General features: G+C 62.5%; 59 protein-coding genes and 1 pseudogene (1 of these 60 cut by a window edge). 50 read left to right on the top strand and 10 right to left on the bottom strand.

Annotated elements, in window-relative coordinates; all coding sequences use genetic code 11:
* The 4 genes from ptsP to Q0P52_RS13900 all read left to right on the top strand — a co-directional run.
* Positions 1-707, top strand: partial view of a phosphoenolpyruvate--protein phosphotransferase gene (gene ptsP, locus Q0P52_RS13915; protein ID WP_293763628.1) — the 3' end only. It extends 1,798 nt beyond the left edge of the window; only the last 707 of its 2,505 coding nucleotides appear in the window; its start codon lies beyond the left edge, outside the window; the stop codon is at positions 705-707.
* Between the two features lie 65 nt (positions 708-772).
* Entirely contained in the window at positions 773-2,509 is a 1,737-nt protein-coding gene (nagE, locus tag Q0P52_RS13910) for an N-acetylglucosamine-specific PTS transporter subunit IIBC (RefSeq protein WP_293763631.1), read from the top strand.
* Between the two features lie 174 nt (positions 2,510-2,683).
* Positions 2,684-3,694: a type I glyceraldehyde-3-phosphate dehydrogenase gene (gene gap, locus Q0P52_RS13905; protein WP_293763634.1), complete on the top strand. Its 1,011-nt coding sequence runs from the start codon at positions 2,684-2,686 to the stop codon at positions 3,692-3,694.
* Between the two features lie 289 nt (positions 3,695-3,983).
* Entirely contained in the window at positions 3,984-5,108 is a 1,125-nt protein-coding gene (locus Q0P52_RS13900; protein ID WP_293763637.1) for a succinylglutamate desuccinylase/aspartoacylase family protein, read from the top strand.
* 1 nt (position 5,109) lies between these two features.
* On the opposite strand, the gene Q0P52_RS13895 is transcribed toward Q0P52_RS13900, so the two are convergent.
* Together Q0P52_RS13895 and Q0P52_RS13890 are read right to left on the bottom strand one after the other, a co-directional pair.
* Positions 5,110-5,550, bottom strand: coding sequence for an Lrp/AsnC family transcriptional regulator (locus Q0P52_RS13895; protein WP_293763640.1), 441 nt, complete (start codon positions 5,548-5,550; stop codon positions 5,110-5,112).
* A gap of 232 nt (positions 5,551-5,782) precedes the next feature.
* Entirely contained in the window at positions 5,783-6,007 is a 225-nt protein-coding gene (locus Q0P52_RS13890; RefSeq protein ID WP_293763643.1) for a hypothetical protein, read from the bottom strand.
* On the opposite strand from Q0P52_RS13890, the gene phoB reads away from it, so the two are divergent.
* The 4 genes from phoB to tal all read left to right on the top strand — a co-directional run bounded on the left by phoB (position 6,006) and on the right by tal (position 9,512).
* Complete coding sequence (gene phoB, locus Q0P52_RS13885) at positions 6,006-6,695, top strand: phosphate regulon transcriptional regulator PhoB (RefSeq protein WP_293763646.1); 690 nt, start codon at positions 6,006-6,008, stop codon at positions 6,693-6,695. The genes Q0P52_RS13890 and phoB overlap by 2 nt on opposite strands.
* Positions 6,696-6,702: 7 nt before the next feature.
* On the top strand, positions 6,703-8,016 hold the full coding sequence (gene phoR, locus Q0P52_RS13880; protein WP_293763649.1) for a phosphate regulon sensor histidine kinase PhoR: 1,314 nt from the start codon (positions 6,703-6,705) through the stop codon (positions 8,014-8,016).
* A gap of 44 nt (positions 8,017-8,060) precedes the next feature.
* Positions 8,061-8,360, top strand: a complete 300-nt coding sequence (locus Q0P52_RS13875; RefSeq protein ID WP_293763652.1) for a Dabb family protein — start codon at positions 8,061-8,063, stop codon at positions 8,358-8,360.
* A 90-nt stretch (positions 8,361-8,450) separates the two neighbouring features.
* Positions 8,451-9,512: a transaldolase gene (gene tal / locus Q0P52_RS13870; RefSeq protein WP_293763655.1), complete on the top strand. Its 1,062-nt coding sequence runs from the start codon at positions 8,451-8,453 to the stop codon at positions 9,510-9,512.
* Between the two features lie 76 nt (positions 9,513-9,588).
* Here the strand turns inward: tal and Q0P52_RS13865 are convergent, their stop codons facing one another.
* Positions 9,589-10,125, bottom strand: coding sequence for a hemerythrin domain-containing protein (locus Q0P52_RS13865; RefSeq protein ID WP_293763658.1), 537 nt, complete (start codon positions 10,123-10,125; stop codon positions 9,589-9,591).
* Between the two features lie 380 nt (positions 10,126-10,505).
* Between Q0P52_RS13865 and Q0P52_RS13860 the strand changes: the two are divergent.
* Both Q0P52_RS13860 and ampD read left to right on the top strand, forming a co-directional pair.
* Positions 10,506-10,943, top strand: a pseudogene (locus Q0P52_RS13860) (GNAT family N-acetyltransferase); the annotation flags it as partial.
* A 51-nt stretch (positions 10,944-10,994) separates the two neighbouring features.
* Positions 10,995-11,537, top strand: coding sequence for a 1,6-anhydro-N-acetylmuramyl-L-alanine amidase AmpD (ampD, locus tag Q0P52_RS13855; RefSeq protein ID WP_293763792.1), 543 nt, complete (start codon positions 10,995-10,997; stop codon positions 11,535-11,537).
* 257 nt (positions 11,538-11,794) lie between these two features.
* Here ampD and kup read toward each other — a convergent pair whose 3' ends face one another.
* Positions 11,795-13,660 carry a low affinity potassium transporter Kup gene (gene kup, locus Q0P52_RS13850; protein ID WP_293763661.1) on the bottom strand — a complete coding sequence of 622 codons (1,866 nt, stop codon included), beginning with the start codon at positions 13,658-13,660 and terminating at the stop codon, positions 11,795-11,797.
* 330 nt (positions 13,661-13,990) lie between these two features.
* Between kup and Q0P52_RS13845 the strand changes: the two genes are divergently transcribed.
* From Q0P52_RS13845 to Q0P52_RS13835, 3 genes are all read left to right on the top strand, one after another.
* The gene (locus Q0P52_RS13845) at positions 13,991-15,697 is read left to right on the top strand and encodes a proline--tRNA ligase (protein WP_293763664.1); all 1,707 of its coding nucleotides are present in this window, start codon (positions 13,991-13,993) and stop codon (positions 15,695-15,697) included.
* Positions 15,697-16,335, top strand: a complete 639-nt coding sequence (locus Q0P52_RS13840) for a lytic transglycosylase domain-containing protein (RefSeq protein ID WP_293763667.1) — start codon at positions 15,697-15,699, stop codon at positions 16,333-16,335. The genes Q0P52_RS13845 and Q0P52_RS13840 overlap by 1 nt, the downstream gene beginning before the upstream one ends.
* A gap of 154 nt (positions 16,336-16,489) precedes the next feature.
* Positions 16,490-17,794, top strand: coding sequence for an Nramp family divalent metal transporter (locus Q0P52_RS13835; protein WP_293763670.1), 1,305 nt, complete (start codon positions 16,490-16,492; stop codon positions 17,792-17,794).
* A gap of 176 nt (positions 17,795-17,970) precedes the next feature.
* Here the strand turns inward: Q0P52_RS13835 and Q0P52_RS13830 are convergent, their stop codons facing one another.
* Positions 17,971-18,468 carry a MarR family transcriptional regulator gene (locus tag Q0P52_RS13830; RefSeq protein WP_293763673.1) on the bottom strand — a complete coding sequence of 166 codons (498 nt, stop codon included), beginning with the start codon at positions 18,466-18,468 and terminating at the stop codon, positions 17,971-17,973.
* Positions 18,469-18,656: 188 nt separating this feature from the next.
* On the opposite strand from Q0P52_RS13830, the gene guaD reads away from it, so the two are divergent.
* On the top strand, positions 18,657-19,970 hold the full coding sequence (gene guaD, locus Q0P52_RS13825) for a guanine deaminase (RefSeq protein WP_293763676.1): 1,314 nt from the start codon (positions 18,657-18,659) through the stop codon (positions 19,968-19,970).
* 92 nt (positions 19,971-20,062) lie between these two features.
* On the opposite strand, the gene Q0P52_RS13820 is transcribed toward guaD, so the two are convergent.
* The 4 genes from Q0P52_RS13820 to Q0P52_RS13805 are packed head-to-tail and all read right to left on the bottom strand — an operon-like array spanning position 20,063 to position 21,953.
* A complete protein-coding gene (locus Q0P52_RS13820; protein ID WP_293763679.1) occupies positions 20,063-20,602 on the bottom strand; it encodes an RDD family protein in 540 nt (179 codons plus the stop codon).
* Between the two features lie 10 nt (positions 20,603-20,612).
* Positions 20,613-21,014 carry a DUF3106 domain-containing protein gene (locus Q0P52_RS13815; protein ID WP_293763682.1) on the bottom strand — a complete coding sequence of 134 codons (402 nt, stop codon included), beginning with the start codon at positions 21,012-21,014 and terminating at the stop codon, positions 20,613-20,615.
* Positions 21,007-21,390 (bottom strand): DUF3619 family protein, encoded by a 384-nt coding sequence (locus Q0P52_RS13810; RefSeq protein ID WP_293763685.1) that lies wholly within the window; start codon positions 21,388-21,390, stop codon positions 21,007-21,009. Before Q0P52_RS13810 ends, Q0P52_RS13815 begins: the two co-directional genes overlap by 8 nt.
* Positions 21,387-21,953, bottom strand: a complete 567-nt coding sequence (locus Q0P52_RS13805) for an RNA polymerase sigma factor (protein WP_293763688.1) — start codon at positions 21,951-21,953, stop codon at positions 21,387-21,389. The genes Q0P52_RS13810 and Q0P52_RS13805 overlap by 4 nt, the downstream gene beginning before the upstream one ends.
* Before the next feature lie 219 nt (positions 21,954-22,172).
* Between Q0P52_RS13805 and ilvB the strand changes: the two genes are divergently transcribed.
* The 11 genes from ilvB (at position 22,173) to Q0P52_RS13750 (ending at position 34,506) form a co-directional block, all read left to right on the top strand.
* Positions 22,173-23,939 (top strand): biosynthetic-type acetolactate synthase large subunit, encoded by a 1,767-nt coding sequence (gene ilvB, locus Q0P52_RS13800; RefSeq protein WP_293763691.1) that lies wholly within the window; start codon positions 22,173-22,175, stop codon positions 23,937-23,939.
* A gap of 11 nt (positions 23,940-23,950) precedes the next feature.
* Complete coding sequence (gene ilvN / locus Q0P52_RS13795; protein WP_293763694.1) at positions 23,951-24,442, top strand: acetolactate synthase small subunit; 492 nt, start codon at positions 23,951-23,953, stop codon at positions 24,440-24,442.
* Between the two features lie 63 nt (positions 24,443-24,505).
* Positions 24,506-25,522 (top strand): ketol-acid reductoisomerase, encoded by a 1,017-nt coding sequence (gene ilvC, locus Q0P52_RS13790; RefSeq protein WP_293763697.1) that lies wholly within the window; start codon positions 24,506-24,508, stop codon positions 25,520-25,522.
* Positions 25,523-25,888: 366 nt separating this feature from the next.
* Complete coding sequence (gene pssA / locus Q0P52_RS13785) at positions 25,889-26,641, top strand: CDP-diacylglycerol--serine O-phosphatidyltransferase (protein WP_293763700.1); 753 nt, start codon at positions 25,889-25,891, stop codon at positions 26,639-26,641.
* Between the two features lie 321 nt (positions 26,642-26,962).
* The gene (locus tag Q0P52_RS13780; RefSeq protein WP_293763703.1) at positions 26,963-28,759 is read left to right on the top strand and encodes a 2-isopropylmalate synthase; all 1,797 of its coding nucleotides are present in this window, start codon (positions 26,963-26,965) and stop codon (positions 28,757-28,759) included.
* A 406-nt stretch (positions 28,760-29,165) separates the two neighbouring features.
* Positions 29,166-29,792 carry a dethiobiotin synthase gene (gene bioD / locus Q0P52_RS13775; RefSeq protein ID WP_293763706.1) on the top strand — a complete coding sequence of 209 codons (627 nt, stop codon included), beginning with the start codon at positions 29,166-29,168 and terminating at the stop codon, positions 29,790-29,792.
* A 353-nt stretch (positions 29,793-30,145) separates the two neighbouring features.
* Positions 30,146-31,270 (top strand): cytochrome c oxidase subunit II, encoded by a 1,125-nt coding sequence (gene coxB / locus Q0P52_RS13770; RefSeq protein WP_293763709.1) that lies wholly within the window; start codon positions 30,146-30,148, stop codon positions 31,268-31,270.
* Between the two features lie 8 nt (positions 31,271-31,278).
* Entirely contained in the window at positions 31,279-32,904 is a 1,626-nt protein-coding gene (gene ctaD / locus Q0P52_RS13765; protein WP_366062440.1) for a cytochrome c oxidase subunit I, read from the top strand.
* A gap of 4 nt (positions 32,905-32,908) precedes the next feature.
* Positions 32,909-33,457: a cytochrome c oxidase assembly protein gene (locus Q0P52_RS13760; protein WP_293763715.1), complete on the top strand. Its 549-nt coding sequence runs from the start codon at positions 32,909-32,911 to the stop codon at positions 33,455-33,457.
* A complete protein-coding gene (locus tag Q0P52_RS13755) occupies positions 33,454-33,630 on the top strand; it encodes a DUF2970 domain-containing protein (protein WP_293763718.1) in 177 nt (58 codons plus the stop codon). Before Q0P52_RS13760 ends, Q0P52_RS13755 begins: the two co-directional genes overlap by 4 nt.
* Before the next feature lie 15 nt (positions 33,631-33,645).
* Positions 33,646-34,506: a cytochrome c oxidase subunit 3 gene (locus Q0P52_RS13750; RefSeq protein WP_293763721.1), complete on the top strand. Its 861-nt coding sequence runs from the start codon at positions 33,646-33,648 to the stop codon at positions 34,504-34,506.
* A 6-nt stretch (positions 34,507-34,512) separates the two neighbouring features.
* On the opposite strand, the gene Q0P52_RS13745 is transcribed toward Q0P52_RS13750, so the two are convergent.
* A complete protein-coding gene (locus tag Q0P52_RS13745) occupies positions 34,513-34,713 on the bottom strand; it encodes a DUF2909 domain-containing protein (protein ID WP_293763724.1) in 201 nt (66 codons plus the stop codon).
* 79 nt (positions 34,714-34,792) lie between these two features.
* On the opposite strand from Q0P52_RS13745, the gene Q0P52_RS13740 reads away from it, so the two are divergent.
* The 25 genes from Q0P52_RS13740 to Q0P52_RS13620 all read left to right on the top strand — a co-directional run.
* Complete coding sequence (locus tag Q0P52_RS13740; RefSeq protein ID WP_293763727.1) at positions 34,793-35,425, top strand: SURF1 family protein; 633 nt, start codon at positions 34,793-34,795, stop codon at positions 35,423-35,425.
* On the top strand, positions 35,415-35,915 hold the full coding sequence (locus Q0P52_RS13735) for a hypothetical protein (RefSeq protein ID WP_293763730.1): 501 nt from the start codon (positions 35,415-35,417) through the stop codon (positions 35,913-35,915). Before Q0P52_RS13740 ends, Q0P52_RS13735 begins: the two co-directional genes overlap by 11 nt.
* A gap of 19 nt (positions 35,916-35,934) precedes the next feature.
* Positions 35,935-36,966 (top strand): COX15/CtaA family protein, encoded by a 1,032-nt coding sequence (locus Q0P52_RS13730; protein WP_293763733.1) that lies wholly within the window; start codon positions 35,935-35,937, stop codon positions 36,964-36,966.
* A 16-nt stretch (positions 36,967-36,982) separates the two neighbouring features.
* A complete protein-coding gene (gene cyoE / locus Q0P52_RS13725; RefSeq protein ID WP_293763736.1) occupies positions 36,983-37,882 on the top strand; it encodes a heme o synthase in 900 nt (299 codons plus the stop codon).
* A complete protein-coding gene (locus tag Q0P52_RS13720; RefSeq protein WP_293763739.1) occupies positions 37,882-38,469 on the top strand; it encodes an SCO family protein in 588 nt (195 codons plus the stop codon). The genes cyoE and Q0P52_RS13720 overlap by 1 nt, the downstream gene beginning before the upstream one ends.
* A 49-nt stretch (positions 38,470-38,518) precedes the next feature.
* Positions 38,519-39,283, top strand: a complete 765-nt coding sequence (locus Q0P52_RS13715) for a flagellar brake protein (protein ID WP_293763742.1) — start codon at positions 38,519-38,521, stop codon at positions 39,281-39,283.
* 36 nt (positions 39,284-39,319) lie between these two features.
* A complete protein-coding gene (hisG, locus tag Q0P52_RS13710) occupies positions 39,320-39,961 on the top strand; it encodes an ATP phosphoribosyltransferase (RefSeq protein WP_293763745.1) in 642 nt (213 codons plus the stop codon).
* An 8-nt stretch (positions 39,962-39,969) separates the two neighbouring features.
* Positions 39,970-41,262, top strand: coding sequence for a histidinol dehydrogenase (gene hisD / locus Q0P52_RS13705; protein ID WP_293763747.1), 1,293 nt, complete (start codon positions 39,970-39,972; stop codon positions 41,260-41,262).
* A 60-nt stretch (positions 41,263-41,322) separates the two neighbouring features.
* Positions 41,323-42,270, top strand: a complete 948-nt coding sequence (locus tag Q0P52_RS13700) for an ABC transporter substrate binding protein (protein ID WP_293813722.1) — start codon at positions 41,323-41,325, stop codon at positions 42,268-42,270.
* Between the two features lie 99 nt (positions 42,271-42,369).
* Entirely contained in the window at positions 42,370-43,440 is a 1,071-nt protein-coding gene (hisC, locus tag Q0P52_RS13695; RefSeq protein WP_293763794.1) for a histidinol-phosphate transaminase, read from the top strand.
* 4 nt (positions 43,441-43,444) lie between these two features.
* Positions 43,445-44,038 carry an imidazoleglycerol-phosphate dehydratase HisB gene (gene hisB, locus Q0P52_RS13690; protein ID WP_293763753.1) on the top strand — a complete coding sequence of 198 codons (594 nt, stop codon included), beginning with the start codon at positions 43,445-43,447 and terminating at the stop codon, positions 44,036-44,038.
* A gap of 26 nt (positions 44,039-44,064) precedes the next feature.
* Positions 44,065-44,706, top strand: a complete 642-nt coding sequence (gene hisH / locus Q0P52_RS13685; protein WP_293763756.1) for an imidazole glycerol phosphate synthase subunit HisH — start codon at positions 44,065-44,067, stop codon at positions 44,704-44,706.
* Positions 44,707-44,724: 18 nt separating this feature from the next.
* Complete coding sequence (gene hisA / locus Q0P52_RS13680; RefSeq protein ID WP_293763759.1) at positions 44,725-45,468, top strand: 1-(5-phosphoribosyl)-5-[(5-phosphoribosylamino)methylideneamino]imidazole-4-carboxamide isomerase; 744 nt, start codon at positions 44,725-44,727, stop codon at positions 45,466-45,468.
* Between the two features lie 61 nt (positions 45,469-45,529).
* On the top strand, positions 45,530-46,297 hold the full coding sequence (hisF, locus tag Q0P52_RS13675) for an imidazole glycerol phosphate synthase subunit HisF (RefSeq protein ID WP_293763761.1): 768 nt from the start codon (positions 45,530-45,532) through the stop codon (positions 46,295-46,297).
* On the top strand, positions 46,294-46,683 hold the full coding sequence (gene hisI / locus Q0P52_RS13670; protein WP_293763763.1) for a phosphoribosyl-AMP cyclohydrolase: 390 nt from the start codon (positions 46,294-46,296) through the stop codon (positions 46,681-46,683). Before hisF ends, hisI begins: the two co-directional genes overlap by 4 nt.
* Positions 46,684-46,776: 93 nt before the next feature.
* Positions 46,777-47,097, top strand: coding sequence for a phosphoribosyl-ATP diphosphatase (locus tag Q0P52_RS13665; RefSeq protein ID WP_293763766.1), 321 nt, complete (start codon positions 46,777-46,779; stop codon positions 47,095-47,097).
* 19 nt (positions 47,098-47,116) lie between these two features.
* A complete protein-coding gene (locus tag Q0P52_RS13660; protein ID WP_293763769.1) occupies positions 47,117-47,440 on the top strand; it encodes a histidine triad nucleotide-binding protein in 324 nt (107 codons plus the stop codon).
* A gap of 65 nt (positions 47,441-47,505) precedes the next feature.
* A complete protein-coding gene (tatA, locus tag Q0P52_RS13655; protein ID WP_293763772.1) occupies positions 47,506-47,700 on the top strand; it encodes a Sec-independent protein translocase subunit TatA in 195 nt (64 codons plus the stop codon).
* 15 nt (positions 47,701-47,715) lie between these two features.
* Positions 47,716-48,246 (top strand): Sec-independent protein translocase protein TatB, encoded by a 531-nt coding sequence (gene tatB, locus Q0P52_RS13650; protein ID WP_293763775.1) that lies wholly within the window; start codon positions 47,716-47,718, stop codon positions 48,244-48,246.
* On the top strand, positions 48,243-48,980 hold the full coding sequence (gene tatC, locus Q0P52_RS13645) for a twin-arginine translocase subunit TatC (RefSeq protein ID WP_293763778.1): 738 nt from the start codon (positions 48,243-48,245) through the stop codon (positions 48,978-48,980). Before tatB ends, tatC begins: the two co-directional genes overlap by 4 nt.
* Positions 48,977-49,324: a DUF2069 domain-containing protein gene (locus tag Q0P52_RS13640; RefSeq protein ID WP_293763779.1), complete on the top strand. Its 348-nt coding sequence runs from the start codon at positions 48,977-48,979 to the stop codon at positions 49,322-49,324. The genes tatC and Q0P52_RS13640 overlap by 4 nt, the downstream gene beginning before the upstream one ends.
* A gap of 308 nt (positions 49,325-49,632) precedes the next feature.
* Positions 49,633-51,801, top strand: a complete 2,169-nt coding sequence (locus tag Q0P52_RS13635; protein ID WP_293763782.1) for a type I secretion system permease/ATPase — start codon at positions 49,633-49,635, stop codon at positions 51,799-51,801.
* Positions 51,801-53,210 (top strand): HlyD family type I secretion periplasmic adaptor subunit, encoded by a 1,410-nt coding sequence (locus Q0P52_RS13630; protein ID WP_293763785.1) that lies wholly within the window; start codon positions 51,801-51,803, stop codon positions 53,208-53,210. The genes Q0P52_RS13635 and Q0P52_RS13630 overlap by 1 nt, the downstream gene beginning before the upstream one ends.
* On the top strand, positions 53,207-53,818 hold the full coding sequence (locus Q0P52_RS13625) for a response regulator transcription factor (protein ID WP_293763787.1): 612 nt from the start codon (positions 53,207-53,209) through the stop codon (positions 53,816-53,818). Before Q0P52_RS13630 ends, Q0P52_RS13625 begins: the two co-directional genes overlap by 4 nt.
* Positions 53,819-54,000: 182 nt before the next feature.
* Positions 54,001-55,507 (top strand): retention module-containing protein (locus Q0P52_RS13620; protein WP_293763789.1); only part of this gene is annotated, 1,507 nt, incomplete at its 3' end.

Below are 55,507 nucleotides of genomic sequence, written 5' to 3'. Positions count from 1 at the left end.
CCATGGATGTGGGCGGGGACAAAGAAGTGCCCTACCTGCCGCTGCCGCCGGAACCGAATCCGGCGCTGGGCCTGCGCGGCATCCGCAGCGGCATGGCCGATCCGCACATCCTGGACGCGCAGCTGGAGGCCTTGCTGTCGGTCGCGCCGCTGTCGTCCCTGCGCATTCTGCTGCCAATGGTGACGGAGGCTAACGAAATCATTGCCGTGCGAGCCCGCATCGACCTCATTGCGCAGCGCTTGGGCCTGCGCGAGCGTCCGCAACTGGGCGCCATGATCGAAGTGCCGTCCGCGGCCCTGTTGGCCGAACAGCTGGCTCGCCACGCTGATTTCCTGTCCATAGGCACCAATGACCTGACCCAGTACGCGCTGGCCATGGATCGCTGCAACGCGGCCCTCGCGCCCCGGCTGGATTCTCTGCACCCGGCCTTGCTGCGCCTGATCGCCATGACGGTGGAAGGCGCTCGCCAGCACGGCAAGTGGGTAGGCGTGTGCGGTGCGCTGGCGTCCGATCCGGACGCGGTGCCGGTGCTAGTGGGGCTGGGTGTGACCGAGCTGTCGGTCAGCGCCGCGCTGGTGCCGGAAATCAAGCAACGCGTGCGCACCCTGGAGTTCGCCGCCTGCCAGCGCGAGGTGGTGCAACTGCTGGGCCTGCCGTCCGCGGCCCAGGTGCGTGACCGGGCAAGACATTGCTGGCCCGCCATCTGAGGCGAGCCGCAAACAACAGGCGGCCGCCGGGGGGCGGTCGTCGCATAACCCAAGGAGGATAAGAGGTGAGTACACAAAACAGATTCGCCGGCATTCAGCAGTTGGGGCGCGCCCTGATGCTGCCGATCGCCGTGCTGCCGGTGGCCGGCCTGCTGCTGCGGCTGGGCCAGCCCGACTTGCTGGACATCAAGGTCATGGCGCAGGCGGGCGATGCCATCTTCAGCAATCTTGCGCTGATTTTCGCCATCGGGGTGGCGGTGGGCTTCGCCAAGGACAACAACGGCGCGGCCGGCCTGGCTGGCGCAATCGGTTTTCATGTGCTGTCTGCGGTGCTGAAAGTGATGCCGGACGTGCTGCTGGCGCATGAGGGCTTCAAGGCGTTGGTGCAGCTGGACCCGGCCGGCAAGCCGTTGGCCATCAACATGGGCGTGCTGGCGGGCATTTTGTCCGGTCTGGTGGCCGGCGCGCTGTACAACCGCTACAAGGACATCAAGCTGCCAAGCTATCTGGCCTTTTTCGGCGGCAAGCGCTTCGTGCCCATTGCCACCGGCTTTGCCATGTTGCTGCTGGGCGTGGTGCTTGGCGTGGCTTGGCCGCCGGTGCAGCATGGCATCGATTCGCTGGGCAAATGGCTGATCAGCATCGGCGAAGTGGGCGTGTTCTTCTACGGTATTCTCAACCGCCTGCTCATCGTTACCGGCCTGCACCATATTCTCAACACCATGGTGTGGTTCCAGGTGGGCGATTTCACCAAGGCTACCGGCGAGTTGGTGCATGGCGACCTGACCCGTTTCTTTGCCGGCGACAAGACGGCCGGCATGTTCATGAGCGGCTTCTTCCCGGTGATGATGTTCGGTCTGCCGGCCGCTTGCCTGGCGATGTACCGCGCCGCTCGCCCGGAAAACCGCGCAGCGGTGGGGGGCGTGCTGTTCTCCATGGCGCTGACGGCCTTCCTGACCGGCGTGACCGAGCCGGTGGAGTTCGCTTTCATGTTCCTGGCGCCTGCGCTGTACGCCATCCATGCGGTGCTGACCGGCATTTCGCTGGCCTTGATGCAGGCGCTGGGCGTGCACTTGGGCTTTGGTTTCTCGGCGGGTCTGTTCGATTACCTGCTTAATTTCGGCATCGCGCAGAAGCCCTGGCTGCTGCTGCCGGTGGGCCTGGTGTATTTCATCGTCTACTACGGTCTGTTCAGTTTCTTCATCCGCAAGTTCAACCTGATGACCATGGGGCGCGAAGACAATGTGGTGGCGGTTGCCCCGGCGGCCAGCGGCTCCGAACGCGCGCGCGGCTTCATCGCGGCGCTGGGCGGCGCGGGTAATCTGAAGTCGGTGGACGCATGTACCACTCGCCTTCGTCTGCAGGTGGTCGATAATGCAAAAGTGGACGACAACGCGCTGAAGGCGCTGGGCTCGCGCGGGCTGATCAAGCCGGCGGCGGGCAGCGTGCAGGTGGTGCTCGGCCCCGAAGCCGACATCATCTCCGATGAGATCCGTCAGGCGCTGTCCGGTCAGCAGTTCTCGACGTTTGCCGAAGCGGCGCCCGTTGCGGCTGCGTCGGCCGGCGTTGGCGGCATGGATCGCGCCGGCTGGATCAAGGCCTTGGGCGGCGCGGGCAATGTGCGCTCGGTGGAGGCCGTGGCCGGCAGTCGTCTCAGAGTGGAAGTGGCTGATGCGGGCAAGGTGGACGAGGCCGCCCTCAAGGCGCTGGGGGCAAGCGGCGTTACCGCCTTCTCCGGCAACCTGCTGCACGTTGTGGTCAGCGGGGACGCCACACCCTACGCCAGCTTGCTGCAGGGGTAAATCAGCGTTTGACGCTACACTGCCGCAAGCCTTTTCTGACAAGGGTTTGAGCCGGTTGTTGGTAGCTTGCACACTACTTTTGTAGTCGCTTGCTTACAGGCGAAAACAGGCAGAAATTGGATGGCGCAGGGCACACGGATGACCTTGCGCCATTTCATTTTTGGAGGATGCATCATGACGTTGAAAGTTGCCATTAACGGTTACGGTCGAATCGGTCGCATGCTGGTACGTGCCTGGCAGGAGCGTTACGCCGACAGCGATATCGAAATCGTCGCCATCAATGATCTGGGCAAGCCCGAACTGCACGAACACCTGACCCGCTTTGACAGCGTGCATGGCACTTTCGCCGGCAGCGTCAATCTGGACGGCGACGCGCTGGTGGTGAACGGCAAGCGCATCAAGCTCTTGTCCATCCGCAATCCGGCCGAACTGCCGTGGAAAGAACTGGGCGTGGATGTGGTGATGGAATGCACCGGCATCTTCACCAAGCGCGAAAAAGCCGCGCTGCATCTGGAAGCAGGCGCCAAGCGTGTGCTGATTTCCGCGCCGGCCAACGATGCGGAAGCCACCGTGGTGTTCGGCGTCAACCACGACCAGCTGACCAGCGCCATGACTGTGGTGTCCAACGCTTCCTGCACCACCAACTGCCTCGCCCCGCTGGTACAGCCGCTGATCGACACCATCGGCATCGAGCGCGGCCTGATGACCACGGTTCACGCCTACACCAATGACCAGGTACTGCTGGACACCGAGCACAGCGATCTGCGCCGCGCCCGTTCCGCCGCTGTCTCCATGATTCCCACCAAGACCGGCGCCGCCGCCGCCGTGGGCCTGGTGCTGCCGCAACTGAAGGGCAAGCTGGATGGTTTCGCCGTGCGCGTACCGGTCAGCAACGTGTCGCTGGTCGACCTCACCTTCACCGCCAGCCGCGACACCACCGTGGAAGAAGTGAACGAACTGATCACCACCGCCGCCAAGGGCAAGCTGGCCGGCGTGCTGGCCGTCAACACCCTGCCGCTGGTATCCCGCGACTTCCTGCACCATCCGGCCTCCAGCATTTTCGATGCAACGCTGACCCGCGTGATCGGCGGCCGCGAAGTGAAGGTGCTGTCTTGGTATGACAACGAGTGGGGCTTCTCCAACCGCATGATCGATACCGCGCTGGCCTGGGCTGCCGCCAAGTAAGCGCGAAAGCATTGCCGGCGCCGTCTTTGCGGCGTCGCCGGTTTGAAGTCGCCGCGCCTTGCGGCCGTCAGTCAGACGGCGGCGGCGGGCACGGCCTGCAGTACCCTGTCGTAGCGCGGGTCAGATCGCGCGGCTTCAGGTTTCATCGCTCGTCGATGTGCTTCTATATATGGTCTCTCCCAAGAGGTTGGCCGAAGAACCGTCTGGTTCTTCGGCAATTTTTTTGCCCGCGCCCGGCCCGCCGCCAGTGGTAAGGTAAGCGTCTGCCCCGGCAAAAAGAGGAGAAACCATGCAAAAAAACCATCACCGGCTGGCCTCCGCCAGTATCGGCCGTTATCACGAACTCACCAGTTATCACTTTGGCGCGCCCGCCGCGGGTGCTTGGCCGCGCAAGGTGTATATCCAGAGCAGCCTGCACGCCGACGAGATCCCCGGCATGCTGGTGGCCCACCATCTGCGCGAGGCGCTTGCAAGGCTGGAGGCGGAAGGCAAGCTGCGCGGCGAAGTGGTGCTGGTGCCGATGGCCAACCCCATCGGCCTGGCCCAGCGCGTGCTGCACAACAGCGTCGGCCGTTTCGAGTTGGACAGCGGCGAAAACTTTAATCGTTACTATGCCGAGCCCTCGGCGCAGGTCGTGGCGGCCGTTGGCGAGCGCCTTACCGACGACATCGATCACAATCGCAGCCTGATCCGCCAGGCCCTGCGCGAGGCGCTGCAGGCGCAAAGCGTGGACAGCGAGCTGGCCAGCCTGCGCCAGCAATTGCATTTGCTGGCGGTGGATGCCGATCTGGTGATTGATCTGCACTGCGAATGGCGCGGCGCCATCCACATTTACGCCAACAACGAACAATGGCCGCGCGTGGAAGCGCTGGCGGCTTATTTGCGCTGTCCGGTGTCCTTGCTGGCCGACTCCTACGGCGGCATGCCTTTTGACGAGGCCATCTTCATGCCTTGGCTGCGCATTCGCGACGCCTTGCCCGGCAAGCCCGTTCCGGTAGACAGCGTGTCGGTGACGGTGGAGTTGCGCGGCCAGCAGGATGTGAACCACGAGCTGGCACGACAGGACGCCAACGCCATTCTGGATTTCCTGCGGTATCAGGGCCTGTTGGCCGAAGACGCGCCGCCCGTGCTGCCGCTGCCCTATCCGGCCACGCCGCTGGAAGGCTCGGAGACGCTGACCGCGCCGCACGCCGGTGTGGTGGTGCTGCACGCCGCCATGGGCGAGTGGATTGAGCCGGGCCAGTTGGTGGCCGAGGTGGTGGACACCGTGGACGGCCGCGCGAGCGAGGTGCGCGCGGGCACGGCAGGCGTGCTGTATGCCGGCATTCATCACCCCTACACCCATCTGGGCGGCACCGTGGCCAAGATAGCCGGCGCGGTGAAACTGCAAAAGTCGCGCCTGCTGGACGCCTGAGTCAGTCGTCTTCCAGCTGCGGCATGCGCGGCGGCACCGGCATGTCGATGATCATCGAGGTTTTGGTGTCGCCGTACTGCATCAGGTGAGCGATCAGGCTTTGCAGCGAGGTCATTTCGTCCACCGCCACCTTCATCAGCAAGCCGCTGGTGCCAGTGATGGAGGCGCATTCCAGCACTTGCGGCAGATTGCGGATATGGTCCAGCACCACGAAGTACTCCAGATGCTTGACCGTTAGTTCGATCATGCAGTGGATAGGGAAGCCCACTTTAGCCGGATTGATGTGGGCGTGGTAGCCGGTGATGACGCCGGCGCGCTCCAGCTTCTCCACCCGGTCCGCCACGGCGGGGGCGGAAAGGTTCACGCGGCGGGCCAGTTCGGCGAAGCTGATGCGGGCATTTTCGTGCAGTGCGGCAAGGATTCTTTTGTCGAATTTATCCATCTTTGCAATCGAAAAAAATCATGGCAAAAAAACTGTGAATCGAAGGTAATTCTAAGAAAATTCCCATTGTTTCGCATTAAATTATTTCATGCCACTACGTACAATGCCCCCCTATCGGAAACCGCCAAGCACTGTCCCGCGGGGTGGTTTCCTACCGGATTCGTTGCTGATGGGCGCATGTCATTCCGTTGTACCCGTCGAAACTGTCCTGGTGATCTCTTTGTCCCTGGTCTCAAGTCAGATCAAACAGTTTTTGACGACGACCATTCCGGGTCTGCCCCAAGGGCAGGCCCGTTTTTTTTGCCTTTTTGCCCGGATTTCCAGCAGTGAGAGACCGTCTTGGCGACGTTTGCGCCATTTGTTCCGTGTCATGGCGCAACAAACCAAGAAATGTCATATTTCTGTAATCGCCTGTTTTTATCCTTGCCATAATCCAAAAACGGGAACGGACAGCCATGCCTGCCAATATCTTGCTAGTAGAAGACGAACCGGCGATTCAGGAATTGATAGCCTTCAACCTGACTCAGGCCGGCCATCATGTCCTGCGCGCCAGCACGGCCGAAGCCGCGCTGACGCTGGTGCGCAACGCACTGCCGGATCTGGTGCTGCTGGACTGGATGCTGCCGGGCGCGTCCGGCGTGGACATCGCCAAGCGCCTGCGTTCGGACGAGCGCACCAAGCATGTGCCCATCATCATGCTGACCGCCCGCTCCGACGAGCAGGACAAGATCACCGGCCTGGAGTCCGGCGCCGACGATTACATCACCAAGCCTTTCTCCCCGCGTGAATTGCTGGCCCGCATCAAGGCCGTGCTGCGCCGCCGTGCGCCGCAAATGACCGACGACGCGGTCGAGGTGCAAGGCTTGAAGCTGGACCCGGTTACCCATCGCGTTACCGGCAACGGCGGCACCATCGATCTGGGCCCGACGGAGTTCCGCCTGCTTCACTTCTTCATGACCCACCCGGAACGCGTGCATTCGCGCTCGCAATTGCTGGATCAAGTGTGGGGCGACCATGTATTCGTGGAAGAGCGCACCGTGGACGTGCACATCCGCCGTCTGCGCAGCTCGCTGGAAAGCACCGGGCACGACGCCTTGATCCAGACGGTGCGCGGCACCGGTTACCGCTTCTCCACCCAGCAGTGAGGCAGTCTTGCGAGAATTCGTCCAGCGTACGCTGACCTGGTTGTGCATCATCACCCTGATCGGCCTGGGTTTCTGGGCCTGGCAGGGCCCGACCGCGGGGCTGGTGGCCGTCATCGTCAGCTTGCTGGCCTGGCTTGGTTTTCACCTCTACCACGTAGCGCTGATGCTGCGCTGGCTGGCGCATCCCACCGCCGAGCGCGTGCCGGATGGTTTCGGTTCCTGGCATTCGGTATTCCTCACCCTCTACCGGCTGATGCGCACCCAAAGCCAGAGCAAGCGCAAGCTCACCAATGTGCTGGAACGCTTCATCAACGCCGGCGAGGCCATGCCGGACGGTGTGGTGGTGCTGGACGAACATGACCGCATCGAGTGGCTCAACCCCATGGCCATGGAGCACTTGGGGCTGGACCGCAAGCAGGATGTGGGCAATCAGATTCTCAACCTGATCCGCCAGCCGTCCTTTCACGCCTATATGACCAACGCCAGCTTCAGCCAGCCGTTGGTGCTGCACATGACCCAACCGCGCGAGCTAGTGATCTCGGTGCAGTTGGTGCCGTTTGATTCCACCCGCAAGCTGCTGCTAAGTCGCGACATCACCTCGCTGGACCGCGTGCAGACCGTGCATCGCGATTTCGTCGCCAACGTGTCCCACGAGCTGCGCACCCCGCTGACGGTGGTGGGTGGTTTTCTGGAAACGTTGTCGGACATGGAAGAAGTGGATCAGGACACCCTGCGCCATTTCTTGCCCATGATGATGGAGCAGTCGCGCCGCATGCAGAGCCTGGTGGAAGACCTGCTTACCCTGTCCCGACTGGAGAACAGTCCCAAGGCGGTGGCGGCGGAGAAGGTCAATATGCAGGAAATGCTGGACACGCTGATGGTGGAAGCGGAAGGCCTGTCGCAAGGCCGGCATCAGATTCGCCTGGAGCGCGATTGCACCCAGTGGCTGTGGGGCAGCGCATCCGAACTGCACTCGGCCTTCGGCAATCTGGTGTCCAACGCGGTGCGCTACACGCCGGAAGGCGGCACCGTGACGCTGTCGTGGAAGGCCGAAGGCGACCGTTTGCGCTTTTCCGTGCGCGACAGCGGCATCGGCATCCCGCGCGAGCATATTCCCCGGCTTACCGAACGCTTCTACCGTGTTGACCGCGGCCGCTCGCGCGGCAATGGCGGCACCGGGCTGGGCCTGGCCATCGTCAAGCATGTGATCGCGCGCCATAATGCCCGTCTGGACATCCAGAGCGAGCCCGAAAAGGGCAGCACCTTCAGTGTGATCTTCCAGCGCGAGCGTTCGGCGGATCCCGATCAGCAGGCCGCCTAGCCGCCATGTCGCCGGGGCTTTCGGCCAACGTTGGAGAAAGCCCCATGCTGCATCACATCGTCCTGTTCCGTTTCAACAGCAAGGCCGACGAGGAGCGCATCGCCGCGCTGACTGAGGCCTTTGCCGCCCTGCGCCGGCAAGTGCCCGGCGTGCTCAGCTTGCGCCATGGCCCGGATGTCAGCCCGGAAGGCTTGCAGAAGGGTTTTACCCACGCCTGGTTGCTGACGTTTGCCGATGCCGCCGACCGCGACGCCTATCTGGTGCATCCGGCGCATCAGGCATTTGTTTTGCAGGTAAAACCGTTTGTTGATGACGTTTTAGTTGTCGATTTCACGTCAGATTGACGACATTTGCTGCAAGCATCTTGGCGTGTCGGTGCCGGCGCGCTAGGATGTCCCATTCTGCCGCACCTCCCTGCTTTCTCCGGACACACCATGAATCGTCTGCAATCCATTCGTCCCTTCGGCCAACGTATCTGGCTGGATAATCTGTCCCGCGAACTAATCGCCTCCGGCGAACTGTCCCGCCTGTTGCAAGATGACGGCATTGCCGGCGTCACCTCCAATCCGGCTATTTTTTACAAGGCCATCAGCACCGACGCCCGCTATCAGGACGATCTGGCGCGCCTGAAGCAGGATGCCGGCCTGAGCGCCGAGCAGCGTTACGAAGCGCTGGTGGTGCCGGACATCCAGGCCGCCTGCGACCTGTTGCTGCCGCAGTATCAGGCCACTGGCGGCGATGACGGCTATGTGAGTCTGGAAGTGTCGCCGGCGCTGTCGCGCGACGAGGCGGGCACCCTGGCGGCCGCCCGCCGTTTGTGGGCCGAGATTGCCCGCCCCAACGCCATGATCAAGATCCCGGCCACGCCGGAAGGCATCCGCGCCTTCCAGGCGCTGACCCGCGAAGGCGTCAACGTCAACATCACGCTGCTGTTCAGCCTGCCGCAGGTGGAAGCGGTGTGGGATGCCTACATCGCAGGCCTGAGCGCCCGCCTGGCAGCCGGTGAAGCGGTGTCCGGCGTCAAGGCCGTGGCCAGCTTCTTCCTGTCGCGCGTGGACAGCCTGCTGGACCCGCAACTGCCGGCGCCGCTGCAAGGCAAAGTGGCCATTGCGCTGTCCAAGGCGGCCTATGCCCGCTATCAGGCGCGCTTCCATGGTGGGGAATTCGCCGCCCTCAAGGCGGCCGGGGCGCGTCCGCAGTTCCTGCTGTGGGCATCCACTGGCACCAAGAACGCGGCTTACTCCGACGTGCTGTACGTGGAAAGCCTGATCGGCGACGAAACCGTCAATACCGTGCCGGACGGCACGCTGGCGGCTTTCCGCGACCACGGCACTGCCGCGCTGACCCTGCCGATGGACGCCGAAGGCGCGCTGCGGGTTTTGGCCGATGCCGCCGCCAGCGGCATTGATCTGCCGGCTGTGGGCGAGAAGCTGCAACAGGACGGCCTCAAGCTGTTCGACGACGCCTTCGAGCAGTTGCTGAAGCTCACCGCCTGAGCGCCGTTTGCACGGCATTGGCAATGAAAGAAAAAGGGATGCCTCGGCATCCCTTTTTTGTGCGGACGGCGCAGTATCAGCTGGCCGCGGCCTGTTGGCGGCGCGCCGCCATGCGGCGGCCTGCCTGACGTTTTTCTTCGTCTGTCAACGCGTGGTCGGCAGTGGGAATCAGCCAGGCCTCTTCCGAGGCGGCATGCTCGCGGTACTGGCGTACGAATTCTTCCACCGCATTCTGGCTGATGGATTTGATGTCGCCGTTGCGCAGTGCCACCAGATCATCGCGGATGGCGTTCCAGCAGGAATGCAGATAGCCGTGCTCGGCCGACAGTTGCTCGATGCGCGGCGCGGCGTCCGGCACGCGCTCCAGCAGGACGGGGAACAGCTCTTCTTCCTCGTCGGTGTGGTGAGCGGGGCCGGCCACGTCGAAGTAGCGCACCACGCTGTCGATGGTGTTTTTCACCGGCTCGTTGACGCCGTGCTCGGCGATATAGGCCGGCAGCTTGTCCAGCTGGTCGCAAAAGCGGCGGATCTTGTCGTGACAGGCGAGCAGCATGTCCAGCGGTTGCTCGAAAGTGGCACCGCCTGATTTGCCGATGTCATTGAGAGTAAGCATGGTGGGGGGTCTCCGGTTGACAGTTCAATCGAGTGTGCCGTGCTGCAATGCAAAAAACCATGACCCTGCTCAACTAAGCGCCGCTAACAACACCTCGCAGAGACCCTGAGCCAAAGCGCGCCAACGCAGGCAGTACTGGAGTACGGCAAGGAGGCGCAACGCAGAATCAGCGGTGTTGTTAGCGGGCCTAAGCGCTGCGAGACGGTCGCCTGAACGCCACAAGGCGGGGAGGGCAATCCTCGTGGTTGTCGCCAGAAGGCCTGGGCGCGCTTGCGCAAAGTCAAACCGCAGGGGACAAGCGGGGTTTTCTCCGCGCCTCGCTGCCATTATGCTGGCGCTCCGGCCTGTTGTGGCCGCCCGCCGATGAAAAAGGGAAAAGCATGGACGCACCATTTGTCGTGAAGGACCTGCCGCGCAACGACCCGGCCCTGTTGGCCGAAGCGCTGCGCATCCAGCTGGCGGCGCATCAGGTGGAGGCGGACTGGCTATCCTACCCGGCGTTGCCGCTGATGTGGTCGCAGGCGGACGAGGTGGCGCGCAGCCCGCATCGCGTGTTGGGCGCGTTCGAGGGCGAGACCCTGTGCGGGGTGCTGGTGGTCAGCGCGCGGCAGCAGGGCGGCTTTCACATCGAGCGCACCGTGGTGGACCCGGCGCGTTTTGGCGAAGGGTGGGGCTATCGCCTGCTGAACCACCTGCTCAACCATCTCTTGCCCGGGAGCGAAGAGGTGAGCGTGGACACGGCGGAGGTGAATGCGGCCGCCGTGGCCTTGTATCACAAGGCGGGTTTTGTGCTGGAGCAGCGCTGGAGCACCAGCGACGGGCTGCTGCTGTGGCGGCTGAACTATCGTCGACAAGCGCCCTTGCCGGCGTTGCATCTGGACGAGTCGGGCTGGGTGCGCGAAGCGCGCCAGATACCGTCTCCCAATTGCGACGAACGGGAAACCGGCGTGCCGGAACTCTTGGTGATCCACAATATCAGCCTGCCGCCGTATCGCTATGGCGGGCCTGCGGTGGAGCAGTTGTTCACCAATCATCTGGACCCGGAGGCGCATCCTTTCTTCGGCCAACTGCGCGATTTGCGGGTCTCCGCCCATTTCTTCATCCGCCGCAATGGCCAATTGCTGCAATTCGTTCCGGTGCACAAGCGCGCCTGGCACGCCGGCGCATCGCAATGGGAGGGTCGGGAGCGCTGCAATGACTTTTCCATCGGGGTGGAGATGGAGGGTTGCGACTTCGAGCCCTTTGCCGATGCGCAGTACCGCATGCTCGAGGCGCTGGCGGCAGAGCTTAAAAGCCGGCTGCCTTTGCGCGCAATGACCGGGCACGAGCATATTGCGCCGGGCCGCAAGACCGACCCTGGCCCCTGGTTCGACTGGGTGCGCGCCCGAGCTGAAATCGGGTTGCCGATGTAGCAGTGGTGCTACATAGTAAAATTTCACGATTTTTCTTGCTTGGACAGTCGCAGTAAAACCGTGCCGATGACAGGGATATGTTGCGATGCGTCATCAGGACGATGCATAATATTTGTCAGCAAGCTGTTGAATGGAAATGTTTTTTTTGGTTTTCGCCATCGAGATGTAAACGATTACATCTCGATGAAGAATCAGTAGAAATGAAAAAAGGCGGGCCATGAGGCCCGCCTTTTTTTGTAGTGCCGCCACTACTTTTATTACAGCTCCACTTGCGCGCCCAGCTCCACCACGCGGTTGGTGGGAATCTGGAAGAAGTCGGTGGCGCGCAGCGCATTCTTGCTCATCCACACAAACAGACGCTCGCGCCAGCGGGCCATGCCCGGACGCTCCGTGGAAATGATGGTTTCTCGCGAGAGGAAGAACGAGGTGTCCATCAGTTCGAACGCCAGATTCTGCGCTTCGCAACCTGCCAGCACATCCAGCACGCTCGGGTCTTCCTTGAAGCCGTAGCGGGCCACTACGCGCCAGAACGAGGGCGACATCTGCACCACTTCCAGACGCTGATCCTTGGCCACATAGGGCACATCCTCGGTGCGGATGGTCATCAGCACAATGCGATCGTGCAACACCTTGTTGTGCTTGAGGTTGTGCAAGAGCGCGTGCGGCACGCCGTGCAGGGTGCTGGTGAGGAATACCGCCGTGCCCTGTACGCGGGTGGGGGGGTAGGCTTCGAGGTTCTCGACAAAGCTGTCCAGCGGCAGCGCCTGTTCGCGCAGGCGTTTGAACAGCAGTTCGCGGCCCTGCTTCCAGGTGGTCATCAGCAGGAAAATCACCAGACCCAGCACCAGGGGCAGCCAGCCTCCGGAGAACAGCTTGAGCAGGTTGGCGCTGAAGAAGGCGATGTCGATGATGCCGAACAGCACGGTGATGCCCAAGGCGATCGGCAGCGGCCAGCGCCAGTTGACGCGCGCCACGACGAAGAACAGCGTGGTGGTGATCAGCATGGTGCCGGTGACGGCGATGCCGTAAGCAGCGGCCAGGCTGCTGGAGGACTGGAAGGTCAGCACCACCACCAAGACGGCAACCAGCAGTGCCCAGTTGACGAAGGGCAGGTAGATCTGGCCGATTTCCTTCTCATTGGTATGCGAAATCTCCATGCGCGGGCTGTAACCCAGCTGGATGGCTTGGCGAGTCAGCGAGTAGGCGCCGGAAATCACGGCTTGCGACGCGATCACGGTGGCCAGCGTGGCCATGATGATCAGCGGCAGCAGCGCCCATTGCGGAGCCAGCAGAAAGAAGGGGTTTTCGATGGCTTTCGGATTGGTCAGCAGCAAGGCGCCCTGGCCAAAGTAGTTCATCACCAGCGCCGGCAACACCAGGCCGTACCAGGCAAAGCGGATCGGCTTGCTACCGAAGTGGCCCATGTCGGCGTACAAGGCTTCCGCGCCGGTCAGCGCCAGCACCACAGAGCCCAGCGTCAGATAGGCGCCAACACCGTGATGGAAGAGGAAGTTGAACGCATACCACGGATTGATGGCGGCCAGCACGGCCGGAGTCTGCACGATGTGGATCATGCCCAGCACGCCAAGCACCGAGAACCACAGCAGCATTACCGGTCCGAACATCATGCCCACACTGGCAGTGCCGAAGCGTTGCAGCAGGAACAGGCCCACCAGCACGGCAATGGCGATGGGCAGCACCAAGGGGCCGAACGAGGGATTGAGTACGATGAGGCCTTCAGCGGCGGACAGCACCGAGACGGCGGGCGTGATGATGGCGTCGCCGTAGAACAGCGAAGCGCCGAACAGGCCCAGCAATACCACCTTCCAGCGGGAATTGTGGGTGATGTAGTGCCGCGCCAGCGCCATCAGGGCCATGATGCCGCCTTCGCCGTGGTTGTCGGCACGCAGCACGAAGGCCACGTACTTGATGGACACCACGAAGATGAGCGACCAGAAAATCAGGGACAGGATGCCAAGGATGTTGTCGGGGGTGGTCGTGAGGCCGTGGCCGGTCAAACATTCGCGCAGGGTGTAAAGCGGGCTGGTGCCGATATCGCCGTACACCACGCCCAGCGCGGCCAGTGTAAGGCCGGCCATGGCTTGTTTGTTGTGAGCCTGCATTGTGTGTGTTCTTTGTGTAGTTGAGGGTTCATCCGCTCGGCGGCGTCTTGCTGCACTGCGCAAAACGGATGGCCTGTGAGCGCGAAGGTTACTACTGTGCCCGTGGGCAGCCAAGCGTAGCCTGCCCGCCGGCCGGTATTTCTCCCGGCCCTGTGTGGGGAAAGCGACAGCCTTGGGCGGTCGCTCACGGGGCGTTTCAGGCTGGTTCTTCGGCAAACCTTGGCCCATCAAGGCTTTGCCGCCGAAACGCGCGCCGGGCGGGGAGCTTTCCCCATTGCCGTGCTAAACGCTACAATCCCCTACTATTTAGCCGAATTCCAAGGACGCATCATGCGCGCGACGCAGTTTTTCATCTCTACCCTGAAAGAAGCCCCCGCCGACGCCGACATCATCAGCCAGAAGCTGATGATCCGCGCCGGCTTCATCCGCAAAGTGGCGGCCGGTATTTATTCCTGGATGCCGATGGGCCTGCGCGTGCTGCGCAAGGTGGAGAACATCGTGCGCGAAGAAATGAACCGCTCCGGCGCGATCGAAGTATCGCTGCCGGTGGTGCAGCCGGCCGGCCTGTGGCAGGAATCCGGCCGCTGGGACACCATGGGCGAGGAAATGCTGCGCTTCAAGGATCGCCATGAGCGCGATTTCGCCCTGCAGCCTACCGCTGAAGAAGTCATCACCGACATCGCCCGCAACGAACTGCGCAGCTACCGCGCGCTGCCGAAGAACTTCTATCAGATCCAGACCAAGTTCCGCGATGAACGCCGTCCGCGTTTCGGCGTGATGCGCGGCCGCGAGTTCACCATGAAGGACGCCTACTCCTTCGACCGCACTCAGGAAGACGCAGGCAAGAGCTACGACACCATGTACGCCGCCTATTGCCGCATCTTCGACCGCCTGGGCCTGACCTACCGCGCCGTGGCGGCCGATACCGGCGCCATCGGCGGCGACCGCTCGCACGAATTCCAGGTGATCGCCGACACCGGCGAAGACGCCATCATCTACTGCCCGGACTCCGACTACGCCGCCAACATCGAGTTGGCCGAAGCCGTGGCCCCGGCCGGCGAGCGCCCTGCTCCCGCCGCCGCGCTGACCAAGGTGCATACGCCCAAGGTGAAAACCATCGCCGATCTGGTGAACTTCCTCAACATCGACATCGCCGTCACCGTGAAGGCCGTGGTGGTGGAGGGCGCGGAAGGCGACGCCGTACTGATGATGGTGCGCGGCGATCACGAACTGAACGAAGTGAAGGCCGAGAAAGTAGCCGGCATCAAAAAGCCGCTGACCATGGCTTCCCCGGCCTTGATCCGCGAAGCTTTCGGCGCGAATCCCGGTTCGCTGGGCCCGGTGGGCTTCAAGGGCCGCATCGTGGCCGACCGCACCGTGGCCAAGATGGCGGATTTCGTTATCGGCGCCAATGAAGACGACCAGCACTACACCGGCGCGAACTTCGGCCGCGATTGTCCCGAGCCGGAAGTGGCCGACATCCGCAACGTGGTGGCCGGCGACCCGAGCCCGGACGGCAAGGGCGCGCTGGCCATCCAGCGCGGCATCGAAGTGGGTCACGTGTTCTACCTGGGCACCAAGTACTCCTCCGCCATGAACGCCACCTTCCTCGATGAAGACGGCAAACCCAAGCCTTTCGAAATGGGCTGCTACGGCATCGGCGTTACCCGTATTCTGGGTGCGGCCATCGAGCAGAATCACGACGAGCGCGGCATCATCTGGCCGGACAACATCGCCCCGTTCGCCGTAGTGATCTGCCCGGTGGGTTACGACCGTTCCGCCGAGGTGAAGGCCGCTGCCGACAGTCTGTACGACGCGCTGCTGGCCAAGGGCGTGGATGTGCTGATCGACGACCGCGGCGAGCGCCCGGGTGCGATGTTCGCCGACTGGGAACTGATCGGTGCGCCGCACCGCATCACGATCGGCGACCGCGGCCTGAAGGAAGGCAAGATGGAATACCAGCATCGCCGCGATGCCGCCGCAACGGCCGTAGCCCCGGATGCTATGCTGGAGCATGTTCTCTCGCGTCTGGCCTGATGAAACCCGTCCTCTTCCTGTGCGCCTTCCTCTTAGCGCTGGCCTTGCGGCCCGCGTGGGCCGGCGCGCAGAAAGAGGAGGAGCTGTCCGCCAATGTGGCGTCGGCGATGAGTCGCAGCATTTCCGACGTCAACGCGCCGCGGCTGGTGTTCGCCAATCCGCAGGAGGGCGTGTACTGGCTGGCGGAGATGTCCAGTCGGCTGGAAAAACGCATTCCCGACCCCTGGATGCGCGAGCGCCTGCTCACCGCCATTCAGTACGAATCCGTACGGGCCGGCCTTGACCCGCAAATGGTGTTGGGACTGATCCAGGTAGAAAGCGGCTTCAAGAAATACGCCATCTCCGGTGCCGGCGCGCGCGGGCTGATGCAGGTCATGCCGTTCTGGGTGCGGCAGATCGGCACGCCGCAGCACAATCTCTTCGATCTCACGCTTAATCTGCGCTACGGCTGCACCATCCTGCGTCATTATCTGGACATGGAGCGCGGCAATCTCTATCGCGCGCTGGGCCGCTACAACGGCAGCCTGGGCAAGCCGGAATACCCTAATCTGGTGATTGGCGCCTGGAAGCGCCAGTGGGCCTGGACGCCGCCGCCCATGGTGCAACTGGCGGCCGACAGCATGCCGCATCAGCCCTGATCGCCGGCCGGGCGATGGCTGTGGTCCCGCCTGACTTCACCGCTTTTCCGTCAGCCTGGTCTTGTTGAGTCCATCGGCGGACGAGCCAGGCTTGGCGTTTGCGGGCGGCGCGGCGCGCTTGCTGCAACCGGTCGCATCCACTCTGGACCTTTTCATGTTTTCACTTCCCACCACGGCCACCGCGCCCTTTTGTCCCGCCGAGGTCAACGGCAGTGTGCGCATCGATGCCCGCCAGCCCTTCGGCCAACGTCTGCGCCGTTTTGTCGGCCCCGGCCTTCTGGTGGCGGTGGGCTATATGGATCCGGGCAATTGGGCCACCGATATCGAGGCCGGCTCGCGTTTTGGCTATCAGCTGTTATGGGTGGTGATGCTGTCCGGCATGGCCGCCATGCTGCTGCAGATGCTGGCGGCGCGGCTGGGGCTGGTGACCGGCATGGATCTGGCGCAGGCCAGCCATCAGCGTTACGGCCGCTTCGGACGCCTATGTCACTGGCTGAGCGCCGAGGTATCCATCATCGCTTGCGATGTGGCCGAGGTGCTTGGCTGCGCGCTGGCCTTCAAGTTGCTGCTGGGGGTGCCCTTGCTGTGGGGCGTGGCGCTGACGGCCTTCGACACCCTGATTGTGCTGGGACTGAAGGGCAAGGGTTTTCGTCAGCTGGAAGCCATCGTGCTGGGACTGATCGCCACCATCACCCTGTGTTTCCTGTTGCAGCTGTCGATGCTGCCTACCGACTGGGGGCAAGTGGCTGCCGGCCTGCGTCCCGCCCTGCCCGAGGGTGAAGGTCGCCATGCGCTGATACTGGCCTTGGGCATCATGGGGGCCACCATCATGCCGCACAATCTCTACCTGCATTCTTCCGTGGTGCAAACGCGCAAGGTAGAGGGCGGCCCGGACGCCCTTCGGCAAACCTTGCTGCTGTGCCGCATCGATACCATCGGTTCGCTGTTGCTGGCCATGCTGGTGAACGGGGCGATTCTGGTGCTGGCGGGTAGCGCTTTCCATGCGGCGGGACATACCACCGTGACCGACATCGCCGATGCGCATGAGCTGATCCGGCCGTTGGCGGGCTCCATGGCGGCGCTGCTGTTCGGTGTGGCGCTGCTGGCTGCCGGGCAGAGCGCCACCCTTACCGGCACGGTGGCCGGGCAGGTGATCATGGATGGTTTCCTGCATATCCGCATTCCCTGCTATCAGCGCCGACTGATCACGCGTTCGCTGGCGCTGCTGCCCGCCTTTGCCGGCATCCTCTGGCAGGGCGAGCAGGCGGTAGGGCCCTTGCTGGTGTGGAGTCAGGTGGTGTTGAGCCTGCAGCTGCCGCTGGCGATGTGGCCGCTACTGCGGCTAAACGGCGATCGGGCGGTGATGGGCAGTCACGCCGCGCCGGCTTGGGTGCTGGCGGCGGGCTGGTTGCTGTTTGTCGTGATCATCGCCGCCAACCTGGCCTTGCTGTTGGCCTGATGCCGGCCAAAACCCGCCGCCGACTTCACCGCCTTGCCCTGCACCGTCTGCCACCCGCTTTGGCGCGCCTGGGCTCGAAGTCGTCATGAAGTTTGGTCCGCGGCCCATGCCTGCTGTAAACAACAAGGCCACCCTGGGGTGGCCTTGTTGTTTGATGAATCCGGCGCGACGGCGGCTCAGTCTTCCTGCGACTGCAGCAGCTTCTTCAGCAAGCCGGCCAGCAATACGCGTTCGCCGGCGTCCAGATTGTCCATCAGCTCGGATTCCGCCGCCAGATGGTGTACTACCGCATCTTCGATCACGCTGAAGCCCTTGGGCGTCAGGGTGACGATGACGCCGCGACGGTCGTCCGGGTCGGGGGAGCGCGTCACCAGGCCTGCTTCTTCCAGCCGGTTGATGCGATTGGTGAGCGCGCCGGAGGAAATCAGCACCATGCCTTGCAGCTGGTTGGGCGACAACTGATAGGGCTCGCCGCCGCGGCGCAGCGCCGCCAGCACGTCGAATTCGCCGACATTCAGGTTGTGCCGGGCCAGATCCTGCAGCACGCGACGGGTAATGAAATATTCCATGCGTACGATGCGGCCGATGACTTCGGTGGAAGAGGGGTCCAGATCCGGGCGTACTTCTTTCCACAGGGCTACGATGCGGTCGATCTGATCGGGCTGTTCTAACATTCTGCGAGTTCCAGGTAAGGGCTTGTGTGGCATTCCGTTCCGGGCGCAAAGCCTATCATGGCTTCGTGTTATAATATCTTCACATAAAGATTCTTTATTGAAACATAAATGCCTCAAAAAACTATTGCACAATCAGTGCCGATCGTGACGGAATTCTTCTTCAAGCCATTGTTTTGCAGGAGATTATCATGATGCGTGTCTTGCGGGGCGCGATGGCCAGTTTTAGCGGCGACCCCTTCCTGCAGGCGCAAAACGATGTTTTCCATTATCTGCCGGACGCGCTGATAGTGATGGAAAATGGCCACATCATGCAGGTGGGAAATGCCGCGGAGCTGCTGCCCGCGCTGCCCGCTGGCATCGTGGTGGAAACCTGCCCGGACAGTCTGATCCTGCCCGGCTTCGTCGATTGTCACGTGCATTACCCGCAAACCGGCATGATGGCCGCCTTCGGCGAACAGCTGATTGACTGGCTCAACCACTACACCTTTGTTGAAGAGCAGGCTTTTGTCGATGCGGATCACGCCCGCCAAGTGGCGCGTGTGTTTCTGGACGAACAGATGCGGCACGGCGTGACCACCGGCTGCGTATTCGGCACCGTGCATCCGCAGTCCGTGGAGGCCTTGTTTGCCGAAGCGCAGCAGCGCGGCCTGCGCCTGGCGGCCGGCAAAGTGTGCATGGACCGCAATGCGCCCGGCGTCCTGCTGGATACCCCGCAGCGCGCTTACGACGAATCGCGGGTGCTGATCGAGCGCTGGCACGGGCAAGGCCGGCTGGAATACGCCATCACCCCCCGTTTCGCCCCCACCAGCAGCACGGCCCAGCTGGAGTGGCTGGGCGCCCTGGCCGCCGAGCATCCGGACGTGCTGATCCAGTCGCATGTGTCGGAAAACCTGGGCGAAATCGCCTGGGTGGAGTCGTTGTTTCCCGGCTGTCGGGATTACGCCGACGTCTACGCCCGCCACGGTTTGTTGCGGCCGCGCGCGGTCTACGGCCACGGCATCCATTTGTCCGAACCTGAGCTGGAGGTTTTCCACGCTGCCGGGGCCAGTCTCGCGCATTGCCCCACCTCCAATTTTTTCCTCGGTTCGGGTTGTTTCGATGTCAAGCGCGGCAAGGAAAGCGTGCGGCCGGTTACCGTGGGGCTGGCTACCGATATTGGCGCCGGCACCAGTTTTTCCATGTTGCAAACCATGGCCGCAGCCTATCAGGCCGCCCAGTTCAACGGTCATGCGCTAACGGCGCCGCAGGCTTATTACCTTGCCACGCGCGGCAGCGCCGAGGCGCTTGGCCTGGCCGGCAAAGTGGGCAGCATCGCGCCGGGGATGGAGGCGGATCTGGTGGTGCTGGACTTGAAAGCTACGCCGCTCTTGGCTTGGCGCATGCAATACGCACGCGGCATCGAGGACGCCATGTTCATCCTGATGATGATGGGCGACGATCGGGCGGTCAGCGCCACCTGGGTGGCCGGCGAACCGGCCTGGCGACGGCCGGCTGCTGCCTGAGCGCCCGCTGCCGGATGGCGCAGATTAAAAAGGCTGCCAGGCGCTTGCGCGCCGTGCAGCCGTGTTCTCGGGAAGACCGGTGGCCGGTGGGATTATTCCGCGCGCGGCTTGCCCTTGCCCGGATGCGGCGCCTTGGCCACTTCAATCTGGCGCGTGCGGGCCAGCCGGTCATGCAGGAAGAGGCGATCCTTGTCGTAGAAGGCGGCCAGGAAGGGGAGGGCGCACCATGCGAGGGAAATCAGCATGGCCTCCTTGCCGTGGCCCAAGCGGTTGGACCAGGCCAGGTAGGATATGGCCGGCATGCCCACCAGCAACAGCAAGGCCACCAGATAACGAAAGCCGGCCTGACGCCAGTCCACCAGCCCACCGTCGTCCAGTCGCACCAGTTTCAGACGCCAGGTTTTCATGGCCACGGTCTGGCCGCGTTGCACCCAGCTGTACCCCAGATAACCAAAAATGGAGGCCAGCAGCGCCAACTGAGTCAGCACGTCCAGTAGCCAGGACTTGCCCAGCCAGGCCTGAAAGCCGGTCATCACGGCGGAAACGGTCAGCGCCAGCGCGCCCAGCAGCAACAGTTCGTAAAACAGGCTGCACAGCCGGCGGCGGATGGTGGCGGAAGGGTTGGTGGTCATGCGGAGACGGTCAGTGATGGGTGGATCGGGCGCGACCAGGCATGCTCGCGTCAGTGTTCTGTTTCAAGCGGGCAATAGCCTGCGAGCGCTCCTTGTTGGGCAGCGACTGCAGTTTTTTCCAGTTGGCGCGTATTTCATCGCGCTGCTGCTGGGAAAGATCGGCCCAGGCTTTCAGCTTCTGCTGCAAATTGATTTGCTCGGCCGGGCCCAACTTCTGGTAGGCGGGCACCAGATTGAGCAAGTCCTGTTTCTTGTCCGGCGAGTAGCGGTCCCAGTCGCTGCCCAGTACGGACAGCACGGACTGCTGCTCGCTGCTCAGCTGCTCCCAGCGCGGATTGGGCGGCGGGCTGGCTTGCGCCTGCAGGGCGGCCAGCATCATCAGCAAGGCGAGGCATTGGGATGGCTTAATCATGCACGGCTCCGCTGAAGGCCGGGTCCAGCATGGATTCCAGCGGCAGCTCGTGGCTGAGAATGGCGATATCCACCGCTTCCTCTTCGGCCAACATGCCTTCCACCATCATCAGCCCGCCGCCGGCCACCAGCGCGAAACCGGCGGCCGCCAGCGCGCGTTTTACCTGCAGGGCATGCAGCAGCAACCAGGATGACAGGCGCTCGCGCAGCGTGTCCGGTTCGGCCAGTCGCTCGGCGTGGCGCGTCAGCGCCTGCTGGCGAATGGCGGCCAGCGCGCGCAGTTGCGCATCTTCCAGGTTGGCCGAAGGCTGATCCAGCAGTCGGCTGAGTGAATCGGGCAGTGAATTCGGGGCGTCGTCTTGCATGGCGGGTTTCACAGGGCCACTCCTTTCTGCGTCAGGATGGTGGCCAGCGTATGCGTGGCGCGCGAGCAATGGGTCTTCACGCTGCCTTGCGAGCAGCCCATCACCAGGGCTGTTTCTGCCACATCCAGTCCTTCCCAGTAACGCAGCAGAAAGGCCTCGCGTTGACGGGGCGGCAGCAGCGCCACCGCGCCTTCGATCAGCTGCGCGACTTCCTTGCGCGCATACCATTTCTCCGGATTGGCGCTGGCGTCGTCGGCGGCAATGTCCAGCAGCTCCAGCGGATCGGGAGATTCGTCTTCATGGCGCACAGGCACCAGCGAAGACAGCAGGGTGCTGAAGAAAGCTCGCACCTTGCTGCGGCGGAAGTGGTCGCGGATGGTGTTCTGCAAAATGCGCTGGAAGAGCAGCGGCAGTTCGGCGGCGGGCGCGTGGGGATAGCGGTCGGCCAGCTTCATCATGGCGTCCTGCACGATGTCGAGCGCGTTCTGCTCGTGCCTCACGGCGTACAGGGCCTGCTTGAAGGCGCGTTTCTCCGCCGACAGGAGGAAGTCGGCCATTTCCTTGCGGCTTGCCATCGGGAGTGTTTCGGTTTGATGCCAACCCAAGATGGTAGCAGAGCGGCCACGGCAAGGCCACCCCGTGAAAATCCTTGTTTTACCTTGGCTTAGCGCCTTTTTGCACCTGCACAAAACCCTTGACCGGTCTTTGAGGGATACGCTAAGGTCTTTCACTACAACGGGATGAAACTGAGTCAATCGAAAGATTGACCGACAAGACAAGACAAAGAGGCAAAAATGCAGATATCGGGCGCGGAAATCGTTACCCGTTGCCTGCAGGAAGAAGGTGTCGAATTCGTATTCGGCTACCCCGGCGGCGCGGTTCTCGACATTTATGATGCCATCTTCCGGCAGGACAAGTTCAAACACGTTCTGGTGCGCCATGAACAGGCTGCGGTGCATGCCGCCGACGCCTATTCCCGCTCCAGCGACAGGGTGGGCGTGGCGCTGGTGACTTCCGGTCCCGGCGCGACCAATGCCGTTACCGGCATCGCCACCGCCTACATGGATTCCATCCCGATGGTGGTGATCTCCGGGCAGGTGCCGACGCCGGCCATCGGTCTGGACGCTTTCCAGGAAGTGGACATGGTGGGCATTACCCGTCCGTGTGTGAAGCACAACTTCCTGGTGAAGGACGTCAACGATATTGCCGCCACCATGAAGAAGGCGTTTTACATCGCCAAGACCGGCCGTCCGGGCCCGGTGGTAGTGGACATCCCCAAGGACGTTACCCAGCAACGCGCGGAATTCCACTACCCGGAAAGCGTGCATATCCGTTCCTACGTGCCGGCTACTCGCGGGCACCCGGGTCAGATAAAGAAGGCCATCAACCTTCTGCTGGAAGCCAAGCGCCCTTATGTCTACGTTGGCGGCGGCGCCGTGCAGGGCAATGCGGCGGCGGAAGTCACCGAACTGGTGAAATCGCTGGGCCTGCCCTGTACCAATACGCTGATGGGCCTGGGCGCCTATCCGGGCACCGACAAGCAATTCCTCGGCATGCTGGGCATGCACGGTACCTACGAAGCCAATATGGCCATGCAGTACTGTGATGTGCTGATTGCCGTTGGCGCGCGTTTTGACGACCGCGTCATCAGCGTGCCGTCGCACTTCCTCTCGCAGCCGAAGAAGATCATCCACATCGACGTGGACCCTTCCTCGATCTCCAAGCGCGTGAAGGTGGACGTGCCCATCGTGGGCGACGTCAAGCACGTGCTGCGCGAGATGCTGGACATCCTCAACCAGTCGGGCCAGAAGCCGGATGCCGGCCATCTGAACAACTGGTGGACGCAGATTGAAAAATGGCGCGCGCCGAACAGCCTGCTCTATACCCCGTCCAGCGAGCTGATCAAGCCGCAGTTCGTGGTGGAGAAGCTGTACGAGATCACTGGCGGCAAGGCGATCGTCACTTCCGACGTGGGTCAGCACCAGATGTGGGCAGCCCAGTACTACCGTTTCGACAGCCCCAAGCAGTGGCTCAACTCTGGCGGTCTGGGCACCATGGGCTTCGGCCTGCCTGCCGCGATGGGCGCGCAACTGGCCAATCCGGACGCTACCGTCGCCTGCATCACTGGCGAAGGTTCCATCCAGATGAACATCCAGGAGCTGTCCACCTGCAAGCAGTACCACACCCCGGTGAAGGTGCTGGCGCTGAACAACCGTTACCTGGGCATGGTTCGCCAGTGGCAGCAGTTCTTCTACGGCACCCGTTATTCGGAGTCCTACATGGACGCGCTGCCGGATTTCGTCAAAATTGCCGAAGCCTACGGCCACATCGGCTTCAAGATCGAAAATCCGTCGGATGTGGAGCCGGTGCTGCGCGAAGCCTTCAGCCCCGCGCTGAAGGAACGCCTGGTGTTCATGGACTTCCGTACCGACCAGTCCGAAAACGTGTTCCCGATGGTGCAGAACGGCAAGGGTCTGGACCAGATGGACCTGCCGCCCCACATGAGCGACATCCAGCAGGTGCCTTTCGAGAACAACCGTGACTACGGCAATATGTGCTGAGGCGGGACGGTATGAGACACATTCTTTCTATTCTTCTGGAAAACGAAGCGGGCGCGCTCTCCCGCGTGGTAGGTCTTTTTTCTGCGCGCGCCTACAATATCGACTCTTTGACAGTGTCCACGACCGAGGACCCGACACTGTCTCGCATGACCATCGTCACTCACGGCTCCGACGAAGTCATCGAACAGATCACCAAGCAGCTCAACAAGCTGATTGAAGTGGTCAAGGTGATAGACCTCAATGAATCCGAGCACATCGAACGCGAACTGATGCTGATCAAAGTGCGCGCCTCCGGCAAGGACCGCGAGGAAATGAAGCGCATGGCGGATATTTTCCGCGGTCGCATCATCGACGTTACGGAAAAGACTTACACCATCGAGCTGACTGGTACGAGCGACAAGCTGGGGGCCTTTATCGAGGCCATCGACCGCTCAGTGATCCTGGAAACGGTCCGTACTGGCGCATCCGGCATCGGCCGAGGTGAACGGGTTCTGAAAATCTGATATTTGTATACATCCGACGGGCCGCCCATCCACCGAGGCGGCTCGTACAACAGGGGACAAAGCATGAAAGTTTACTACGACAAGGACGCTGATCTTTCCATCATCAAGGGCAAGAAGGTTGCCATCATCGGCTACGGCTCCCAAGGCCACGCCCATGCCCAGAACCTGAAAGAATCCGGCGTAGACGTCATTGTGGGTCTGCGCAAGGACGGCGCGTCCTGGAAAAAGGCCGAAGCGGCTGGTCACAAAGTGAAAGAAGTGGCCGAAGCAGTGAAGAAGGCCGATGTCGTGATGATTCTGTTGCCGGACGAATCGCAGCCGGACGTGTACCGCAGCGAAATCGCGCCGAACATCAAGAAGGGCGCCGCGCTGGCATTCGCTCACGGTTTCAACGTGCACTACAACCAGATTGTGCCGCGTGAAGATCTGGACGTGATCATGGTGGCTCCGAAAGGCCCGGGCCACACCGTGCGCTCCGAGTACGTGAAGGGCGGCGGCGTGCCGACCCTGATCGCCGTATACCAGGACAAGTCCGGCAAGGCCCGCGACATCGCCCTGTCCTACGCGGCAGCCAACGGCGGCACCAAGGGCGGCGTGATTGAAACCAACTTCCGCGAAGAAACCGAAACCGACCTGTTCGGCGAACAAGCCGTGCTGTGCGGCGGCGCCGTCGAGCTGGTGAAAGCCGGTTTCGAAACCCTGACCGAAGCGGGTTACGCTCCGGAAATGGCCTACTTCGAGTGCCTGCACGAACTGAAGCTGATCGTTGACCTGATGTACGAAGGCGGTATCGCCAACATGAACTACTCCATCTCCAACAACGCGGAGTATGGCGAGTACGTGACCGGCCCGGAAGTGGTGACCTCCGCCACGAAGGAAGCGATGAAGAAAGCCCTGTATCGCATCCAGTCCGGCGAATACGCCAAGATGTTCATCCTGGAAGGCAAGACCAACTACCCGAGCATGACCGCTCGCCGTCGTCTGACCGCCGATCACCCGATCGAGAAGGTTGGCGCCGAGCTGCGCGCGATGATGCCGTGGATCGCCAAGAACAAGCTGGTAGACCAGTCCAAGAACTGATCAACCGTGTTCTGCAGCGCAAAAAAGCCGGGGCAACCCGGCTTTTTTCTTGTACGCCCTGCCGACAAGCTTGGCTGAGGAGACGATTTGCACACGACACGGCAATGCGTTTTGCCCGCGCTTTCCCGCTTGCAGTAAAATGGCCGGTCTTGTGCCGCCTGCAGGCGGTGTTTCCCAGAGCGCCGTCCGGTTCTCTTGCGGGCGGTTAACAAAAATCAGCATGACGACTGAGGCAAGGCGCGCCGTCGCAGGTCGTACTTGAGTACGGCAAGGTGGCGCAACGCAGCATCAGGCATTTTGTTAGCCGTTCTTGATGGGCCTTTGATGAAGAGGCCTTGCCGGCGCGGCCTAGCCAACGGAACAACCATGCTTCACGATCCCGTACCAGGCAAGCCGTCCTTGCGACGTCAGGGTATTTACCTCTTGCCCAACTCTTTTACGCTGGCAGCGCTGTTTGCCGGTTTCTACGCCATTGTGCAGGCGATGAACCAGCACTTCGAACAAGCGGCGGTCGCCATCTTCATTGCCATGATCCTGGATGGCATGGATGGCCGCGTCGCGCGGCTGACGCACAGCCAGAGCGCGTTCGGCGCAGAATTCGACAGCCTTTCCGATATGGTGAGCTTCGGCGTGGCGCCGGCGCTGGTGGCTTATGAATGGCTGCTGAAAGACATAGGCAAGCTCGGCTGGATGGTGGCCTTCATCCATTGCGCCGGCGCGGCCCTGCGGCTGGCGCGCTTCAACACCATGATCGGCACTACCGACAAACGCTGGTTCACCGGTTTGCCCAGTCCGGCGGCCGCGGCTTTGGTGGCCGGGCTGGTGTGGATCTGTCACGCCTATGACTACACCGGCTACGCCTGGCTCAAATGGGTGTTATTGGGCTTTACCGCGTTCTCGGGCATCACCATGGTGACCAATGTGCGCTTCTGGAGCTTCAAGGAAGTGCATTTGCGCCGCCGCGTGCCGTTTGTGGTGTTGCTGGCGCTGGTGGTGGGCATGTTGCTGGTGGTGTCGGAGCCGCCGCTGGTGCTGTTTGGTTTCTTTGTTTGCTACGCGCTGTCCGGCTATGTGATGGCAGGGTGGAATTTGTTGAAACGGAAGCCACAAGCTGCGTGACGTGCGTCCGGCATGAAAAAAGGGAGGCCCTGGCCTCCCTTTTTTCATGCCGGCGGTGCCTGTCGAGGCAGACAAGGTTGGCCGAAGCGCAATTTGTCCAATTTTCTGAGTTATACCGGGCTGCGAGCGGGCGGTTTAGCGTTTTTGTGGCTGAGTGGTGCACAAAGAAGTCCAAATACACTGCAAATATTAGACATTAAGTCTAATATTTGTGAATTTGACACAGGGCTTTCAAATTGTGAGTGAATTTAGACATCGCATCTTTGACGAAATGTCCTCAGGTCGATACATTGAACCCATTAATGCTGCAGGAGCACAACAATGCAATTAGACATTGATCGACTGATTGACGATCTGGGCGGCCCGGCTGCCGTGGCGGAAGGCCTCAGCCGTTTGTTCCCGGAAGAGCCGGTCAGCCGTGCAGCGGTCTACAAATGGCGAGAACGAGGCAGCTTGCCGCTGGCGCAGCTGAACAAGCTGGCCCAGCTGGCGGGCAGCCAAGGCAAAAAATTCGATTTCAACGATTACCTGACAGGCGCCGGGACAGCGGCACAGGGACAAGGGAGAACAATCAATATGGGCGATCGTCTTTACATCTTCGACACCACCTTGCGCGACGGCGAACAATCGCCCGGCGCTTCCATGACCAAGGAAGAGAAAATCCGCATTGCCCGCCAGCTGGAGCGTTTGGGCGTGGACGTGATCGAAGCGGGTTTTGCCGCCGCCAGCCCCGGCGACGCGGACGCCATCCACGCTATTGCCGAAGTGATCAAGGAGTCCACGGTCTGTAGCCTGGCCCGCGCCAACGAGCGCGATGTGCGCGCCGCCGGCGAGGCCATCAAGCCGGCCGCACGCGGTCGCATCCACACCTTCATCGCCACCAGCCCCATCCATATGGAGAAGAAGCTGCGCATGACGCCGGATGAAGTGGTGGCCGCCGCCGTGAAGGCGGTGCAGATTGCCCGCGAATACACCGACGATGTGGAATTTTCCGCTGAAGACGCCTTGCGCTCGGACATCGATTTCCTCGCCCGCATTTTCGGCGAAGTGATCAAGGCCGGCGCTACCACGCTCAACGTGCCGGATACCGTCGGCTACGCCGTACCGCGTCTGACTGAAGCTTTCTTCCGTGAGCTGATCGCCAAGACGCCGGGCGGCGACAAGGTGATCTGGTCCGCCCACTGCCACAACGACCTGGGCATGGCCGTGGCCAACAGCCTGGCGGCCGTGCTGGGCGGCGCGCGTCAGGTGGAGTGCACCATCAATGGCCTGGGCGAACGCGCCGGCAATGCCGCGCTGGAAGAAATCGTTATGGCCGTGCGCACCCGCAAGGACATCTTTGCCGTGGATACTCGCGTGGACAGCGCGCAGATCGTGCCGTCGTCCAAGCTGGTGTCCACCATCACCGGCTACCCGGTGCAGCCCAACAAGGCCATCGTCGGCGCCAACGCCTTTGCTCATGAGTCAGGCATCCATCAGGATGGCGTGCTCAAGCATCGCGAAACCTACGAAATCATGTCGGCCGAAAGCGTGGGCTGGAGCGCCAACCGCCTCACCCTGGGCAAGCTGTCCGGTCGCAACGCCTTCAAAACCAAGCTGGCTGATTTGGGCATTGTGCTGGACAGCGAAGAAGCGCTGAACGCCGCCTTCGCCCGTTTCAAGGATCTGGCCGACCGCAAGCGCGAAATTTTCGATGAAGACCTGCATGCGCTGGTATCGGATGAGCTGGTGGCCAACTTGCAGGAAGACTTCAAGTTCGTCTCGCTCAAGATCAACACCGAAACCGGCGAAGCGCCGCAAGCCGCCATCGTGTTTGTTGAGCACGGTGTGGAAAAACGCTGCGAATCGACCGGTTCCGGCCCGGTGGATGCCGCCTTCAAGGCCATTGAGAGCACGGTCAACAGCCAGGCCGAACTGGAGCTGTATTCGGTAAACGCCATCACCAAGGGTACCGAGTCGCAAGGCGAAGTCACCGTGCGTCTGGCCCGCGATGGCCGCGTGGTGAATGGTCAGGGCGCCGATACCGACGTGATCGTCGCCAGCGCCAAGGCTTATCTGTCCGCCCTCAACAAGTTGAGCAACCGTCAGGAGCGCGTCAAGGCGCAGGGCGACGTGTAAACAGTTTGTCATTGTCGTCGCCAGCGCGACGGCCCGCTGTCCGGCAGGTTTTTCCCATCCCGTTCCCTGCCGGGCGGACGAAGGCAACAGCGCTGGTTGGCGGGCTGGTTTCAGTTTTATCAGGTATTGAAACCCCAGGCCCACAAGGCCGTTGACATTGCAGCCCCGGTTCACAAGACCAGCGCGGCCGACTGCCGACCCATGAGGTCGGCGTTGTCGCGCTGGCTTTTCCCGCCTGTTTTTCCGGGCAAGGCTGGCCATGCCGCGCAAACAGCGCGTGTGGTGGTCGTCGCCGTCTGCTGGAAACCTGCTTGCAGCAGGGTGGATGGCGGTTGAGGCGCTTACCGCGAACCGCTGCGGCGGGTATTATCCGCCCTGTCCCAATATCGGCGGAGCACCTTCATCCATGGCACAAGGCTATTTCATTACTGGCACCGACACCGAAATCGGCAAGACCCATTCTGCTGTGGCGTTGACGCGCCACTGGCAGGCACAGGGCCGGCGCGTGCTGGCCATGAAGCCGGTGGCCTCCGGCTGTGAAATCCGCGACGACGGCAGCTGGTGGAACGACGATGTGGCCCGCTTGAGCGCCGCCACGGGTCAGCAGGACCTGGCGCTGATGAATCCCTATCGCTTTTTGCCGCCGGTGTCGCCGCATATCGCAGCGCGTGAGGCGGGGCAGCTCATTTCTCTGGAAGTGATCGCCGCGCATTACCAAAGGTTGGCCGAAGAGGCGGATGTCGTGCTGGTGGAGGCGGCCGGCGGTTGGCTGGCTCCGCTGACCGATGAGCTCTGCATGGAAGACATGGCGCGGCGTCTGGCCCTGCCGGTGATCCTGGTGGTGGGCATGCGGTTGGGTTGCATCAACCACGCCTTGCTGACCGCGCGCGCCATTCGCGGCGCCGGTCTGACGCTGGCTGGCTGGGTGGCCAACCGGGTGGTGCCCGATCAGTTGGCCTACGAAGACAATCTCGCCACGCTGAAGGCGGCCATCCCCGCGCCCATGTTGCTGGAAATTCCCTACCAGGGCTGAGTGCTTGTCCCGCGACGGCTGTGCTGGGCCAGCGGGATGATTGCGCTATCGCCGTCAGAGGTTTTCACTGCCCGGTTGAATGCAGATCCGCTGCGGCCAGCACGGCAAGCTTCAACTCGCACACAATTCACCACGGCGGCGCGGCCTTGCTGCGAAGGCACTGCAAGGCTGCTGTTGGTGGTTTTTGATCCGCTTTTCCCCTTTTTGACAAGTAGACAGCTATTGCGCTGCATCATCGAATCTTCTTGTATTCGTTGAAAGTGCTTTCTACGATCGAAATCAACCGGTAGTTCGATCAGTTAGCCGGTTGATTTGCCTGATCTTTTTTCAGGCGCACAAAGGGGAGACATGTCATGTCCCTTGGGCGCGTGCTAGGCATCACCTTGTTGGCGTGGCCGGCGGCGGCGCGCGCCGGCGAAATCAATCTGCAAACGCCGGTCACGGCGCTGGCGAGGGTGGAGTACGACCTGCACACCACGCTGCTGGCCATCACCGGCGCCATCTTCCTGCTGGTGCTGGCGGTGATGCTGTACGCCATTCTCCGTCACCGCAAATCCTTGGGCCATCAGGCTGCTCACTTCCACGAAAACACGGCGGTCGAGATCATCTGGACCCTGCTGCCGTTGCTGATCCTGCTGGCCATGGCCTGGCCGGCCACGCGCGCGGTGCTGGCGCAAAAAAGCACGCGGGGCGAGGACCTCACCATCAAAGTGACCGGCTATCAGTGGAAATGGCGCTACGACTACGTGGACGACAACATCGGTTTCATGAGCCATCTGGCCACCCCGCGCGAGGCCATCAGCGGCACGGCGGCCAAGCCGGCCAATTACCTGCTGGAAGTGGATGAGCCGCTGGTGGTGCCCACCGGTCGCAAGGTGCGGCTGCTGCTGACCGCCAACGATGTCATTCACTCCTGGTGGGTGCCGCAACTGGGGGTGAAGCAGGATGCCATTCCAGGGTTTTTGCGCGATGCCTGGTTCACCATCGACAAGCCTGGCTTGTATCGCGGCCAGTGTTCCGAACTGTGCGGCAAGGATCACGGTTTCATGCCCATTGTGGTGGATGCCCGCAGCCCGGCCGATTACGCCCTGTGGTTGGCCGCGCGCAAAAAGGCGGCGGCCGCGGCGGCGGATGATCCGGCTCGGGTGTGGACGCTGGCGGAACTGAAAAGCCGGGGCGAGCGGGTGTACAGCCAGAACTGCGTGGCCTGTCATCAGGCTACCGGCAAGGGCATACCGGGGGCCTTTCCGGCACTGGACGGTTCGCCGGTGGCCACGGGCGACAAGGCGGCGCATATCGCCATCGTGCTGAACGGCAGCAAGCGCAACACCGCCATGCCGGCTTGGGGCAAGCAGTTGTCCGATACCGACATCGCGGCGGTCATTACCTACGAGCGCAATGCCTGGGGCAACCATACCGGGCAGGTGGTGCAGCCCGCCGAGATCAAGGCCGCGCGCGGCGCGGGGCAAGGAGCCTGACCATGGCCATGACGGATATCGCCCAAGCGGGGCATGGCCACCACGGCAAACCGCAGGGTTTGGCGCGTTGGCTGTTCGCTACCAATCACAAGGACATCGGCAGCCTGTACTTGTGGTTTTCCTTCTGCATGTTCCTCAGCGGCGGGGTACTGGCTTTGTGCATCCGCGCCGAGTTGTTCCGTCCCGGGCTGCAGTTTTTCCAGCCGGAGCTGTTTAACCAGTTCACGACGCTGCACGGCCTGATCATGGTGTTCGGCGCCATCATGCCGGCCTTCACCGGCATGGCCAACTGGATGTTGCCGTTGATGATAGGCGCGCCGGACATGGCCTTTGCCCGCATGAACAACTGGAGCTTCTGGTTGCTGCCGCCGGCGGCGGCGCTGCTGATGCTGTCTTTCATCGTGCCGGGCGGCGCGGCGGCGGCGGGCTGGACGCTGTACGCGCCGCTGTCCACCCAGATGGGCATGGGCATGGACATGACCATCTTCGCCATCCACATCATGGGGCTGAGTTCCATCATGGGGTCGATCAACATCATCGTCACCATTCTCAATCTTCGCGCGCCTGGCATGTCGCTGATGAAGATGCCGATGTTCGCCTGGGCCAGCCTGATCACCGCGTTTCTCATCATTGCAGTGATGCCGGTGCTGGCCGGCGTGGTCACCATGGTGCTGACCGATCGACACTTCGGCACCCACTTTTTCAATGCGGCCGGGGGGGGAGACCCGATACTCTATCAGCACATTTTCTGGTTCTTCGGCCATCCCGAGGTGTACATCATGGCGCTGCCGGCATTCGGCATCGTCAGCCAGGTGATACCGGCGTTTGCCCGCAAACCGCTGTTCGGCTATGCCTCCATGGTGTACGCCACCAGCTCCATTGGCGTACTGTCCTTCATGGTGTGGGCGCATCACATGTTCGTTACCGGCATGCCGGCTGCGGCGCAGTTGTTCTTCATGTACGCCACCATGCTGATTGCCGTGCCCACCGGGGTGAAGGTGTTCAACTGGATCGCCACCATGTGGGAAGGCAGCATGAGTTTTGAAACGCCGATGCTGTTTGCTGTGGGCTTCATCCTGCTGTTCACCATTGGCGGCCTGTCCGGGGTCACGCTCAGCGTGGCGGCGGTGGATGTGCAGTTGCACGGCAGTTACTACGTGGTGGCGCACTTCCACTATGTGCTGGTGGCCGGCGCGCTGTTCAGCCTGTTTGCCGCCATCTACTACTGGTTTCCCAAGATGACGGGCCGCCTCTACAGCGAGCGGCTGGGCAAGCTGCATTTCTGGTGGTCGCTGCTGTGGTTCAACGTCACCTTCTTTCCCATGCATTTTCTCGGACTGGCCGGCATGCCGCGCCGCATTCCGGATTACGCGCTGCAGTTCACCGAGTTCAACCAGATTGCCAGCGTGGGGGCCTTCATGTTCGGCCTGGGGCAACTGATCTTCCTGTTCAACATGCTGCGCTCGCTGCGGCACGGCGCGCCTGCGCCCCAGTTGCCATGGGACGGCGCCAATACACTGGAGTGGCGCATTCCCACGCCGGCGCCGTATCACAGTTTTGTTGAAGCGCCGCAGCTGGAAGTGAAGGAAAACGGCGTGGTCGTCCGCCTGAGCGGCGGGCGCCATGAGGAGTGAGGACATGGCCGCGCCGCTGGCTTCGGCCAACCTTGCGCTGCTGCGCCGACTGACGTTGGCGGCCTTGCTGATGTTTGCCTTCGCCTGGGGGCTGATTCCGCTTTATCGGGTGATTTGCGAAGCGACCGGGCTGAACCGGGTAGTGAGCGCCGATGGTTTGCCGAAGGAGCAGGCCGGCTTGTCGGCGCGGCCGGTGAGCCTGGTGCTGGACGCCACCACGGAGGCCGGCCTGCCCTGGCAGGTGCGGCCCTTGACCAGGCTGGTGGCCGGGCGCACCGGGGATTTCATCCAGCTGGAGTATGAAATCACCAACAACAGCAACCGGCGCGTGGTGGGGCAGGCCATTCCGCGTTATCTGCCGGCCGAGGCCGCCGCGCATGTGCGCAAGCTGGAATGTTTCTGTTTCAGCCAGCAGGCCTTCTCGCCGGGCGAAACACGGCGATTTCCAGTGGTGCTGGTGATAGACAAGGCGCTGCCCGCCGGGGTGGACAGCGTGACGCTGGGCTACACGGTGTACGAGGTGCCGTCCGGCCAAGAGGGGCGCGGATCATGAATTTCTGGCGCGGGGTGCCCGCGGTGTTGTCCGCCTTCATCGGCATACGCCGCCATGCCGACGCGCAACGCGACCAGCGGCTCACGGCGCTGCAGATCGTGCTGACCGCGTTTGTGCTGGCCGGTTGCCTGGCGGGCGGGCTATTGCTGCTGGTGTTCTGGTTGGTGGGCTGAGAGAAGGAGAGGGTGATGACGGTCATGTCGCGGTCGCAAACGCATTATTTCGTGCCGGACCCGTCGCGCTGGCCGGTAGTGGGTGCAGTGGCGCTGTTTTGCCTGGGGCTGGGAGCGGCCTTTGCCGTCAACGGCATGCCGGCCGGTCGCTGGGGTTTGCTGGCCGGCGCGCTGATCCTGTTGTACATGCTGCTGGGCTGGTTTGGCGACGTCATTCGCGAGAGCCTGCGCGGCAATTATCAGGGAAAGGAAGACCTTTCCTTCCGCTGGGGCATGGGTTGGTTCATCTTTTCCGAGGTGATGTTCTTCGCCGCTTTTTTTGGCGCGCTGTTCTGGGTGCGCGTGGTCTCGCTGCCCACCTTGGGCAGCGCCGACTACAAGTTGCTGTATCCGGACTTCGACGCCGCCTGGCCGCTGGCCACCGGCCCCGGCATCACCGACGTCTACAGCGCGATGGAGGCGCTGGGCTTGCCGGCCATCAATACGCTAGTGCTGCTTACCTCCGGGGCCACGGTGACGCTGGCGCACTGGGGCATGCTCAGCGGCGACCGCTTCCAGCTCAAATGGGGTCTGCTAGCCACGGTGTGTCTGGGGGTCTTGTTTCTCACGCTGCAGGTGCATGAATACCGCCATGCCATCAGCGAACTCAATCTCACGCTGGCGTCCGGCGCTTACGGCATGACCTTCTACCTGCTGACCGGCTTCCACGGCCTGCATGTGCTGCTGGGCACCATCATCCTGGCGGTGGTGTGGCTGCGGGTGATGCGGGGGCATTTTGACGAGCGCCATCATTTCGCCTTCGAGGCGGCGTCATGGTACTGGCACTTCGTGGATGTGGTGTGGTTGTTGCTGTTCGTCTTCGTGTACTGGTTGTAGCCCGCCTCAGTGAGCCTGATGCGGACGCCACCAGCCAAACAGCGCGCCGAGGATCAACAGCATGAACAGTCCGATGGACAGGCCGACGCGCAAGGTCAGCGAGCGGATGAGGCGCGGCGAACCGGCATCGGCGCGCATCAGCCCGCCCAGTCCCCAGAACAGGGACAGCAGGATGCAGGCGAGCAGAAAAATGGCGACGAGTTTCATGGGCGCTTCCTCCGGAGGGGCCGGCGCGGGCCGAACCAGTTTTCAGTCTAGTGGCAAAAAGCGGCTGCGTGGGTTTCTGATGGTTATCGCCTTGTTACCGTTTGTGCTGTCGCTGTGGCAAGTGTTGCGCGGCGTGGAGAAAGCCAGCTGGGAAGATGCGCTGGCGGCTTCGCAAACCCGGCCGCCGCAAATCATGCAAAGCCTGCCGGCAGACGCCGCGCCGGGCTGGCAAAGCGTGCGCCTGGGGCGTGCCGCGCCATTGGGCGAGCCGGTGTTGCTGGACAACAGCCTGCTGGAAGGCAAGCCGGGTTATCGCGTATTGCAGCCGGCGGCGCTGGCGGACGGCAGCCGGGTTTTGCTGGATCTGGGCTGGTTGGCCGAAGGCCGTCCCGTCCCGCCGTGGCGGCCGGGCCGGGACGTCAGCGGGCTGTGGCAGCCCTGGCATGAGCGTTTTGTGCTGGGCGGGGCACGGGTGGGCGCGACGGGCGTGGTGGACCGGCTGGATCGTCAAGCCTTGATGGCGCTTTGGCCCGGCGTTTGGCGCGCGGGTGTGGTGGCGCTCAATCCGCAGGCTGGCATGACGGTCTGGCCGGAAGATCCGCCGCTGTCCTCCGCCCGTCATTACGGCTATGCCCTGCAATGGGCTTTGCTGGGTCTGTGTTTGTGCTGGCAGGCGCGGCGTTATGGCAAGGGGCGCGAGCATGAGTCATGAGAAGCGAAGTCGCATCCTGTTGTGGCTGATGCTGGCCCTGTGCCTGTTGCCGGTGCTGGCGTCCAGCGCCTTGTATTTCGGTCGAGTGCCGGCCGGCGGGGGCAGTTATGGCGTTTTGCTGCCCACCCGGCCCTTTCCCGCGGCCGCCAGCCCGGCCTGGCCCAAGGGACGCTGGGTGCTGGCCGGCGTAGTGAGTTCTCCCTGCGATGGCGCATGCCGTCAGCGCCAGTTCACTTTGCGCCAAATCCGCGCCGCGCAGGGCGAAGCTGCCGCCCGCCTGAGCCGGGCGGCCTTGATGGCGGCAGCCGGCCCCGCACCGGAGGTCGGCGTTGCCGTGCTGCCCGCGCCTCGTTCCGGCGTGCGCAGCGATGGCTTCTATCTGGTGGATCCGCTGGGCAATCAGGTGCTGTTTTACGCGGATGATCAGGAACCGCGCCGCATCATCCAGGAAGTGGCGCGCGTGCTGAAAACCAACAACGGGCTTGGCTGACAGTCCGGGAGGAGGGGGGATGAGACGACTCGCCTGGTTTTCGCTATTGCTGGCTTGTCTGGTGGTGCCGCTGGGGGCGTATGTGCGGTTGTCGGACGCCGGGCTGGGCTGCCCTGACTGGCCGGGCTGCTATGGCCACGTATCGCCGCATCACGCCCGCGCCGATATCTTGCGCGCTGAAAGCGCCAATCCCGCCGGGCCGGTCAGTCTGGACAAGGCCTGGAAAGAGATGGCTCACCGTTACGCCGCCAGTCTGCTGGGCGTTTGCATTCTGCTGACGGCCTGCCAAGCCCGCCGTCGTCGGCAGGGCCGCGCTTCGGCCAACCTTCTCCTGACGGCAGTGCTGGCGCAGGGCCTGCTTGGCATGCTGACTGTTGCCTTGTTGCTCAAACCGGTGGTCGTGACGCTGCACTTGCTGCTGGGCATGAGCATTGTCGCGACGCTGGCGTGGCGCGCCTTGTCGCCCGCCTGGCGTCCTCTGGCGGCGAGCAAGGGCTTGCGCCGCGCCCTGAGTCTGCTGGTGTTGGCATTGCTGGCGCAGGTCGCACTGGGCGGTTGGGTATCGTCCAGTCACGCCGCGCTGGCCTGTCAGGGATTTCCCGCCTGCAACGGCGAATGGTGGCCGGCCATGCGCTTCGATCAGGCGTTTCATTGGTTGCGAGAAGCCGGCGAGGCGGCGGATGGCGCGCCCTTGGCGGGCGAAAGCCTGATCGCTGTGCATTGGCTGCACCGGCTGGGCGCGCTGCTGGTCAGCGTACTGGCTTGGCGTTGCACCTGGCTGGCCTGGCGCGAGGCGGAGTTGCGCGCGCACGCGCTCTTGCTGATCGTCCTGTGGGCCGCGCAGGTGGGCTTGGGCATGGCCAATGTCTTGCTGGCATTGCCCTTGCCGGTGGCGGTGGCGCACAACGCGACGGCCATGTTGTTGCTGGCCTGCGCCGCCACGCTGCTGGGGCGCTGCCTGCAGCCGGCCGCTCGCCGGCGCTGGCGAGCGGTGACCCCGCGTCTTGCCCTGTACCGCCGCCGCGATGCGCATGGTCACTGGGCCGGATGAGCAAAGGAGAGTGGCGATGCTGATTGCGCTGACGCCTGTCGCCCGCCGCCATGTCGGCGAGCTGTTTCAACTGTGCAAACCCCGTGTGCTGGCGCTGATCGTGTTTTGCGCGGTGATCGGCATGTTGCTTGCCGCGCCGGGCTTGCCTTCTCTGGCAGTGGCGCTGCCGGCGACGGCGGGCATAGCACTGGTGGCCGCGGCCGCCGCCATGGTCAATTGTCTGGTGGAGCGGACCGTGGACGCCCGCATGCGGCGCACTTGCCGGCGCGCCACGGCGCGGGGCGCGGTTGGCGGCGTGGAAACCCTGGCCGCGGCGCTGACGCTGGGCGGTTTCGGCATGGCCTTGCTGGCCGGGCTGGTCAATGCCCTGACCGCCTGGCTGACGCTGGCCACTTTTGTCGGCTATGCGGTGGTGTATACCCTGCTGCTCAAACCCAATACCCCGCAAAACATCGTGATCGGCGGCGCCAGCGGCGCCATGCCGCCCTTGCTGGGCTGGGCGGCGGTGACGGGCGATATCGGGCCTATGGCCCTGACGTTGTTCCTCATTATTTACGCCTGGACGCCGCCGCACTTCTGGGCGCTGGCGCTGTATCGCCGGGAGGACTATCGCCGCGCCGGGCTGCCGATGTTGCCGCTTACCCACGGCCAGTCCTACACCACGTTGTCCATCCTGCTCTACACCGCCTTGCTGACGGCAGTCACCTTGCTGCCGGCGGCCATGGGCGGGGCGGGCGCGCTCTATCTGGCTGCCGCACTGGCGCTGGACGCGCGCTTCCTGTTTCTTGCCGCTTGCCTGCATCGCCAGTATGCTGACGCTCTGGCGCGTCGCGTGTTCGTCTGGTCGATCTGGTATCTGACTTGGCTGTTTGCGGCGCTTCTGTTGGATCATTACCTGTATTTGCCGCTTAGCTGATGCCCGCCATTGCCCGCCTGATAGTGTCTTTCCTGTTGTTGACCGCCCTCGCCGCCTGCGCGCCGTCCGAGCCCAAGCTCGACCTCAAGGGCACCGACGTCACCGCCGCCGACATTGGCGGCGACTTTACCCTGACCGACCAGAATGGCCAGCCACGCAAGCTGAGCGGTTTTCCCGGCAAGGCCGTGGCGCTGTTTTTCGGCTACACCCATTGCCCGGACGTCTGTCCCACCACCATGCTTGAATACGCCGCGGTAATGAAGAAGCTGGGGCCGGATGCCGACAAGGTGCAAGTGCTGTTCGTCACGGTGGACCCGGAGCGCGACACGCGCGAGGTGTTGGCCGGCTATGTGCCGCACTTCGACAAGCGCTTCCTCGGCCTGACCGGCAGCGCCGCACAGATCGAGCCCATTCTCAAGCAGTTCCGCATCGTGGCGCAGAAGGTCAATACGCCGGGAGGCGGCTATACCGTGGATCACAGCGCCGGCTCCTATTTGCTGGATCCGCAAGGCAAGTTGCGCGTTTATGAGGCCTACGGAACGCAGGCAGATGTACTGGCTCATGATATAAGTCAGCTGTTGCGCTAAAATCGAATATCAACCGCCATTTCATTCCCTTGCCGAAAGCCGGACCACTGTGAGCGACGAGAACACCCCAGGCCTGACGTCGGGCAGCCAAGCGCCCCTCGACCTGTCCAAGTACACCCTGACCACCAGGGTGGAGGTGGCGCATCACCTTTCGTCCATCGCCAAGTCGGGCCACATGGTGACGGTGTTCTCCAATAAGGGGAAAACCTTCATTCTCACCCGCTTTCTCGAGGTGGACGGCAAGGCCGGCACGCTGCAGTTCGACTGGGGGGCTGATCCGGCCACCAACGAGCAACTGCTGGCCAGCGAACGCAATGTTTTCGTCTGTTCGCCCGAAGGGGTGAAGACCCAGTTTGTCACCGGTCCGGCGCGCAAGGTCATGCTGGAGAGCGGGCCTGCTTTCGAAGTGGACTTGCCGGACACCGCCATCAAGCTGCAGCGTCGCGAATTTTTTCGCATCCAGACGCCCATCAGCAATCCCGCCACTTGCCATGTCGCCGATTACCCCGGCCGGCCGCTTGATCTCAATCTGTTCGATATCAGTCTCGGCGGCGTCAGTCTGTGGCTGCCGTCGGCGCAGACCGGCGGCTTTGACGTGGGCCAGCAGTATCGCGACTGCACGCTGGACCTCAAACCCATGGGCACGCTCAGGCTGGGCATTGAAGTGCGTCACCGCCTCAGCATGCAATTGCGCAACGGCAACGAAGCCGTGCGCGCCGGTTGCGCCTTTCTCAACATGACGCCGTCCGCCGAAACGCTGATCCAGCGTTATGTCGGCATGCTGGAGCGCGAGCGCCGCGCTCTGGTAGGCTGACGGTCGTCCCCGATTTTCATACTGGCTGTTTGAATCATGACCCTGACCATTGCCCTGTCCAAAGGGCGCATCTTTGAAGAAACCCTGCCGCTTCTGGCCGCTGCCGGTATTGTGCCGGCGGAAGATCCGGAATCCTCCCGCAAGCTCATCATCGGCACCAATCGCGAAGACGTACGGCTGGTAATCGTGCGCGCGTCCGACGTGCCCACCTATGTCCAGTACGGTGCGGCCGATCTGGGCATTGCCGGTCGCGACGTGTTGATCGAGCATGGCGGCGCCGGTCTCTATCAGCCGCTGGACCTCAACATCGCCAAATGCAAGATGATGGTGGCGGTGGAAAACGGCTTTGACTACGACAAGGCCGTGCGCCACGGCGCGCGCCTGAAAGTGGCTACCAAGTATCCGCAGATCGCCCGAGAGCACTTCGCCGCGAAGGGCGTGCATGTGGACATTATCAAACTGTACGGCTCCATGGAGCTGGCCCCGCTGGTGGGTCTGGCCGACGCCATTGTCGACCTGGTTTCCACTGGCGGCACCCTGCGCGCCAACAATCTGTCGGCAGTGGAGCACATCATCGATATCAGCTCCCGTCTGGTGGTGAACCAGGCTGCGCTCAAGCTCAAGTACGACCGCATCCAGCCCGTGCTGGACGCCTTTGCCGAGGCCGTGCCGGCCTGAGGAACACCATGCTGAAACTGTCTTCTACCCAAGCCGATTTCCAGCAGCAGCTCAAGGCGCTGCTGGCGTTTGAAACCGCGCAGGACCCGGCGGTGGATGCCGCCGTCGCCGCCATCTGCGACGATGTGAAAGCGCGCGGAGACGCCGCCGTTGTCGAGTACACCAACCGCTTCGACCGCATGCAGGCCGGCGGCATGGCCGAGCTCACGCTCACTCGCGAAGAGTTGCAGGCGGCCTGGGAGCGCTTGCCCGTTCATGTTCAGGAGGCGCTTGGCCATGCCGCCGAGCGGGTGCGCCGTTATCACGAGAAGCAGCTGGCGCACAGCTGGAGCTATGAAGACGAAGACGGCACCCTGCTGGGCCAGCAAGTCACCCCGTTGGACCGCGTGGGCATCTATGTGCCCGGCGGCAAGGCCGCATACCCCAGCTCCGTCCTGATGAACGCCATGCCGGCCAAGGTGGCGGGCGTGGGCGAAATCATCATGGTGGTGCCCACGCCGCAGGGAGAACGCAACGATCTGGTGCTGGCTGCCGCCTATATTGCCGGCGTGGACCGCGTGTTCACCTGCGGCGGCGCGCAGGCCGTGGCCGCATTGGCCTACGGCACCGAAACCGTGCCGCAAGTGGACAAGATCACCGGCCCGGGCAACGCCTACGTTGCCGCCGCCAAGCGCCGCGTCTTTGGTGTGGTGGGCATTGACATGGTGGCGGGCCCGTCGGAAATCCTGGTGATCTGTGACGGCGACACGCCGCCGGACTGGGTGGCGATGGATCTGTTCAGCCAGGCCGAACATGATGAAATCGCCCAGGCCATCCTGCTGTGCCCTTCGGCCGACTACATCGCTCAGGTGGAAGCCAGCATCGCCCGCATGCTGCCGGACATGCCGCGCCGCGCCATCATTGAAGCCAGCCTCGGCAATCGCGGCGCGCTGATCGCCGTGCGCGATCTGGCCGAAGCCTGCGACATCGCCAACTACATCGCGCCCGAGCATCTGGAACTGTCGGTGGCGGACCCGGACGCCTGTCTGCCCTTGCTGCGCCACGCCGGCGCCATCTTCATGGGCCGTTTCACCTCGGAAAGCCTTGGCGACTACTGCGCCGGCCCTAATCACGTGCTGCCTACCAGCCGTACCGCGCGCTTTGCCAGCCCTCTGGGCGTGTACGACTTCCAGAAACGCTCCAGCCTGATCAAGGTATCCGCCTCCGGCGCGCAGAAGTTGGGTCGCATCGCCAGTGTGCTGGCGCATGGCGAGGGCCTCACCGCCCACGCCCGCGCCGCCGAGTTGCGGCTCGACCAGTAAGGCGGACCGGACGCGATGACCGGGATGCGCTCGTTGTGGTTGGTCCTCCTGAGCTTGTCCGTGGTCGCATCGTTGTGTCGGGCCGCTTCGCCCCGGGTGACGCTGGTAGAGAGTTACCACGCGGATTTCGAGTGGGACGTGCAATACCGGCAGGGCCTGATGGACAGACTGGGTGGTCGGGTCAGGCTGGAGAGCCTGCAACTGGACGCCAAGCATTTGCCTGCAGAGGCAGTCAATCTCCGGGCCGGGCAAATCCTGCAAACGGTCGTCCTGCGTCCGCCGCAGTTGCTCATCGTCGGCGATGACGCTGCGCTCAAACTGGTGGGTGCGCCAGCGGCCGAAAGTGGTGTGCCGGTGGTGTATCTTGGCATCAACGGCAACCCCCGGGCCTATTTTCATGCTCAGCCGCGCAATGTCACCGGCGTGCTGGAACGTCCGCTGATCCAGCGCAGCGTCGCCGAGTTGTCATCCTCGGTGCCGGGTTTGCGCCGCGCGCTGGTGATGCTGGACTGCGACTTCACGTCCGACATCCTGCGCAGCGACAGCTTGCAGGGCAAGGAATCACTGCAAGTGGGCAGTGTGGCCGTGGACGTCTTCCAGGCGTGCCGTTTCGCAGACTGGCAGCGGATGCTGGCACAAGCGCCGGATACCTATCAGGCGGTATGGATCGGCCTGTATCAGGCCTTGAAGGATGAGCAGGGCAGGCCGATTCCCGACAAGGAAATTCTTGCCTGGACATCCGCTCATGCGCGTCTGCCCCTGTTTGCCCTGTGGCGTTACGCGGTGGGCAAGGACAAGGCGGCAGGCGGTATGGTGATCTCGGGTCGAGATCAGGGCATCGCCGCCGGCGAACTGGCGGAGAAAATCCTGTTTGAAGGCCGAAAGCCGGGCGATTTGTACCCCGTCACGCCGAATACCGGGCAGTTTGTGTTCAGCAAGAGCAGTCTGACGCGCTTTGGCATCAGCTTGCCGGAGCGGGTGCGGCGCAAGGCGGAATGGATCGAGTAGCCCAAAGCGGCATAAAACGGTAGGATAAGCCCCTCTCCTGTTTGATTTTTCTGGTTGACGCCAGTCCGGATTGTTCCGGCTGACGGCCGCCACATCGTGATGACACTGACCGCCAAGCAACTGGTTCGCCCGGAAATCGCCGAGATGGCGGCCTATCATGTCGCCGACGCCAGCGGCCTCATCAAGCTGGACGCCATGGAAAACCCCCATGAGCTGCCGGCATCCCTCAAGGCAGAGTTTGGCCGAGAGTTGGCCGAAGCCGCCATCAACCGTTATCCCGATCCCGCTGGCGGCGGCCTCAAGCCGCTGCTGAAGCAAGCCTTCGCCATTCCCGACGCCGCCAGTGTGCTGCTGGGCAACGGGTCCGACGAAATCATCACGCTGATCGCGCAGGCGCTGGCGCGTCCCGGCGCCAAACTGATGGCGCTGGAACCGTCGTTCGTCATGTACCGGATGAACGCACTGTTCTCCCGGCTTGATTACATCGGCGTGCCGCTCAATGACGATTTCAGCCTCAACCTGCCAGCCCTGTTGGCCGCCATCGCCGAGCATCAGCCGGCGGTGCTGTTCCTGTCCTACCCCAATAATCCCACCGGGCCGCGCTTTGCCCGCGTAGACGTGCTGGCCGCACTGGATGCCGCGCCTGGTCTGGTGGTGGTGGACGAAGCCTACCAGGCCTTTGCCGCCGACAGCCTGATGGATCTGGCCGGCAGCCGCGACAATCTGGTAGTGATGCGCACCCTCTCCAAGCTCGGTCTTGCCGGCATTCGTCTGGGCTACGCCGCCGGGCCGGCCGCCTGGATCGACGAGCTGGACAAAGTGCGTCCGCCCTACAACATCAATGTGCTGACCCAAGCGGCCACCCGTTTCGCCTTGCGCCATCTGGACGTATTCAACGAGCAGGCTGCGCAGTTGCGCGCGGAGCGCGAGCGCCTATATGCCGGGCTGGCCGCCTTGCCCGGCGTTGCCGCCTATCCTTCGGAGGCCAATTTTGTCACAGCGCGCGTGCCCGATGCGCCCGCCCTGTTTGCATGGCTGAAGAAGAATGGCATTCTTATCAAGAACTTGCACGGCAGCCACCCGCTGCTGACGCAGTGCCTGCGTTTTACCGTGGGCAGCCCCGACGACAACACGGCCGTGCTTGACGCGCTGGCCCGCTATTTCGCCTGACATCATGAGAACCGCCACCGTTACCCGCAACACGCTGGAAACCCAGATCACCGTTACCATCAACCTGGATGGCAGCGGCAAAAGCCGGTTTGAGACCGGCGTTCCTTTTCTTGATCACATGATGGACCAGATCGCCCGGCACGGGCTGATTGATCTGGACATCGTCGCCAAGGGCGATTTGCACATCGACGCGCATCACACGGTGGAAGATATCGGCATCACGCTGGGCCAGGCGTTTGCCCAAGCCATCGGCGACAAAAAGGGCATCCGCCGCTACGGCCACGCCTATGTGCCGCTGGACGAAGCGCTCAGCCGCGTGGTGATCGATCTTTCCGGCCGACCGGGGCTGGTGTACAACATCGACTTCACCCGCGCCGCCATCGGCCAGTTCGATGTGGACTTGTTCTCCGAATTCTTCCACGGCTTCGTCAATCACAGCATGAGCACACTGCACATCGACAACCTGCGTGGCGTCAACAGCCACCATCAGGCGGAAACGGTGTTCAAGGCCTTCGGTCGCGCGCTGCGCATGGCCTGTGAAGTGGACGAACGCATGGGCGGCGCCACACCGTCCACCAAGGGCACGCTGACCGCCTGAGCGGTCGGCACTACTGTCGGGATAGTATGAAAGTCGCAGTGATTGATTACGGCATGGGCAACCTGCATTCGGTGCTCAAGTCGGTACAGGCGGTCAACGAGATTGGCGCCGACATTTTTCTGACCAGCGATCCGGACGCCATTGTCAAAGCCGACAAGGTGATCTTTCCCGGTCAGGGCGCGATGCCGGACTGCATGCGCGAACTCAACGGCTACGGCTTGGCCGAAGCCGTGCGCGAAACCACCCGCAGCAAGCCGTTTTTCGGCATCTGCGTGGGCGCACAGTTGCTTTTCGAGCACAGCGAAGAGGGCGATACGGCCGGCCTGGGTCTGTTTCCGGGCAATGTGGTCCGTTTTTCGGCTAACCTGAAAGACAGCGCGGGCGAACGCCTGAAAGTGCCGCACATGGGTTGGAACCGGGTTTGGCAGACCGTACCCCATCCCTTGTTCAAGGGCATTGAAGACGGCGAGCGGTTTTATTTCGTCCACAGCTACCATTTTGCTCCGGCCGACGCAGCACTGACCTTGGCCGAAAGCGAATACCCCGCACGATTCTCTTGCATCGTCGGGCGTGGCAATATCTTTGCCACACAGTTTCACACCGAAAAGAGCCACCGGGCGGGCCTTCAGATGATGAAGAACTTCCTCGCCTGGGACGGCAGTGTCTAACTCAAGTGATCTAGCACCATGCTGCTTATACCCGCTATCGACCTCAAAGATGGTCAATGCGTACGCCTGAAACAGGGCGTCATGGACGATGCCACCGTCTTCTCCGATGACCCGGTCAAAGTGGCCGCCCACTGGCGAGACCAGGGCGCGCGCCGCCTGCATCTGGTAGACCTGAACGGCGCTTTTGCCGGCAAGCCCAAAAACCTCAATGTGATTCGCGACATCCTCAAGGAAGTCGGCGAGGACATGCCGGTACAGTTGGGCGGCGGCATTCGCGATCTGGACACCATCGAAAAATATCTGGACATGGGTCTGTCCTACGTCATCATCGGCACCGCCGCCGTGAAGACGCCGGGCTTCCTGCATGACGCCTGCGATGCCTTCCCGGGTCAGGTGATCGTGGGTCTGGACGCCAAGGACGGCATGGTGGCCATCGACGGCTGGGCCAAGATTACCAACCACAATGTGGTGGATCTGGCCAAGCGTTTCGAGGACTACGGCGTCAACTCCGTGATCTACACCGATATCGGCCGCGACGGCATGATGACGGGCGTCAATATCGAGGCCACGGTGAAGCTGGCGCAGGCGCTGACCATTCCGGTTATCGCCTCCGGCGGTCTGACCAACCTCGACGACGTGCGCAATCTGTGTGCGGTGGAGTCCGAGGGTATCGAAGGCGCCATCACCGGCCGGGCCATTTACGAGGGCAGCATTGATTTTGCCGCCGCTCAGGCTCTGGCCGACGAACTGTCCGAGGATTGATCGTCCTAACCCGGGTTGGCCGAAGGCTTGCCTTCGGCCAACCCTTTTTTGCGCTTAGAAAATGACACTGGCCAAACGCATCATCCCTTGTCTCGACGTGACCGCCGGTCGCGTGGTCAAGGGCGTCAACTTCGTCGGACTGCGCGACGCCGGGGATCCGGTGGAGATCGCCCGTCGTTACAACGAGCAGGGCGCCGACGAGCTGACCTTCCTCGACATTACCGCCAGCTCCGACGACCGCGATCTCATCCTGCATGTGATCGAATCCGTCGCGGATCAGGTGTTTATCCCGCTGACCGTGGGTGGCGGCGTGCGCAAGGTGGAAGACATTCGTCGCCTGCTCAATGCCGGAGCCGACAAGGTGAGCATCAACACCGCCGCTGTGACCAACCCCGATCTGGTTCGCGAAGCGGCCGACAAGTTCGGCAGCCAGTGCATCGTGGTGGCGGTGGACGCCAAGGCGGTAACGCCGGAAAACGATCGCTGGGAAGTGTTCACCCATGGCGGACGTAACCGCACCGGCATAGACGCCGTGGAGTGGGCGCAAAAAATGCAGGCGCTGGGCGCGGGCGAAATCCTGCTCACCAGCATGGACCGGGACGGTACCAAAATCGGTTTCAATCTGCCGCTGACGCGCGCGGTGTCTGAAGGGGTGGGCATTCCCGTCATCGCCTCCGGCGGCGTGGGCAATCTGCAGCATCTGGTGGAAGGCGTGACGCTGGGCAAGGCGGACGCCGTGCTGGCGGCCAGCATTTTTCACTTTGGCGAATACTCCGTGCGCGAGGCCAAACTGGCCATGCAAGCCGCCGGCATCGAGGTGCGCTTATGAGCGACTGGCTGGAAGACGTGAAGTGGGACGACAACGGCCTGGTGACCGCCATTGCCCAGGATGCCGCCACGGGGCGCGTACTGATGGTGGCCTGGATGAACCGGGAAAGCCTGCAACTTACGGCGGAAACCGGTATCGCGCATTACTGGAGCCGTTCGCGCCGCAAGCTGTGGAAGAAGGGCGAAGAGTCGGGTCATTTGCAAACCGTGCGCGAACTGCGGCTGGACTGCGACGGCGATGTGGTGGTGATGCAGATTGAACAAGCCGGCGGCATTGCTTGTCACACAGGTCGCGAAAGCTGCTTCTATCGTCGTTTCGAAAACGGTGGCTGGGCGGTGGTGGACGAGGTGTTGAAAGACCCGAGCGCCATCTACCATTCGCACTGAGTTGCGAACGGTCAACCTCCGGGCGCTGGCTCGCGGTAGAATAGCGCCTGCCGCCGATATCCGGCAGACAACTTCCCAGGCAAGGACACGGACATGAGTTTCGATGCGCTGAAGAACATCGCCGATACGCTGGATGCCCGCCGCGAGGCGAGCCCGCAATCTTCCTATGTGGCTTCGCTGTTTCACAAGGGCGAGGACGCCATCCTGAAAAAGGTGGCGGAAGAGGCTGCTGAAGTGCTGATGGCCTCCAAGGACAAGGACAAGCTGCATCTGGTGCGCGAAGTGGCCGACCTGTGGTTCCATTCCATGGTGTTGCTGACCTATCATGGCCTGCGTCCGGAAGACGTGCTGATGGAATTGCATCGTCGCGAAGGCATTTCCGGACTCGACGAAAAGGCCGCCCGCAAGGGCTGAACCCGCTAAGGATACCCGGATGAGCGACTGCATTTTCTGCAAGATTGCCGCAGGTGATATTCCCTGCAACAAGGTTTATGAAGACGAGCACGTAGTGGCGTTTCACGATATCCGCCCGATCGCGCCGGTGCATTTCCTCATCATTCCCAAGCTGCATGTGGCCTCGCTTGCCGAGTGCGGCCCCGAGCACACCGCGCTGCTGGGCCATATCATGACGCTGGTGCCCAAGCTTGCGCATGAGCAGGGGCTGGCGCACGGCTTCAAGACTGGCATCAATACCGGTCGCGGTGGCGGGCAGGAAGTGTTTCACCTGCACGTGCATGTATTCGGCCACAAGGCCTGATTTTTCTGATTCCCACGGCATGCCGGCAAGACGGCATGCCGCTGTTTTTAGCAAAGGATGTGGACATGGGTTCTCTCAGTATCTGGCACTGGCTGGTTGTGTTGCTGATCGTGGTGCTGGTTTTCGGCACCAAGAAACTCAAGAACGTCGGTGAAGACTTGGGCAGCGCGGTGCGCGGCTTCAAGGAAGGTATGAAGGGCGATGGCGAGAAGCCGGCCGAAGGCGGTCGGGTGATCGATAACGACGCCGACAAGAAATAAGCCGCAGGACGCGCCGTGTTCGACATCAGTTTCAGCGAGATCCTGTTGATTGGCGTGGTGGCGCTGGTGGTGCTGGGGCCTGAGCGCCTGCCCACGGTGGCGCGCACGCTGGGCGCGCTGGTGGGCAAGGCGCAGCGCTTTGTCGCCAGCGTCAAGGCGGATATCCAGCATCAGGCCAATCTCACCGGCATAGACAGCTTGCGTCATGATTTGCAGGACGCTGCCGATACCTTCCGCCAGCGCATCGAAAGCGAAGTGCAGGAAGTGCGGCAGGTGATGGATCAGCAGGCGGAAGCCGTACGTCAACTGGGGCAGGAGGCCGCCGCACCCTTGCACGAGGCCGAGCGCACCATCCATGACTCGGTGGCCGAAGCGCAGGCCGCTGCGGGGCCGGATCTATTCAGCGACGCGCCCGCCGCAGCGCATGGGTTGCCCGAAGAGACGCCGCAAGCGCCGCGAGACGAAAATCAGCTGGACCTCTTTGACGAGACGCCGCCTGTTGCGTCTTCCCCTTCCCCCGAGAGCGAAGCCCGCCCCCGAGCATGAACGAACAACCCCTGCTTGCCCACCTGATCGAGCTGCGCCAGCGGCTGGTGCGCGCCATGATCGGCTTTGTCGTGATCTTTCTGGCGCTGTTCCACTGGTCCGGCGATATCTATCACCTGCTGGCCAAACCCTTGCTGGAGGCTTTGCCCAAGGGCACCAGCATGATCGCAACCGAAGTCACCGCGCCGTTCTTTGTGCCGATGAAAGTCACCATGCTGGTGGCTTTCCTGCTGTCGCTGCCCAATACGCTGTACCAGATCTGGGCTTTTATCGCACCCGGGCTGTACAACCACGAAAAACGGCTGGTGCTGCCGCTGGTGGTGTCCAGCGTGGTGCTGTTTGTCACCGGCATGGCGTTTGCCTATTTCCTGGTGTTTCCCGTCGCCTTCCACTTCTTCTCCATCATGACGCCCAGCGGGGTGAGCATGATGACCGACATCGACAAATATTTCTCTTTCGTGCTGGGCATGTTCATGGCTTTTGGCGTGACCTTTGAGGTGCCGGTGGTCGTGATTGTGCTGGTGCGCATGGGCGTGGTGTCGGTGGCCAAACTGCGCGAGGGGCGGCCCTATGTGATTGTGGGCGCCTTTGTGGTGGCCGCAGTGGTCACGCCGCCGGATGTGCTGTCGCAAACCATGCTGGCGGTGCCGCTGTGGCTGTTGTACGAGCTGGGCATCATCATGGCGGGCTTCATGAGCCGGCCGGAGCGGGCGCGTCTGGAGAACAAATCTTGAATCGGCAATGGTTTCAGCGCGGCGCGCTGATCAGTCTGCTGGCGCTTGTCGCGCTGACGCTGGCATGGGAATTGTGGCTGGCGCCGTTGCGTCCGGGCGGTTCTTTCCTCGCGTTCAAGGCGCTGCTGTTGCTGACGCCGCTGATGGGCATCATCAAGGGCCGCCTGTATACCTTCCAGTGGGCCAGCATGTTCATTCTGGCCTTCTTCACCGAGGGCGTGATGCGTTCCTGGGCCGATAGCGGCCTGTCGCAGCAGCTGGCAATGGCGGAGGTGGGTATCAGCGTTGTCTTCTTTGGCTGTGTGCTGGGTTTTGCCCGCACCTTCAAGTTGCACAAATCCTGAGGACGGCTGACAACAGTTTTCTCTGCTGCGCTTATCTTGTCTGCCTGGCTTGGGTTGCAAGAGGGAAAACCAGGCGCAGCCTGCCCTGCGGCAGGTGTCCTGCCCCGCTGGCGCTCTTGCCGCACCATGAAAAAGCCCGCCGCCTGGCGGGCTTTTTGCTGTGTGAAAGCTTCTCAAACATGGTCTGATTTTAAACTGGAATTATTTTTATAATTAATGAGTTTTCTCGTCACATGGCATCGTTTAGAATCCCGGCATAAGCTGGCCAAAGTGTCAGCATACAACCAGAAATAAATGCTAGGGGCAGTATGCAATCCGAGTTCAAAGGACCGCAGGCGAGTTCCATTCCCTTACAGGCTACCCATCTTGATCCGCTGCTGGATTGCCTGTTTGCCTTGGCTCGTTCTTACGGCATCAATGCTACCCGTGAGTCATTGGTGGCCGGCATTCCGCTGACCGACAACCGGCTCAGCCCTTCCATGTTCTCCCGCTCCGCCCGCCGCATCGGCCTGGCTTCGCGCGTAGTGCGCCAGCCCGTCGAGCAATTGCGCGAGGCGCTGTTGCCGGCGGTATTGCTGCTCAAGGGCGACGAAGCCTGCATTCTGCGCGGCATCGATCAGGCCACCGGCATGGCGAGGGTGAGCTTTGCCGAGCTAACCGAGTCGGAAGTGAGTTTGCCGATCGCCGAGCTGGCGGAAAAATACGCCGGCGTCGCCATCTTTGTGCGGCCGCGGTTCGCTTTCGAGCGCCGCGCGCCGGAGTTGAGCAAGGTGCGTTCGCGCCACTGGTTCTGGCAGACCGTATACGAAGGCTATCCGCTGTACCGCGACGCCTTGATGGCCGCCTTGCTGATCAACCTGTTTGCGCTGGTGATGCCTCTGGTGTCCATGAATGTGTACGACCGCGTCGTACCCAATATGGCGACCGAGACTTTGTGGGTGCTGGCCATCGGCGCGCTGCTGGCGTTTGTCTTCGACTTTTTGCTGAAGATGACGCGCAGCTATCTGGTGGATCTGGCCGGCAAGCGGGTGGATGTGACGCTGTCCACGCTGATCATGGAACGGGTGCTGGGCATCCGCATGGAGGCGAGGCCTGCTTCCGTAGGCGCTTTTTCGGCCAACCTGCGCGCTTTTGAAACCGTGCGCGACTTTATTGCTTCCGCTTCCATTACGGCCTTGATCGATCTGCCGTTTCTGCTGATTTTCCTTATTGTCATCATGTGGATTTCGCCGATCCTGGCGGTGCCGTTGGTGGTGGGCGGGGCCATCATGATCCTCTATGCCCTGCTGATTCAGGAAAAGATGGAGGAGCTGACCGAGGCCACGTTGCGCGCGTCCGCGCAGCGCAATGCCTTGCTGGTGGAAAACTTGGCCGGGCTGGAAACCATCAAGATTCTGGCGGCGGAGGGCATGCAGCAGGGCCGTTGGGAGCAGTCCACGCTGTTTCTGGCGCAAGTGGGCGCCCGCCTCAAGTTGCTGGCGGCTTCGGCCAACTACTTCTCCGGCTTCATTCAGCAGTCGGTGTCGGTGGTGATGCTGGTGCTGGGCATTTACCAGATTTTCGAAGGCAACACCTCGCAAGGCGGCGTGATTGCCGCAGTGATGCTGTCCAGCCGCGCCATGGCGCCGTTGGGCCAGCTGGTGGGGCTGATGACGCAGTATCACAATGCCAAGACCTCGCTGGCTTCGCTGGATGGCTTCATGAAGATGCCGGTGGAGCGCGAGCAGGACGCCAACTTCTTCCACCGCACCAGCTTCAGCGGCGAGATCGAGTTCCGCAATGTGTCCTTCAGCTACCCCAACAATCCGCAAACCGCGCTGCGCAATGTGTCCTTCAAGATTCGCGCCGGCGAGCGCGTGGCCATCATCGGCCGCGTAGGCTCCGGCAAGTCGACGTTGCAGAAGCTGATTCTCGGCCTGTACCAGCCTACCGAGGGCTCGGTGCGCATCGACGGCATCGACATCAACCAGATCGACCCGGCCGAGTTGCGCCGCCATATCGGCTACATGCCGCAGGACCCGGTGCTGTTTTACGGCACGTTGCGGCAGAACATCGCCATGGGCGCGCCGCACGCGCACGATGCCAGCGTGGCCGCCGCGGCCGAACTGGCCGGCCTGTCGGACTTCATCAACGGCCACCCGGACGGCTTCGACATGATCATCGGCGAGCGGGGCGATTCGCTTTCCGGCGGTCAGCGCAAGGCGGTTACCATTGCCCGCGCCTTGTTGAATGCGCCGCCCATCCTGCTGATGGATGAACCCACCAGCAATATGGACAACACCACGGAGAGCCAGATCAAGCAGACCTTCACCCGCGTCATGCCCGGCAAGACCATGATCATCGTCACCCATCACACCTCCTTGATGGAGTTGGCTGACCGTCTGATCGTGATCGACAACGGCGCGATTGTCGCCGATGGGCCCAAACAGGCCGTCATCGAAGCCCTGCAGCAGGGCAAAGTGGGGAGGGCCGGTTGATGAAGCGCACGTGGAAACAACGATTTGCCAGCTGGCTGGGCGTGGCCCGGCTGCGCACGTCCCCGTGGTGGGACAAACTGATGGACTGGGCGGCGGCGCGCGATCTGCAAGATCGCATGGACTTCGCCACTGACGCCGACTGGGCGATTCTGGAGCAAAAGCCGGGCCGCCCGCGGGTGTTTGTCTGGTCGATGGCGGGCTTTTTCGTGGTGGCCCTGCTATGGGCGGCCTTGGCCAAGGTGGATGAAGTGGCCAAGGGCGAGGGTAAGGTAGTGCCGCTTTCGCAGAACCAGCATATCCAGAGTCTGGATGGCGGTGTGGTGTCGAAGATTCTGGTGAAGGAAGGCCAGATCGTGCAGAAAGGGCAGCTGCTGCTCAATATCGACAACACCCGCTTCATGTCTTCGCTCAACGAGAATCAGGCGCAGTATCTGGCGCTGCAAGGTAAGGCGGCCCGTTTGCGCGCCATCGCCAACAACACGCCGTTCGAGATGCCGCAGCAGGTGAGCGCCAGCGCGCCCGATATCGCCAAGCAGGAAATGGAGCTGTACCAGACCAAGCGCCAGGAACTGGACGCCACCATCTCCGTGGCGCGTCAGGAGCTCAATCAGCGCACGCAAGAGCTGAACGAGGTGCGCGCCAAGCGCGATCAGGCGCAGCAAGGTTATGAGCTGACGGTGCGCGAGCTTGCGGTAACCAAACCGCTGAAAGAGTCCGGCGCGGTATCTGACGTGGATTTGTTGCGCTTGCAGCGCGATGTTTCCCGCTATCAGGGCGAACGCGATATGGCGAATGCCCAGATTCCGAAGATCCAGGCCGCCATGAGCGAGGCCACCCACAAGATTCAGGAAGTGGAACTGAATTTCCGCAATCAGGCCAGCGCCGAGTTGTCCGACACCATGGCCAAGATCAACAGCCTGTCCGCCGGCAGTTCCGGTCTGGCCGACAAGGTGAAGTTGTCCGAGGTGCGCTCGCCGGTGAAGGGCGAAGTGAAGCGGCTGTTCGTCAACACCATTGGCGGCGTGGTGCAACCAGGCAAGGATATTCTGGAAATCGTGCCGTTGGAGGATTCGCTGCTGGTGGAGGCCCGTGTTTCCCCGCGCGACATTGCTTTCTTGCGACCGGGCCAGCGCGCCATGGTGCGCTTCACCGCCTATGACTACACCGTCTACGGCGGCATGGAAGCCACTTTGCAGGAAATCGGCGCGGATACCGTTACCGACGACAAGGGCAATGCCTTCTACATCGTCAAAGTGCGCACCAAGGAAGGCACGCTGGGCGAGAAGCACCTGCCCATCATCCCCGGCATGGTGGCCCAAGTGGACATCATGACCGGCAAGAAGAGCATCCTGTCCTACCTGCTCAAGCCGGTGCTCAGGGCCAAGGCGGAGGCGTTGACCGAACGATGAAACCTGCCCTGATCCTCATTACCGCCAGCCCGGCGCTGGCGGTTTACTGGTCTGAATCCCTGCAGCGTCCGGGCGCGGTAAGCCTGCCTGATCTGGCCACGCTGGCCATGTCCGGCGAGCCGGCCGACAGCACGGTGCTGCTTGATCTGGCCTTGCCGGCAGTGCCGGCCTCGCTGACCGCCGAGTGCGCCGGTCGTTACCGTCTGGTGGCGTTGTCGTCCAGCCCGACCGATGATGAAGGCATGCGCTGGCTGGAGCAGGGCGCCGCCGGTTACGCCCACGCCATGAGTACGCCGGATTTGCTGCAGCAGGTGGTGGAAACCGTGGAAATGGGCGGCACTTGGGTTGGCCGAAGCATCATGCTGAAATTGTGCGCGCGTTTCGGCAGCCGGCCGGTGCCGGCGGCGGCGCAAACCGTGGTGCAGACCCGGCTGTCCAGTCGCGAGGGCGAGGTGGTGCAAGCGCTGCGCAAGGGCAAGTCCAATAAGGAAATCGCCCGCGAACTGGATATTTCCGAACGTACGGTCAAGGCGCATCTGACGTCGGTATTCCAGAAATTCGGCGTGGAAGACCGCCTGCAATTGATGCTGAAACTGACCAGCGCCTGACTATCCCTATCTCACTGGCCTTTGTGGCCAGCGAAAGAGCCGCCAACCGGAGCAAACCCTTGGCGGCTCTGTCTTTTTGGGCTGTTGACAAAAAATGACATTGCCCTTCAGTACAATGTTTTTCTGGACGGCGGCTGCGTATCCTCGGCGAAATCCAAATTGCGTCCACAGGAGTCAGCACCATGAATGCACCCGCCATCCAGGGCCAGGTCGTCGCCCTTCACGGAGTCGTTAAAGTCATCGATGCCCAAGGGCACGAACGTATCCTCAAAGTAGGCGACATCATCCAGCCGGGCGAGCATGTGGTACTGCTGGACGGCGCAAGCCTCACCGTTGGCCGGGCCGGTGGCGAGAGCGTCACCGTGGATGGCCCGCGCGATCTGGTGCTGACCGATGACGCGCTGACTCCCAACGCCACTGACAAGTCCGAAGCCGCCGTCGCCAAGCTGGCGCCGGAGGCGCAGCAAATCCTGGCGGCTCTGGAAAACGGCCAGGACCCCTTGGCCAATCTGGACTCCGCCGCAGCCGGCCTCAACGCCGCGGGCGGCCCGGCCAGCGACGGCAGTCACAGCTTTATCCGTCTGTCGCGCATCAGCGAATCCATCTCCGGGCTGACTACCGATACCGCCACCAGCACCACGGCGGCCGTTGCTGAAAATACCGTACAGGCTCAGGGCGCAAACCAGCCTGCTCAGGCCGCCGTCACCATCGACGACGTCAGCCTCACCAATAACAATCGTCCGTTGATTCACGGTACCGGCATCAGCGGCGAAACCGTCATCGTTACCGATACGCAGGGCAATGTGATCGGTTCCGCTGTTGTGGATGGCAGCGGCAACTGGTCTTTCGTGCCGACGCAAGCCCTGCCGGATGGCACCACCGGCCTGATCGCCACCGCCACCAATACCGGTGGCCAAACCGCCACCGCCAACGGTTCCGCTGTTGTTGACACCACCCCGCCGGGTACTCCGCCGGTCACCATCGTCGACCACAATGGCGTGATCAACGCCAGCGATGTGAACAACGGCAAGGTGGAGGCCACTGTCAAGCTGGATGCCGCCGACCTGGCCAAAAACGGCTCCGCCACCATCGTCGTCAACGACGGTGGCCACACCACCACGCTGGTGGTGCACAGCGATGGCAGTGTTACCGGCTCGGACGGCACCGTCACCGGCACATACAGCAACGGCACCGTCACCATCAGCATGACGCCGCCCGGGCAGGGCGCGCAGGTGGTCGTTACCGCCACTCAGACCGACGCCGCCGGCAACACCTCCGGTCAGGGCGCGGATACCGGCACGCTGCACAGCGCACTGCCGGTCGCCACCATCTCGGTAGACAACGTCACTGCTGATAACGTCCTCAACATCCAGGAACTGGGCGGCGACATTGTCACCATCACTGGCGTAGTTGGTGGTGACGCCAAGCTGGGCGACGCTGTCACCCTTACCATTGGCTCGTCCACCTACACCACGACGGTTATCGAGATCAACGGCCATCTGGGCTTCTCGCAGCTTGTCAGCACCGGCACGCTGGCGGACAGCACCAACATTCACGCCACGGTGACGGTGACCGACAGTTACAACAACACCACCACTGCCGCGACCGATCATGGCTATGGCGTGGATCTGGTGCCGCCGGTAGCGCACATCGCGGTGGACAACATCACCGACGACAACGTGATCAACG

The organism is uncultured Aquitalea sp. (assembly GCF_945957525.1).
Classification (GTDB): Bacteria; Pseudomonadota; Gammaproteobacteria; order Burkholderiales; family Chromobacteriaceae; genus Aquitalea.
Note: the sequence above shows the minus strand (reverse complement) of the source record. Positions and strands in the feature narration are given on the sequence as shown.

What these genes read in the sequence shown, in the direction of transcription:
- gap (WP_293763634.1), top strand. Translation starts at nt 2,684, where the DNA reads ATGACGTTGAAAGTTGCCATTAACGGTTACGGTCGAATCGGTCGCATG.
- Q0P52_RS13900 (WP_293763637.1), top strand. Translation starts at nt 3,984, where the DNA reads ATGCAAAAAAACCATCACCGGCTGGCCTCCGCCAGTATCGGCCGTTAT.
- Q0P52_RS13895 (WP_293763640.1), bottom strand. Translation starts at nt 5,550, where the DNA reads ATGGATAAATTCGACAAAAGAATCCTTGCCGCACTGCACGAAAATGCC.
- phoB (WP_293763646.1), top strand. Translation starts at nt 6,006, where the DNA reads ATGCCTGCCAATATCTTGCTAGTAGAAGACGAACCGGCGATTCAGGAA.
- Q0P52_RS13890 (WP_293763643.1), bottom strand. Translation starts at nt 6,007, where the DNA reads ATGGCTGTCCGTTCCCGTTTTTGGATTATGGCAAGGATAAAAACAGGC.
- Q0P52_RS13875 (WP_293763652.1), top strand. Translation starts at nt 8,061, where the DNA reads ATGCTGCATCACATCGTCCTGTTCCGTTTCAACAGCAAGGCCGACGAG.
- tal (WP_293763655.1), top strand. Translation starts at nt 8,451, where the DNA reads ATGAATCGTCTGCAATCCATTCGTCCCTTCGGCCAACGTATCTGGCTG.
- Q0P52_RS13865 (WP_293763658.1), bottom strand. Translation starts at nt 10,125, where the DNA reads ATGCTTACTCTCAATGACATCGGCAAATCAGGCGGTGCCACTTTCGAG.
- kup (WP_293763661.1), bottom strand. Translation starts at nt 13,660, where the DNA reads ATGCAGGCTCACAACAAACAAGCCATGGCCGGCCTTACACTGGCCGCG.
- Q0P52_RS13845 (WP_293763664.1), top strand. Translation starts at nt 13,991, where the DNA reads ATGCGCGCGACGCAGTTTTTCATCTCTACCCTGAAAGAAGCCCCCGCC.
- Q0P52_RS13840 (WP_293763667.1), top strand. Translation starts at nt 15,697, where the DNA reads ATGAAACCCGTCCTCTTCCTGTGCGCCTTCCTCTTAGCGCTGGCCTTG.
- Q0P52_RS13835 (WP_293763670.1), top strand. Translation starts at nt 16,490, where the DNA reads ATGTTTTCACTTCCCACCACGGCCACCGCGCCCTTTTGTCCCGCCGAG.
- Q0P52_RS13830 (WP_293763673.1), bottom strand. Translation starts at nt 18,468, where the DNA reads ATGTTAGAACAGCCCGATCAGATCGACCGCATCGTAGCCCTGTGGAAA.
- guaD (WP_293763676.1), top strand. Translation starts at nt 18,657, where the DNA reads ATGATGCGTGTCTTGCGGGGCGCGATGGCCAGTTTTAGCGGCGACCCC.
- Q0P52_RS13820 (WP_293763679.1), bottom strand. Translation starts at nt 20,602, where the DNA reads ATGACCACCAACCCTTCCGCCACCATCCGCCGCCGGCTGTGCAGCCTG.
- Q0P52_RS13815 (WP_293763682.1), bottom strand. Translation starts at nt 21,014, where the DNA reads ATGATTAAGCCATCCCAATGCCTCGCCTTGCTGATGATGCTGGCCGCC.
- Q0P52_RS13805 (WP_293763688.1), bottom strand. Translation starts at nt 21,953, where the DNA reads ATGGCAAGCCGCAAGGAAATGGCCGACTTCCTCCTGTCGGCGGAGAAA.
- ilvB (WP_293763691.1), top strand. Translation starts at nt 22,173, where the DNA reads ATGCAGATATCGGGCGCGGAAATCGTTACCCGTTGCCTGCAGGAAGAA.
- ilvN (WP_293763694.1), top strand. Translation starts at nt 23,951, where the DNA reads ATGAGACACATTCTTTCTATTCTTCTGGAAAACGAAGCGGGCGCGCTC.
- ilvC (WP_293763697.1), top strand. Translation starts at nt 24,506, where the DNA reads ATGAAAGTTTACTACGACAAGGACGCTGATCTTTCCATCATCAAGGGC.
- pssA (WP_293763700.1), top strand. Translation starts at nt 25,889, where the DNA reads ATGCTTCACGATCCCGTACCAGGCAAGCCGTCCTTGCGACGTCAGGGT.
- Q0P52_RS13780 (WP_293763703.1), top strand. Translation starts at nt 26,963, where the DNA reads ATGCAATTAGACATTGATCGACTGATTGACGATCTGGGCGGCCCGGCT.
- bioD (WP_293763706.1), top strand. Translation starts at nt 29,166, where the DNA reads ATGGCACAAGGCTATTTCATTACTGGCACCGACACCGAAATCGGCAAG.
- coxB (WP_293763709.1), top strand. Translation starts at nt 30,146, where the DNA reads ATGTCCCTTGGGCGCGTGCTAGGCATCACCTTGTTGGCGTGGCCGGCG.
- ctaD (WP_366062440.1), top strand. Translation starts at nt 31,279, where the DNA reads ATGACGGATATCGCCCAAGCGGGGCATGGCCACCACGGCAAACCGCAG.
- Q0P52_RS13760 (WP_293763715.1), top strand. Translation starts at nt 32,909, where the DNA reads ATGGCCGCGCCGCTGGCTTCGGCCAACCTTGCGCTGCTGCGCCGACTG.
- Q0P52_RS13755 (WP_293763718.1), top strand. Translation starts at nt 33,454, where the DNA reads ATGAATTTCTGGCGCGGGGTGCCCGCGGTGTTGTCCGCCTTCATCGGC.
- Q0P52_RS13750 (WP_293763721.1), top strand. Translation starts at nt 33,646, where the DNA reads ATGACGGTCATGTCGCGGTCGCAAACGCATTATTTCGTGCCGGACCCG.
- Q0P52_RS13745 (WP_293763724.1), bottom strand. Translation starts at nt 34,713, where the DNA reads ATGAAACTCGTCGCCATTTTTCTGCTCGCCTGCATCCTGCTGTCCCTG.
- Q0P52_RS13740 (WP_293763727.1), top strand. Translation starts at nt 34,793, where the DNA reads ATGGTTATCGCCTTGTTACCGTTTGTGCTGTCGCTGTGGCAAGTGTTG.
- Q0P52_RS13735 (WP_293763730.1), top strand. Translation starts at nt 35,415, where the DNA reads ATGAGTCATGAGAAGCGAAGTCGCATCCTGTTGTGGCTGATGCTGGCC.
- Q0P52_RS13730 (WP_293763733.1), top strand. Translation starts at nt 35,935, where the DNA reads ATGAGACGACTCGCCTGGTTTTCGCTATTGCTGGCTTGTCTGGTGGTG.
- cyoE (WP_293763736.1), top strand. Translation starts at nt 36,983, where the DNA reads ATGCTGATTGCGCTGACGCCTGTCGCCCGCCGCCATGTCGGCGAGCTG.
- Q0P52_RS13720 (WP_293763739.1), top strand. Translation starts at nt 37,882, where the DNA reads ATGCCCGCCATTGCCCGCCTGATAGTGTCTTTCCTGTTGTTGACCGCC.
- hisG (WP_293763745.1), top strand. Translation starts at nt 39,320, where the DNA reads ATGACCCTGACCATTGCCCTGTCCAAAGGGCGCATCTTTGAAGAAACC.
- hisD (WP_293763747.1), top strand. Translation starts at nt 39,970, where the DNA reads ATGCTGAAACTGTCTTCTACCCAAGCCGATTTCCAGCAGCAGCTCAAG.
- hisC (WP_293763794.1), top strand. Translation starts at nt 42,370, where the DNA reads ATGACACTGACCGCCAAGCAACTGGTTCGCCCGGAAATCGCCGAGATG.
- hisB (WP_293763753.1), top strand. Translation starts at nt 43,445, where the DNA reads ATGAGAACCGCCACCGTTACCCGCAACACGCTGGAAACCCAGATCACC.
- hisH (WP_293763756.1), top strand. Translation starts at nt 44,065, where the DNA reads ATGAAAGTCGCAGTGATTGATTACGGCATGGGCAACCTGCATTCGGTG.
- hisA (WP_293763759.1), top strand. Translation starts at nt 44,725, where the DNA reads ATGCTGCTTATACCCGCTATCGACCTCAAAGATGGTCAATGCGTACGC.
- hisF (WP_293763761.1), top strand. Translation starts at nt 45,530, where the DNA reads ATGACACTGGCCAAACGCATCATCCCTTGTCTCGACGTGACCGCCGGT.
- hisI (WP_293763763.1), top strand. Translation starts at nt 46,294, where the DNA reads ATGAGCGACTGGCTGGAAGACGTGAAGTGGGACGACAACGGCCTGGTG.
- Q0P52_RS13665 (WP_293763766.1), top strand. Translation starts at nt 46,777, where the DNA reads ATGAGTTTCGATGCGCTGAAGAACATCGCCGATACGCTGGATGCCCGC.
- Q0P52_RS13660 (WP_293763769.1), top strand. Translation starts at nt 47,117, where the DNA reads ATGAGCGACTGCATTTTCTGCAAGATTGCCGCAGGTGATATTCCCTGC.
- tatA (WP_293763772.1), top strand. Translation starts at nt 47,506, where the DNA reads ATGGGTTCTCTCAGTATCTGGCACTGGCTGGTTGTGTTGCTGATCGTG.
- tatC (WP_293763778.1), top strand. Translation starts at nt 48,243, where the DNA reads ATGAACGAACAACCCCTGCTTGCCCACCTGATCGAGCTGCGCCAGCGG.
- Q0P52_RS13635 (WP_293763782.1), top strand. Translation starts at nt 49,633, where the DNA reads ATGCAATCCGAGTTCAAAGGACCGCAGGCGAGTTCCATTCCCTTACAG.
- Q0P52_RS13630 (WP_293763785.1), top strand. Translation starts at nt 51,801, where the DNA reads ATGAAGCGCACGTGGAAACAACGATTTGCCAGCTGGCTGGGCGTGGCC.
- Q0P52_RS13625 (WP_293763787.1), top strand. Translation starts at nt 53,207, where the DNA reads ATGAAACCTGCCCTGATCCTCATTACCGCCAGCCCGGCGCTGGCGGTT.